51 protein-coding genes (1 of these 51 only partly in view) are annotated in these 57,671 nt (G+C 49.4%); 26 read left to right on the forward strand and 25 right to left on the reverse strand.

Annotated features, from left to right (window positions below):
* Positions 1-143 precede the first annotated feature (143 nt).
* Complete coding sequence (locus OGV94_RS14740) at positions 144-1,139, reverse strand: LacI family DNA-binding transcriptional regulator (RefSeq protein ID WP_043015302.1); 996 nt, start codon at positions 1,137-1,139, stop codon at positions 144-146.
* Positions 1,140-1,403: 264 nt separating this feature from the next.
* On the opposite strand from OGV94_RS14740, the gene OGV94_RS14745 reads away from it, so the two are divergent.
* The 6 genes from OGV94_RS14745 to OGV94_RS14770 all read left to right on the forward strand — a co-directional run bounded on the left by OGV94_RS14745 (position 1,404) and on the right by OGV94_RS14770 (position 8,994).
* On the forward strand, positions 1,404-2,642 hold the full coding sequence (locus tag OGV94_RS14745; protein WP_043015303.1) for an MFS transporter: 1,239 nt from the start codon (positions 1,404-1,406) through the stop codon (positions 2,640-2,642).
* Positions 2,643-2,661: 19 nt separating this feature from the next.
* Positions 2,662-4,098: a glycoside hydrolase family 32 protein gene (locus tag OGV94_RS14750; RefSeq protein ID WP_286523648.1), complete on the forward strand. Its 1,437-nt coding sequence runs from the start codon at positions 2,662-2,664 to the stop codon at positions 4,096-4,098.
* 94 nt (positions 4,099-4,192) lie between these two features.
* Positions 4,193-5,464: an OmpG porin family protein gene (locus OGV94_RS14755; RefSeq protein WP_286523649.1), complete on the forward strand. Its 1,272-nt coding sequence runs from the start codon at positions 4,193-4,195 to the stop codon at positions 5,462-5,464.
* Between the two features lie 14 nt (positions 5,465-5,478).
* A complete protein-coding gene (locus OGV94_RS14760; RefSeq protein WP_080625672.1) occupies positions 5,479-6,972 on the forward strand; it encodes a glycoside hydrolase family 32 protein in 1,494 nt (497 codons plus the stop codon).
* Positions 6,973-6,984: 12 nt separating this feature from the next.
* Positions 6,985-7,998: an OmpG porin family protein gene (locus OGV94_RS14765; protein WP_087053117.1), complete on the forward strand. Its 1,014-nt coding sequence runs from the start codon at positions 6,985-6,987 to the stop codon at positions 7,996-7,998.
* Between the two features lie 45 nt (positions 7,999-8,043).
* On the forward strand, positions 8,044-8,994 hold the full coding sequence (locus tag OGV94_RS14770) for a PfkB family carbohydrate kinase (RefSeq protein ID WP_286523651.1): 951 nt from the start codon (positions 8,044-8,046) through the stop codon (positions 8,992-8,994).
* Between the two features lie 220 nt (positions 8,995-9,214).
* Here the strand turns inward: OGV94_RS14770 and OGV94_RS14775 are convergent, their stop codons facing one another.
* Positions 9,215-9,664 carry a GNAT family N-acetyltransferase gene (locus OGV94_RS14775; RefSeq protein ID WP_047413232.1) on the reverse strand — a complete coding sequence of 150 codons (450 nt, stop codon included), beginning with the start codon at positions 9,662-9,664 and terminating at the stop codon, positions 9,215-9,217.
* A gap of 126 nt (positions 9,665-9,790) precedes the next feature.
* Here OGV94_RS14775 and pdxR point away from each other — a divergent pair, with 126 nt between their 5' ends.
* Together pdxR and OGV94_RS14785 are read left to right on the forward strand one after the other, a co-directional pair.
* Entirely contained in the window at positions 9,791-11,260 is a 1,470-nt protein-coding gene (gene pdxR, locus OGV94_RS14780; RefSeq protein ID WP_286523654.1) for a MocR-like pyridoxine biosynthesis transcription factor PdxR, read from the forward strand.
* A gap of 192 nt (positions 11,261-11,452) precedes the next feature.
* Positions 11,453-12,166 carry a GNAT family N-acetyltransferase gene (locus tag OGV94_RS14785; RefSeq protein ID WP_286523656.1) on the forward strand — a complete coding sequence of 238 codons (714 nt, stop codon included), beginning with the start codon at positions 11,453-11,455 and terminating at the stop codon, positions 12,164-12,166.
* A gap of 158 nt (positions 12,167-12,324) precedes the next feature.
* Here OGV94_RS14785 and OGV94_RS14790 read toward each other — a convergent pair whose 3' ends face one another.
* The 3 genes from OGV94_RS14790 to OGV94_RS14800 are packed head-to-tail and all read right to left on the reverse strand — an operon-like array spanning position 12,325 to position 14,122.
* Positions 12,325-13,152 carry a hypothetical protein gene (locus OGV94_RS14790; RefSeq protein ID WP_286523658.1) on the reverse strand — a complete coding sequence of 276 codons (828 nt, stop codon included), beginning with the start codon at positions 13,150-13,152 and terminating at the stop codon, positions 12,325-12,327.
* Positions 13,145-13,612, reverse strand: a complete 468-nt coding sequence (locus OGV94_RS14795; protein ID WP_286523661.1) for a CaiF/GrlA family transcriptional regulator — start codon at positions 13,610-13,612, stop codon at positions 13,145-13,147. The genes OGV94_RS14790 and OGV94_RS14795 overlap by 8 nt, the downstream gene beginning before the upstream one ends.
* Positions 13,613-13,669: 57 nt before the next feature.
* Positions 13,670-14,122 carry a hypothetical protein gene (locus tag OGV94_RS14800; RefSeq protein ID WP_286523663.1) on the reverse strand — a complete coding sequence of 151 codons (453 nt, stop codon included), beginning with the start codon at positions 14,120-14,122 and terminating at the stop codon, positions 13,670-13,672.
* A 575-nt stretch (positions 14,123-14,697) separates the two neighbouring features.
* Here OGV94_RS14800 and OGV94_RS14805 point away from each other — a divergent pair.
* From OGV94_RS14805 to OGV94_RS14820, 4 genes are all read left to right on the forward strand, one after another.
* Positions 14,698-15,288 (forward strand): fimbrial protein, encoded by a 591-nt coding sequence (locus tag OGV94_RS14805; protein ID WP_052128078.1) that lies wholly within the window; start codon positions 14,698-14,700, stop codon positions 15,286-15,288.
* A 66-nt stretch (positions 15,289-15,354) separates the two neighbouring features.
* Positions 15,355-17,823, forward strand: a complete 2,469-nt coding sequence (locus tag OGV94_RS14810; RefSeq protein WP_286523940.1) for a fimbria/pilus outer membrane usher protein — start codon at positions 15,355-15,357, stop codon at positions 17,821-17,823.
* Positions 17,824-17,835: 12 nt separating this feature from the next.
* The gene (locus tag OGV94_RS14815; RefSeq protein ID WP_286523665.1) at positions 17,836-18,567 is read left to right on the forward strand and encodes a fimbria/pilus periplasmic chaperone; all 732 of its coding nucleotides are present in this window, start codon (positions 17,836-17,838) and stop codon (positions 18,565-18,567) included.
* A 61-nt stretch (positions 18,568-18,628) separates the two neighbouring features.
* Positions 18,629-19,591, forward strand: a complete 963-nt coding sequence (locus OGV94_RS14820; RefSeq protein ID WP_286523667.1) for a fimbrial protein — start codon at positions 18,629-18,631, stop codon at positions 19,589-19,591.
* A gap of 80 nt (positions 19,592-19,671) precedes the next feature.
* Here the strand turns inward: OGV94_RS14820 and cbdX are convergent, their stop codons facing one another.
* The 13 genes from cbdX to puuD all read right to left on the reverse strand — a co-directional run bounded on the left by cbdX (position 19,672) and on the right by puuD (position 32,533).
* The gene (gene cbdX, locus OGV94_RS14825; protein WP_003830863.1) at positions 19,672-19,761 is read right to left on the reverse strand and encodes a cytochrome bd-II oxidase subunit CbdX; all 90 of its coding nucleotides are present in this window, start codon (positions 19,759-19,761) and stop codon (positions 19,672-19,674) included.
* A 13-nt stretch (positions 19,762-19,774) separates the two neighbouring features.
* Entirely contained in the window at positions 19,775-20,911 is a 1,137-nt protein-coding gene (gene appB / locus OGV94_RS14830; RefSeq protein WP_286523941.1) for a cytochrome d ubiquinol oxidase subunit II, read from the reverse strand.
* 11 nt (positions 20,912-20,922) lie between these two features.
* Positions 20,923-22,467: a cytochrome bd-II oxidase subunit 1 gene (gene appC, locus OGV94_RS14835; protein ID WP_286523670.1), complete on the reverse strand. Its 1,545-nt coding sequence runs from the start codon at positions 22,465-22,467 to the stop codon at positions 20,923-20,925.
* A gap of 89 nt (positions 22,468-22,556) precedes the next feature.
* Positions 22,557-23,414 carry a hydrogenase expression/formation protein gene (locus OGV94_RS14840; RefSeq protein ID WP_286523672.1) on the reverse strand — a complete coding sequence of 286 codons (858 nt, stop codon included), beginning with the start codon at positions 23,412-23,414 and terminating at the stop codon, positions 22,557-22,559.
* Positions 23,411-23,815, reverse strand: coding sequence for a hydrogenase-1 operon protein HyaE (gene hyaE, locus OGV94_RS14845; protein WP_286523674.1), 405 nt, complete (start codon positions 23,813-23,815; stop codon positions 23,411-23,413). Before hyaE ends, OGV94_RS14840 begins: the two co-directional genes overlap by 4 nt.
* 5 nt (positions 23,816-23,820) lie before the next feature.
* Positions 23,821-24,402, reverse strand: a complete 582-nt coding sequence (hyaD, locus tag OGV94_RS14850; RefSeq protein WP_047413211.1) for a hydrogenase 1 maturation protease — start codon at positions 24,400-24,402, stop codon at positions 23,821-23,823.
* Positions 24,399-25,133 carry a Ni/Fe-hydrogenase b-type cytochrome subunit gene (gene hyaC / locus OGV94_RS14855; RefSeq protein ID WP_286523676.1) on the reverse strand — a complete coding sequence of 245 codons (735 nt, stop codon included), beginning with the start codon at positions 25,131-25,133 and terminating at the stop codon, positions 24,399-24,401. The genes hyaD and hyaC overlap by 4 nt, the downstream gene beginning before the upstream one ends.
* An 18-nt stretch (positions 25,134-25,151) precedes the next feature.
* Positions 25,152-26,945, reverse strand: coding sequence for a Ni/Fe-hydrogenase large subunit (hyaB, locus tag OGV94_RS14860; RefSeq protein WP_286523678.1), 1,794 nt, complete (start codon positions 26,943-26,945; stop codon positions 25,152-25,154).
* Positions 26,942-28,069 (reverse strand): hydrogenase 1 small subunit, encoded by a 1,128-nt coding sequence (gene hyaA, locus OGV94_RS14865; protein WP_047413205.1) that lies wholly within the window; start codon positions 28,067-28,069, stop codon positions 26,942-26,944. Before hyaA ends, hyaB begins: the two co-directional genes overlap by 4 nt.
* Positions 28,070-28,276: 207 nt before the next feature.
* Complete coding sequence (locus OGV94_RS14870; protein WP_080625669.1) at positions 28,277-29,557, reverse strand: NAD(P)/FAD-dependent oxidoreductase; 1,281 nt, start codon at positions 29,555-29,557, stop codon at positions 28,277-28,279.
* A gap of 2 nt (positions 29,558-29,559) precedes the next feature.
* Positions 29,560-31,047, reverse strand: a complete 1,488-nt coding sequence (puuC, locus tag OGV94_RS14875; RefSeq protein ID WP_080625668.1) for an aldehyde dehydrogenase PuuC — start codon at positions 31,045-31,047, stop codon at positions 29,560-29,562.
* Between the two features lie 138 nt (positions 31,048-31,185).
* Entirely contained in the window at positions 31,186-31,743 is a 558-nt protein-coding gene (gene puuR / locus OGV94_RS14880; protein WP_047413199.1) for an HTH-type transcriptional regulator PuuR, read from the reverse strand.
* 25 nt (positions 31,744-31,768) lie between these two features.
* Complete coding sequence (puuD, locus tag OGV94_RS14885; RefSeq protein ID WP_043015313.1) at positions 31,769-32,533, reverse strand: gamma-glutamyl-gamma-aminobutyrate hydrolase; 765 nt, start codon at positions 32,531-32,533, stop codon at positions 31,769-31,771.
* Positions 32,534-32,745: 212 nt separating this feature from the next.
* Here puuD and OGV94_RS14890 point away from each other — a divergent pair, with 212 nt between their 5' ends.
* The 4 genes from OGV94_RS14890 (at position 32,746) to OGV94_RS14905 (ending at position 37,472) form a co-directional block, all read left to right on the forward strand.
* Complete coding sequence (locus OGV94_RS14890) at positions 32,746-34,164, forward strand: glutamine synthetase family protein (RefSeq protein ID WP_043015314.1); 1,419 nt, start codon at positions 32,746-32,748, stop codon at positions 34,162-34,164.
* 343 nt (positions 34,165-34,507) lie between these two features.
* On the forward strand, positions 34,508-35,896 hold the full coding sequence (locus OGV94_RS14895; RefSeq protein ID WP_047413195.1) for an APC family permease: 1,389 nt from the start codon (positions 34,508-34,510) through the stop codon (positions 35,894-35,896).
* A 176-nt stretch (positions 35,897-36,072) separates the two neighbouring features.
* The gene (locus OGV94_RS14900; protein WP_051642623.1) at positions 36,073-36,663 is read left to right on the forward strand and encodes a YiiX/YebB-like N1pC/P60 family cysteine hydrolase; all 591 of its coding nucleotides are present in this window, start codon (positions 36,073-36,075) and stop codon (positions 36,661-36,663) included.
* A gap of 245 nt (positions 36,664-36,908) precedes the next feature.
* Positions 36,909-37,472, forward strand: coding sequence for a DJ-1/PfpI family protein (locus OGV94_RS14905; RefSeq protein WP_047413184.1), 564 nt, complete (start codon positions 36,909-36,911; stop codon positions 37,470-37,472).
* Between the two features lie 48 nt (positions 37,473-37,520).
* On the opposite strand, the gene OGV94_RS14910 is transcribed toward OGV94_RS14905, so the two are convergent.
* Together OGV94_RS14910 and OGV94_RS14915 are read right to left on the reverse strand one after the other, a co-directional pair.
* Complete coding sequence (locus OGV94_RS14910; protein ID WP_080625665.1) at positions 37,521-38,267, reverse strand: SAM-dependent methyltransferase; 747 nt, start codon at positions 38,265-38,267, stop codon at positions 37,521-37,523.
* A 10-nt stretch (positions 38,268-38,277) separates the two neighbouring features.
* Positions 38,278-38,535: a YjhX family toxin gene (locus tag OGV94_RS14915; protein ID WP_003021255.1), complete on the reverse strand. Its 258-nt coding sequence runs from the start codon at positions 38,533-38,535 to the stop codon at positions 38,278-38,280.
* Between the two features lie 1,312 nt (positions 38,536-39,847).
* Between OGV94_RS14915 and pepT the strand changes: the two genes are divergently transcribed.
* From pepT to foxA, 7 genes are all read left to right on the forward strand, one after another.
* Positions 39,848-41,104 (forward strand): peptidase T, encoded by a 1,257-nt coding sequence (pepT, locus tag OGV94_RS14920; protein WP_047413179.1) that lies wholly within the window; start codon positions 39,848-39,850, stop codon positions 41,102-41,104.
* On the forward strand, positions 41,101-42,462 hold the full coding sequence (gene dcuC / locus OGV94_RS14925) for a C4-dicarboxylate transporter DcuC (protein ID WP_286523684.1): 1,362 nt from the start codon (positions 41,101-41,103) through the stop codon (positions 42,460-42,462). The genes pepT and dcuC overlap by 4 nt, the downstream gene beginning before the upstream one ends.
* A gap of 298 nt (positions 42,463-42,760) precedes the next feature.
* Complete coding sequence (locus tag OGV94_RS14930; protein ID WP_200007627.1) at positions 42,761-43,396, forward strand: DUF2913 family protein; 636 nt, start codon at positions 42,761-42,763, stop codon at positions 43,394-43,396.
* A gap of 91 nt (positions 43,397-43,487) precedes the next feature.
* Positions 43,488-43,733, forward strand: coding sequence for a hypothetical protein (locus tag OGV94_RS14935; protein ID WP_043015321.1), 246 nt, complete (start codon positions 43,488-43,490; stop codon positions 43,731-43,733).
* 286 nt (positions 43,734-44,019) lie between these two features.
* On the forward strand, positions 44,020-45,579 hold the full coding sequence (locus tag OGV94_RS14940; RefSeq protein WP_286523688.1) for a methyl-accepting chemotaxis protein: 1,560 nt from the start codon (positions 44,020-44,022) through the stop codon (positions 45,577-45,579).
* 197 nt (positions 45,580-45,776) lie between these two features.
* Positions 45,777-46,760 carry a helix-turn-helix transcriptional regulator gene (locus OGV94_RS14945; RefSeq protein WP_286523690.1) on the forward strand — a complete coding sequence of 328 codons (984 nt, stop codon included), beginning with the start codon at positions 45,777-45,779 and terminating at the stop codon, positions 46,758-46,760.
* 121 nt (positions 46,761-46,881) lie between these two features.
* Positions 46,882-48,990 (forward strand): ferrioxamine B receptor FoxA, encoded by a 2,109-nt coding sequence (gene foxA, locus OGV94_RS14950; protein ID WP_087051671.1) that lies wholly within the window; start codon positions 46,882-46,884, stop codon positions 48,988-48,990.
* A gap of 99 nt (positions 48,991-49,089) precedes the next feature.
* Here the strand turns inward: foxA and OGV94_RS14955 are convergent, their stop codons facing one another.
* The 4 genes from OGV94_RS14955 to OGV94_RS14970 all read right to left on the reverse strand — a co-directional run bounded on the left by OGV94_RS14955 (position 49,090) and on the right by OGV94_RS14970 (position 53,200).
* Positions 49,090-49,599, reverse strand: coding sequence for a hypothetical protein (locus OGV94_RS14955; RefSeq protein WP_223306664.1), 510 nt, complete (start codon positions 49,597-49,599; stop codon positions 49,090-49,092).
* 183 nt (positions 49,600-49,782) lie between these two features.
* A complete protein-coding gene (locus OGV94_RS14960) occupies positions 49,783-50,880 on the reverse strand; it encodes a 4Fe-4S binding protein (RefSeq protein WP_200007619.1) in 1,098 nt (365 codons plus the stop codon).
* Between the two features lie 219 nt (positions 50,881-51,099).
* Positions 51,100-52,488: a diguanylate cyclase gene (locus tag OGV94_RS14965; protein ID WP_286523694.1), complete on the reverse strand. Its 1,389-nt coding sequence runs from the start codon at positions 52,486-52,488 to the stop codon at positions 51,100-51,102.
* Positions 52,489-52,567: 79 nt separating this feature from the next.
* Positions 52,568-53,200: a LysE family transporter gene (locus tag OGV94_RS14970; RefSeq protein ID WP_043015327.1), complete on the reverse strand. Its 633-nt coding sequence runs from the start codon at positions 53,198-53,200 to the stop codon at positions 52,568-52,570.
* 269 nt (positions 53,201-53,469) lie between these two features.
* Between OGV94_RS14970 and yahO the strand changes: the two genes are divergently transcribed.
* Positions 53,470-53,745, forward strand: coding sequence for a DUF1471 family periplasmic protein YahO (gene yahO, locus OGV94_RS14975; RefSeq protein WP_003830901.1), 276 nt, complete (start codon positions 53,470-53,472; stop codon positions 53,743-53,745).
* 32 nt (positions 53,746-53,777) lie between these two features.
* Here yahO and prpR read toward each other — a convergent pair whose 3' ends face one another.
* On the reverse strand, positions 53,778-55,388 hold the full coding sequence (gene prpR, locus OGV94_RS14980; protein WP_286523697.1) for a propionate catabolism operon regulatory protein PrpR: 1,611 nt from the start codon (positions 55,386-55,388) through the stop codon (positions 53,778-53,780).
* Between the two features lie 252 nt (positions 55,389-55,640).
* Here prpR and prpB point away from each other — a divergent pair, with 252 nt between their 5' ends.
* Positions 55,641-56,522 carry a methylisocitrate lyase gene (gene prpB, locus OGV94_RS14985; RefSeq protein WP_043015329.1) on the forward strand — a complete coding sequence of 294 codons (882 nt, stop codon included), beginning with the start codon at positions 55,641-55,643 and terminating at the stop codon, positions 56,520-56,522.
* A gap of 124 nt (positions 56,523-56,646) precedes the next feature.
* Positions 56,647-57,671: the 5' portion of a bifunctional 2-methylcitrate synthase/citrate synthase gene (gene prpC, locus OGV94_RS14990; protein WP_043015330.1), read on the forward strand. Its footprint extends 145 nt past the window's final position; only the first 1,025 of its 1,170 coding nucleotides appear in the window; its start codon is at positions 56,647-56,649; its stop codon lies beyond the right edge, outside the window.

Below are 57,671 nucleotides of genomic sequence, written 5' to 3' on the forward strand. Positions count from 1 at the left end.
TCAACTCAATCGCTATGGCAACGGCCCGATATCAGGAAAGAGGAATATAAAGATGAGTTTCAGGTCATAATCATAGCCTGCGCCAGCAGTACCTGATGGTTATCCCGTCATAATGACGTAAATGGGGGAACCTGTCGGCATGTTCAAAATGATTCTCGTTGTAGCCAGGGGCTGTCGACCAGAATTTTCTCCCGGTGGCTGTCGCCATTGATAATGTGCAACGTACTTAACCGACCAATCTCATAATGTGGTAACTGGACTGTGGATAGCGGCGGTAAGAATAAATTTCCAATCCCGACGAGGTTATCGTATCCCAGAACGGCAATGTCCTGTGGGATGCGGATCCCCTGTGTTAACAGGGTCTGATATACCATAAATGCGATACGGTCATTACCACAAATTACCGAATCAAATTGTGGTATGCCCTGAACTATATATCTCAGCAAAATGTCCGGAATATCACGATAGTGTTCATCTCCATATTGCATATAGCAGTGATTGAGCGTGTCAGGATTAATATTGGCTTCACGGCAGGCACGATCAAGCCCCCGACGGCGGCGTCGTGTTGCTAAATGGTTGACCGGTAAATGCAAGCAAAGAGGGCGACAGTACCCCGCTGATAATAGCGCCTTTACTGCCGTATACTGCCCTTGTTCATCATTGGGAATATAGCTGGCAACTGGTTCTCCTTTATTCTCACAGTTGGCCAGTACGCAAGGATGCTTCAGCAGCCTGGAAGGAACGTTCACCTCACGTAATCCCATCGTGGTGAAAATGATCCCTCCGGGTCGGTGTGCGAGTAGTAGATCAACAATATCGTCAGGATTGTCATCAGCAAACATGTTAACCACGAAGCTATTCCAGCCGTACGCGCGTGCGGTTTCCTCGATAGACAACGTAATGTCCACTGAAAAAGGGGTTGTGACAGTATCCAACGCGAGCACGCCAATCGTTTTATTCCTGGAACCGACACGACGAACCTGGCGGGCAGAGAGGTCCGGTACATAATTGAGCTGTAATATAGCCTCCTGTACCCTGGACAGGGTTTCTGGCTTCACACGTTTCGGATCGTTCAGCACCCGAGATACGGTCATTAGCGATACATTGGCCAGTCTGGCCACATCTTTTAGAGATGCCATAGTCTTCCGTAAAAATACTAACTACCCAATCCAGATTTTGTACCCAATCCATCTATTAACGGGTTGTGAACAAAGACAAATACCTATTCTAGGCATCGAACCATGAAGAATTGCAAGCGACGATAAAAAATGTGAGCTTGATCCTAACATAATGATGTTAACGTTAACTTTTGTGATTAACATCGATTATCGCGCCAAAATCAAGTGTACCTGCAAAATGTTAACGTTACCATCCTGACATGTCATTTCCCTGAGATTACGTAAATGAAAAAAAGACCTTCTCGCAGCTATCTGCTGCTCAGCGCGCTGTTGTTCTTTTTCTTTGTGACCTGGTCCTCATCAAGTTCACTCCTCTCTATTTGGCTGCATCAGGAAGTGGGACTAAAGGCGTCGGAAACCGGAATTATCTTTTCCGTGCTATCCGTCTCCGCGCTGTTTGCTCAGGTTTGTTATGGCTTTATTCAGGACCGACTAGGCTTACGCAAACATCTGTTATGGTGCATCACCACATTACTCATTCTCTCCGGTCCCGCTTATTTGCTGTTTAGCTATTTACTGAGTATCAACATTTTGCTTGGGAGCGTATTCGGCGGTTTGTTTATCGGGCTGACATTTAACGGCGGTATTGGCGTTCTGGAGTCCTACACCGAGCGTGTTGCGCGTCAGAGTACCTTTGAGTTTGGTCGGGCACGCATGTGGGGGTCTCTGGGCTGGGCTGTGGCTACGTTTTTTGCCGGGCTACTGTTTAACATTAACCCTGACCTTAACTTCCTGGTGGCTTCTTGCTCTGGGATAATTTTCTTCTGTCTGCTGGCCCGCTTAAAAGTCGCGGCTCCGGCAAGCATGGAAAAACTCGAAATCGGTGCTAAAAAAGTCTCTCTGGAAGATGCTCTGAATCTCCTTACTCTTCCACGTTTCTGGGCGTTGATATTCTTCGTGGTCGGCACCTGCATTTACGGCGTATACGATCAGCAATTCCCTGTCTATTTCTCTTCACAGTTCCCGTCATTAAGAGAAGGGAATGAAATGTTTGGCTATTTAAACTCTTTCCAGGTTTTTCTGGAGGCCGCTGGCATGTTTTGCGCCCCCTGGTTGGTTAACCGTATTGGCGCTAAAAATGGCTTGATATTCGCAGGAATGGTGATGGCGATGCGTATGATCGCTTCCGGGCTGGTGGAAGGGCCACTGCTTATTTCCATTACAAAATTACTTCACGCTGTCGAACTGCCGATATTGTTAGTCGCCATTTTTAAATACAACAGTCTGAATTTTGACAAGCGTCTGTCCTCCACGATTTATCTGGTTGGATTCGCCTGCACCAGTTCAATTATTGGCACCGTACTGTCCCCACTGGCAGGCTTTAGCTATGAAAAATTTGGCTTCGCCCAATCCTATCTAATCATGGGAATTATGGTGTTTTGCACCACGTTTATTTCCATTTTCCTTTTGCGCTCAAATAAGTCCTCATCTGAGCCATCCTTTTTGCAGCAAAACGTTGCGTAATGTACTGAGAGTAAAGACGATGACATCCTTGTTAGAACAGACCGAACAGACGCTTGAAAAAGCACAAGCCGATATTAATCCGCGTTGGTATCCGCGGTATCACCTCGCTGCTCGCGCAGGCTGGATGAACGATCCTAACGGCCTGGTATGGTTTGATGGGTGGTATCATGCGTTTTATCAACATCACCCTTATTCTCCTGAATGGGGACCAATGCACTGGGGGCATGCTCGCAGCAAAGATTTGGTGCACTGGGAACATATGCCAGTCGCGCTGGCGCCGGAAGGTCCAGCAGATGTGGACGGCTGTTTCTCCGGCTCCGCCGTGGTGGATGGCGATACGCTGGCGCTGATTTATACCGGACATAAATTTCACGGTTCGCCAGACACAGACGACAATCTCTACCAGGTGCAGTGCCTGGCAACCAGTCGTGACGGTATCCATTTTGAGCGACATGGTATGGTCATTGATACACCGTCAGGACTGCATCATTTTCGCGATCCGAAGGTATGGCGCGAAGGTGAGCGCTGGTACATGGTGGTCGGTTCCCGTGTGGAAAATACGGGGCAGGTTCGTCTGTATAGTTCATCCGATCTCCGTAAATGGCAAGACGAAGGGATATTTGCCGAGGCTGATGAAGGAATGGGATATATGTGGGAATGCCCTGATTTCTTTACTCTGGAAGGGAAGCGGGTGCTGATGTTTTCTCCGCAGGGGATCGCGGCGGAAGGTTATCGCAATCGCAACCTTTTTCAGAGCGGTTATTTACTTGGTGAATGGCAGCCCGGTCAACCATTCACCCATGATGGACAATTTATTGAGCTGGACCACGGTCATGACTTTTATGCTCCGCAAAGCTTTCTGACTCCGGATAATCGTCGCATTGTTATCGGTTGGTTGGATATGTGGGAATCGCCGATGCCTGAGCAGAAGGACGGCTGGGCCGGAATGTTGTCTCTACCGCGTGAACTGAGCCTTGGTGATGACTATCGGGTGAGGATGAAACCCGCTGACGAAGTCACCGCGCTGCGTGGCAGCTATTATCCAACACCCGCGTGTTGCCTGCGTAATCAGAAAGTCCTTATTACGGCTGATGCCGAAGCGGTCGAGGTACAACTGGTATGGGATCTGAACGCCTCTACGGCTGAACAGTTTGGTATGGCATTAGGGGATGGACTAAGAATTTACGCCGATAATCAAGCTCAGCGTCTGATAGTGGAGCGTCGCTATCCAGAATATTCGCTGGTAGGAACTCGCAGTATTCCGTTGCCAGCAGACGGTTTACTGACATTACGTATATTTATCGACCGCTCATCAGTAGAGGTATTTGTTAATGATGGTGATGCGTGCTTAAGTAGCCGAATATATCCTCACCCGGCCCAGCGCGATCTTTCACTGTTTGCGAATCATGGAGTTGCCACATTACAGCAAGCCGGATACTGGTCTTTAGATAAATAATATAGTCCCGATTCGCTTTACCTCTTACATTGTGAGCTTTTATTTGTGCCAGTCTTTGGCTGGCATATTTTGCCTAAAATAATGAGATAACGAAATGGATGAAATATTAATGCCTCACTATCGCGTTTCTGCGATGAATATCAAAAGGCTTATTTTAAAACAGAAGATACTAGCCTGTGTTATAACGTCAGTCACAACGTTTTCCGCTATCGCTGAGGATAATACAGAACAACCAGTTACTTATACAGGAAACTATCAAAGCTACTTTCTGGATGAATCTGAAACCAACGTAACGAGTACATCGCCAACAATTAAAGGTAATGAGCAAACGTCACGTAACGCTGTAGGTAAAACGGCGCTGCCAACGACGTCGTCCAAGCCTGCAACGTTATCCGCAGCAACTGAAAATAAAACCTATGAGGTGAATGCGAATAATAAAGGAGATTCCCCAGAAGATGTCAGTCTGTTGCGTTTAAGGCAGGAAGATCCTCCTGTTCACTGGAACAGTATTGGCCGCAATATGGAGGCTGGTGGTCTACACGGAAATATTGGAACTCAGATAGAGATTGATGATGTTCGTTGGAGCGATAATAGGAAAAATAGTGGCAAATTCAAACTTGCCACTATTCAGGCTTTCTTAAGGCATGATGAGTTACCAAACTGGTACTTTGGTTTCTGGAACGCCCGCGAGGATAGCTATAAAGGTCAATTTAGTAACCAGGATTACAAGGGCACAAATACGATCAATGAGTTTTTTGTCGGTCATATTTTTGAAACCTGGCGCGGTAATATCGGCACGGAGGTCATGGTTGGTTCAGAAACGGCAACTAAACGTTGGAAAAACAGGTACAAAATCTGGCAAGATCTGCGACTGAGCAACAAATGGAGCCTGGCCGGTTACGCCTATGGTGAATACCAGCCGCAGGGCAACGAGCCGGGGAATGGCGATCTTGAGCAATATATTTTTGAAATCGAGCCTGCTATTCAATATCGCGTGAATCCCGATCTTGGTCTGTATTTGCGGCCCTATTATTACTATAACCGGCAGGAACGCGAGAGCTGGGGCGATATTGTAGAAGAAGAATGGAAGGTTACGGCTGGACTCTGGCGAAACTGGTATCCTCTGTTAACCTCCCTGTATTTAGGCTTCGGTCAGGACAAAATAGATAACGCCAGCAATGCTAAAGAAATTTTTTATGACGGTCGTTATAAATTCATTGGCGGTACCATCAGCTATCCAGTCTTTGGTGAAGTTCGATTATATGGTGAATTCAAAGCACAATTCACAAAAGAGTCCGGGCTCTGGACTTCTACCGGCCATTCGTGGAATCCCTTTACCGTGGTTGGCGTGAATTATAACTTCTGATATTCAGGTGTGATATGAAAAAAATAATATTAGTGGTATCTGCCGCTCTGTTGGCGCTTTCGCTTATCAATATGCCAGCCTGGTCGCAGCCGTCTAAAGAAACATTACACAATAAAAGTATTAGCTATGTTAATGATTTTTTTCCGCGGGTAGAAGGTTCTTTTATTGGTGACCCAATGCCTGTTTATAATGATGGTGAATTTGATATTTTTTATCTTAATGATGTGCGTGGTGGTAGCGATTTGGGGGTCCATGCTATTCATTTGCTATCGACTACCAATTTATATAACTATCAGAACCATTCCGAGGTGATTCCTTACGTTAATGACGTTGACGACCCTGAACTATTATTAGGAACCGGTTCGATTGTGAAAGTTGGCGATACCTGGCATGCCTGGTATACCGCGCACAATGAAAATGTGTTTCCGGTTGAGTCCATTATGCACGCGACCAGTAAAGACCGTCTTCACTGGGTGAAACATCCACAAGATACGATCCTGCCAGGCGATAATTATCGCGGGAATGACTTCCGGGATCCTCATGTTGTTTGGGTCGAAGAAAAGAAAGAGTACTGGATGTTAATTACTACCCGTCGCGACGGGCGCGGTGTCATTGCCCGGTACAGTTCAACCGATTTGAATAACTGGGAAGACCGTGGTGTATTTTTTGATAATGACACGATTACCAGTAACTCTAACCTCGAATGTCCGACACTGGTTTTCTTTAACGGACGTTGGTATCTCAGCTTTAGCGACCAATGGCCGCTACGCCTGACCCAGTACCGGGTTGCGGATAATCCTGATGGGCCGTGGCGAAAGATGGACAATTATGCGGTCGATGGCTCGGGGTTTTACGCGGGAAAACTGGCGCTTAAAAACGATCGTCTGTTTGTTTTTGGTTGGATCCCAACTAAGGCAGGAAGCAGTGACAGTGGCAACATTGATTGGGCTGGAAATTTGGTTGTTCATGAGCTCATCGCGGATGAGCAGGGGCAGCTCAAAAGCATCCTCTCGCAGGAACTTCAGACAGTCATTAATGACAACCCCGGTCCGGTGACCACCTTAAAAAGCGGTAAAATGCTAAAAACAGCAACACAGTTTGGTCCATTACAATCTGCGGTATACCCACCGCTGCCCAAACGAGGTGAGTTAAGTGCAACGATAGATATCCCCTCTGCCGGAATGGTGATGAGTTTTGGTCTGATTGACGACAGGGTGAGCGACGCAAAGCTCAACGTTGTGTTCAATAAGAGCAAAGGCAAGGTCTATTTTTTCAATGCACCACTTGCCTCTATTCATCAGGCGAACGCGGAGTCATGGGTAAATGTTCCTCTTGATGAGAAAATAGAGTTACGTGTTTTGCTTCAAGACTCAGTTGCTGTTTTTTATATAAATAACAAAGCCGCATTCAGTACCCGAATGTATTCCATGCCGGAGAAACCATGGAGTATTAGCCTGCCGCAAAATGATAATTTTCACGCCACATTGAAAATAAAAGAAATAATATAACGAGATATTACTATGAAAAACTATCATGCCCTGTCTGTTATTTTTGTTCTTCTGTTTCCGTCGCTGGCGAATGCGAGCATGAGCATCATGAAGGATGCCTCGGGAAAAGTTATTGCTGTGGATCCATGGTCTTATCTGGATGAAGACGTGATGTGGACCTCAACCCGTTCCTCCAACCCCGCCGGTGGTCGTGTTCATGGTCAACTGAAAATGAAATATGCCATTGAGGACAATAACTGGCGTAACAGCCATTTCCACAGCGGAAATGATTCACTGACATTTGTACAAGGGGTGATGCGCCATGATGCGTTACCCGGCTGGTATTTAGCATTTTCTGAAGGTAGAACCACCAACTATAACGGGACATGGGAGGATCAAACATACCTCAGCCAAAATCAGTGGACTCAGTTGATTATCGGCCATGAATATTTCTACAAGCGTCTACGCTATGGCTGGGACGTCATGGGAGGAAGTTCTTCCATCGAGGATCGGTGGCAGGGACGTATCAAATTCTTTACCGATCTGCGTGTTACGGACAGCTTCTCATTCTTTAATTACCTGTATCAGCAGATTGACCATCGTCGTAATGGGGGGGCACAAAATGATCGGGATATACGTTCTTTTCAGATTGAACCTGGCGTTCAATACATTATTAACAATACCACCGGAGTTTGGTTCCGCCAGCAATTCGCTTCTGCAATTTTAGACCGCGCGCAATGGGGGGATATTGATGAAAAAAGTTGGACAACATCAGTCGGCGTCTGGCGTAACTGGGGTAAATTATCCACAACATTTAGCGGTGGATATGGGCATTATAAGAAAAATAATGCGCGGGATGAAGATGGAGAGGTATTCCAGAATACCCGTAACCGTTTTCTGAAATTGTCAGCAAATTATCCATTGACCTCTCGGTTTACGGTGTCCGGGGAGATTACCGGTTCGTTAATAAACCAGAGTGGCAGTTGGGTCACTAATGGTGATGCCATAACGACCGACTATAAGCTGATGCTGGATTATAACTTTTAACAGTCACGTTTAAATAAATGCGTTAATTATTGTTGAGGAAATACCATGAATATCTGGACGCTTGGCGATGCGGTGGTGGATCTTTTACCGCTTGCAGACATGCAATATCAAGCTTGTGCAGGAGGAGCGCCATTCAATGTGGCAATTGGTACTGCGCGTTTAGACAGACAAAGTGGTTTTATTGGCCGGGTTGGTGATGACGATTTTGGCCATTTTCTGAAAAAAACATTGTTCGATGCAGGCGTCTCAACCACAAGCCTTCAGTTGGATAATCAGCACCAAACCAGTACGGTGCTGGTCTCGCTGGGTAACGGCGGAGAACGCGGATTTACATTTTTAACTAATCCCTCCGCGGATCAATATTTAACACCCGCTGCGCTTCCAGGCTTCAGCGACGATATTCTGCACTTCTGTTCCCTGGCTCTGGTTGCCGAGACTTGCCGTGATACATTGGCTACCGCAATCTGTCAGGTTAAGAAATGCGGAGGATTACTGAGTTTCGATGTGAATTTACGCGAACAAATGTGGCCTGATAAATATGAAATGCTCAAGGTGGTGCGCCAGTATTCTTCACAGGCTGACATTCTTAAGCTTTCAGAAGAAGAGTGGTACTGGATGACGGGTACACACGATTTTGCCCATGCGCTCGACGGCCTTAAAGCGCTTCCTGCACAATTGAAAGTTGTGACCTACGGAGCGCAAGGCGCAATGGTGCTTTGGCAGGATAATGTGATCCATTTCAACGGCTATACCGTCGATAGCATTGATACAACTGGGGCAGGGGATGCTTTTGTCGCCGGTTTGCTGGCATGGCTTGCAGACAACCGGATGCCAGAGTCCGTTGAGCAGCTCCACCAGGCTATCGCCTGGGCCAGTGGCTGCGGTGCGCTCGCGACAACCCGCAAAGGCGCACTGACCGCACTGCCGGACAGTGAAACACTGAATGCCTTTATTACACAAAGTCATCTACCGGACTACGAAATAAAAGACGTTTAAGCATAATAACGGCGAGTTTAATAATTTTAACTCTCTATGATCTTTGTGAATGTCCCCGCATCCATCATCGGATGGCGGGGATTTTTACTTTATTTTTGCCATACCGGCTCTTTACCTTTTTGATGCTTGATAGATACATCCTCTGAGTATATCTACTCAGAGGCTAATCTTTTATTTTTTAGTATTGAATAATTAATATTTGTCCTGAGTATTACTTTCCTCACATACGATATTCGATCATCCCGCTCTTTTTGGCAACCCAGTCATACAGTCGTTGTCCACGCAGGTTAGTTTCATGCGTGTGCCAGTATAATCTTGACGCGTGGTGATTCTGTGCTTGCTGTTGAACATACTCGATAAGTTGTTTCCCGATATGTTGACCACGAACCTCTTCACTAACAAATAGATCTTCGAGATAGCAATAATTTGATTCTGCCCAGGTTGAGCGGTGAAAGAGATAATGCACCAGACCCACTATTTTGCCATTATATTTCGCGACAGCACAATAAAGATGCTCACTCGGCGTAAGGAAACGCTCCCATGTTAATTTTGTTACTTCATCTGAAATTTTAGTACGATAAAATGTTTGGTAATTTATCCATAAAGGAAGCCAGTTGTCGTAGTCTTGCTGTTTTGCGGCTTCAATAGTAATACTGTTTTTGTTGTTCATATATCTCTCCTGATATTTTATAAGAACAATGTGTTAGGATGATGATCCTAAGATTTTTATAAATTATCGTAAAGAGACACTTTTCATCTATTGATAGGATCCACTTTTAGCGTAAAGGTTAATACAATGAAAAAAAATAATGCACCTTTATTTCAAGGATTTGTTTTAGGAAAAGGTGTCGTGAAAGAACAGGTCTACCACACTCTTCGTGATCACATTCTTGCAGGCCGATTACCAGCAGGAACGAAGATGCCTTCAACCCGGGCGTTGTCCGAGATGATGTCAATTTCACGAAACTCAGTGATTGCCGGTTATGACCGGCTATTAGATGAAGGGTATATCCTGACCCGCAAAGGGTCTGGAACGTATGTCGCACACAATATTCCGGATCGGAGTATCAGCAATAGCTACCCAAATGTGCAGTCGGGGGGCGTCGTCGCGCCTGATGAACAGGTTCACAGCCGAGATAATCCTGTTCACGATTTATGGTCAAATGAGTATGAAGGGCGCGGCATGAACCGCCTATTCGCGATTGGCGTTGGCTGTACGGATCTCTTCCCGCATGCATTATGGGGCAAGTTGCTGCAACGGGTCTGGAGACAATCCCGACATCAACTGGGGGCTCACACCCATCCTTGCGGATACCTTCCTTTGAGAAAAGCAGTTTGCCACTACATTAAAACAACGCGTGGAGTGAACTGTAACGAAGAACAGATAATCATCGTAAATGGTATTCAACAGGCATTGAACATCACTGCACGAGCGCTGCTGTCGACAGGAAGTGAGGTTTGGCTGGATGACCCGGGTTACAAAGGCGCCCGAGGGGCTTTTATGTCTGTTGGCGCAATGGTGAGGCCGGTACCGGTAGATAGCGAAGGAATGAACGTCCGCTATGGTATTGATCATTTTCCTGACGCTAAGCTCGCCTACGTTGTTCCGTCGGATCAATACCCTTTAAGTGGAACGTTAAGTTTCTCTCGGCGTTTTGAGTTGCTGGAATGGGCGAGGTCTAACCGGGCATGGATATTTGAAGATGATTATAATAGTGAATTCCGTTATGCTGATCGTTCTTTACAAGCATTGCAGGGATTAGATCAGAACCAACGGGTAATTTATGCCGGAACGTTTTCTAAAATGATGTATCCAGAGTTTCGTTTAGGTTTTTTAGTTGTCCCGCCAGGCTTACAAGAACAGATTATGGTGACGAAATATTTTACCGATCTCAGTACCAGCTATCTTGAGCAGGCAGTGATGGCCAATTTTATTGGGGATGGACATTATGCCAGCCATGTGCGTCGAATTCGCAAGGCGTGTTATGAAAGAAGAACTGCGCTGGTCAACGCCATTCACCAATATCTGGCTGATAAAATGATTGTCCAACCTTCGGACTCTGGGGTTCATATTGTGTGCTGGCTTCAAAACGGATTGACCGGAAATGAAGTCGAGGAGAAAGCCAGAGCTCTCGGAATGGGGATACTATCACTGAGTCGTTATTATCAGGGAGATGTCTCGCGACAGGGGATTTTGATTGGTTTTGCTAATCATCCTTCTGAAGCAATTATTGATGGAATACGCCGTCTGGCTCAGGTTATTTAAATTATAATGTTTTCGGCTCTTAGCATTAATGCAGTAAATACGTTTCTTTCGCTACGTGTAAAAATATAGCGCCTGTTTTTTGCACAATAAAATACTGTGGATCCGTAAAAAACACGCATTGTGGTTCTTTTGGTCGGATTGGTTTGATCATATCCTGCGCGGGTTTAGTCCTGTTTTGTAAGAGGTAAGGATATGTCGGGCAGCTTTAATCAATTCCATCAACCCGTAGGTCAGTCTTTGTCTGACTGGAAAGGTGCTCCCTTTCCACAGGCTCAGCAAATGGCAGGTCGCTATTGCAAGCTTGAACGTATAAACGCCGAACGCCATGCAAAGGATCTTTATGAAGCGTACGGCGAAGCAAGCGATAATCGTGACTGGACATATCTGCCAGTTGGGCCTTTTGAAACATTTGATGCCTTCCTGGTTTATGTAAAAAAGATGGAAGAACAGACAGATCCAATGCATTTTGCCGTGATCGATTTAGTCAGTATGAAGCCTGTTGGTACGTTTGCACTGATGCGTATTGATCCCGCAAATGGTGTGATTGAGGTGGGGCATGTTTCTTACTCCGTTCGCATGAAGCGCACGCGAATCTCAACGGAAGTCATATCATTGCTTTTAAAGTACGTTTTTGAGGATCTGGGCTATCGCCGTTTTGAATGGAAATGTGATGCCCTCAATGCGCCTTCCCGTAGGGCGGCAGAGCGCTTTGGCTTCAGTTTTGAAGGTATATTTCGGCAGGCTATCGTTACCCGTGGACGAAATCGTGATACCGCATGGTACTCAATCATCGACGGCGAGTACCCGATACTCCGTCCTGCCTACGATTTGTGGCTCGATGAGGGTAATTTCGATAGCCAGGGACGGCAGATTAAACGTCTTGGGGAACTGATGGAAAGGGGATAAACAAGCAGTAACAGTACGTATATAACATGTTAACTGTTTGCTCCCCAACGTCTACTTGATTATGCGTGTGTGGTGAATGGGGAAAGTCATGGGTTATTCATAGGAGGCTCCCCAGTATAACCTTAGGGGGAGTACCTAATTGTCTTAAATGATATTTTTCACTGAAAATACTCAGCTATGTCAATCTCTTGGTCTAGTGTCTGAATAATTAATAGTAGGTTTTTATTGTTTTCTTTTTTGACTCGATTGCTGGGAAACTCCATTTTTTGATGGCGTTTATAACCTGGTCTATAGTGTTGTAGTAAGGTATTGACAAAAATACCTCGATAAACATCATAACTACTTGTTCCCATACCCAGACGATATAATCCTTTAAGTTTATATAAGCTTACTGTTTTTATATTAATATCTAATATTTTTGCAATTTTCCGAATTGATAAATTACTTGCTAACATGAGTAGAACTCTTATTGATTGTTTTCCTACTCCATAGTTTGATAGCATTTGATAAATATAGATGTTGACATGATATATTAACTCGTCAATATTAGATGGAATAAGGGGGGTAGGATGGTTTTTATCAATATTAGGTTTAACAGTTTCAGGCATGATAAGGCTTGATAACATCGGAAGGATTTTTTTGGGCGTGTTATTCATCCATTCAATAAATTCAATATCCATTGGTAAAAAATATAATGGAACTACGCGGTCGGCATAGTTAAATTTTTGGCCAAAAAATAGTATTCGTCGCTGCTGTAGATAAGGTGTTAATCTGGATAATAACAGGACACTTTCATGTGGCAGTATTCCGAGAATTACTGGCGCAGTGGTATATGCCTCCAATAATTCTACGAGTGATTCTGGTGAGAAGCAGGGCTCAATCTGGGTAGCGGGCGATACCTGATTATACAATCCCTCGATCGCATAAGTTTCAGGCCATTGTAGTGCATAAACGATGAGGCATTCGCTATAGCTAAGGTTATTCATCACCTCCCTCCGCTTTTGCACTCCGCATCATGATAAGGGCTTGCCACACATCTTTGCTACCTGACATACCATTTCCAACTCGTGAACGATAAGATCCCATAATCGTTCTCCGGGATTTTGTATCTGGTTGGTAAGAACTTCTTGTTTTGTTCCTCATTGATTCAATGAGGACGCGTTCTACCCATATTTCATTACATGGGTGGCGCATTCCTGGTTGTGTCTGCAGTCGTGATCGAAAATGAATATAGTTAGGACGACTTAAAATATATGATAGTTGGAAAGAGGCTCTTCGTTCTGGCATAGAAAAAGCCTGAGCAATATCGTTGCGATTAACCCATTTTTTTTGTTGCTGGCACCATAGGGAAATAATGATATACAGTGGTTGCTTTGCGTATTGTGAAACACTTTCGGGTATAATTGCATTGTGATAATTTATTTTTTTTAGTGATTTATTTTTCATGCTATTATCCTATTTAAGACAGTAATGTTGTTGTTAACGTTTGTTCAATTCTTATCTTTACGAAGTTTGGGGTAAAGTTAGTTTAATAGGGTTGGATATTAACATTTGTTTTATGTCAACCTCCTGATCCTGTTCTTTATTTACTGAGGGAGTTGTAGTTGAGTTATCTATTAAATAGCGAATAACCACGTATAAAACAGGCATGCAGTAGATGTCACCTTTTAGACCTTCTTTTACTATTATCTTGCCACTTGTTCTAAAACAACTGAAAAGAAGGTGTCCATTAAGTTGGTTATTAATTAAATCAATAATGAATTTTATTTCAACTTTATTGTTGTCTGGACACAATATTAGTTCCATCAATTTTAATAAGCGATTTATCTTTCTGTCACCAATAATTTCTCTCCACTGATGGAATTTACCAATATTCATATCGCTTAATTGCATTTTTGATCTATGTAAAACTTCGATCCAAAATGTTTCCAGCTGTTTCTGTTTTATATTATTCATCAGCGCACCGTGTGCATTAAAAGTTAAAATAATTATTGTGTCATGAAAACATCCTATTAATAGTATGGATAATATTAAAAGCAAAAAATATCAATCGATAAGATAGGTGACACGCATCAAAATGATAGAAACAGACTTCTGTAATTCGGCATAAATATTTGAGCAATAGAAATGCCCGCGATAAAAGGCCTCAGCATAGGTTTGATTGCTTTATCACAGGTTTATAGCCTCGAACGATAAAGGCGGGTTTTGTCAGAAGTATAGATAGATAGCGTTTCAACTAAATCATTCTGGAAGTTATCTATCTCATTGTTTATCAGCGATATTCTTAGTTTTGGTTATTGGTTTTTGACGTGATGGTTAGCGTTCTACTCGTTATTATCGATCGTAAAGATCGATTTTATTTGTTGTAAACATTATACAAAAAATGATTAGGCTTTTTAGCAATGCTACGAAGTGACGGTTGGTTGATAGCCCGATTTTTCACACAGTGAATAACGATTCCCGTTAACCGATAAGCAGAACAGTATGTCAGGTTTTATCTGTCTAAATTGCCTAAATGAACGGACTGAAAAATGAATAAAGTAAACAAGTTAATCTTATCGGCCTGCGTTGCTGGCGGTATGGCGAACGGCGCATGGGCAGCAGCCCCAACAGGCGCTGATTATGGCCATGGTACCTTACACTTTACTGGTAGCGTGATTAACTCTCCTTGCAGTATCGCCCCGGGAGACGAAGATATTGACGTTCCACTGGGTCAGGTCGCCAATAAAGTTTTAGAAGCTGGTGCTGGTTATTCTCTCACACAGCCAATCACAATTCATCTGCAAAACTGTGATCTGACTGCACATACGGGTGTAACCAGTGGTACTGGAACCATCGACTATCCTGCATTCTCTAAAGTGTCCGTCCAGTTTGCGGGTTCTGCCGATGCGACAAATGCAGATTTGTATGCAAATACGGGTACTGCTCAGGGAGTAGGTATTCGTCTGATGGATACCATGGCGGGAAATATACCACTGGCGGCTAATGCAGTCTCAGCGGATCATGGTCTGACATCTGGCGATAATTTACTGAAATTTGGTGCCCGTCTGGAAAAAAATGGTAATGCAGTTGCAACAGGAACCGTTGCTGCTGATGTTACTTATGCAATGAACTATAAATAAAATATTACCTGTTATCTCAAAACCGTGTTCGTTATCTATTAGTTGAAATCAGATAATTATATGAGTATTAGACCTGCATATCTCGCATTGCTTCTGGCAATCTATTTTCCTGTGGTGAATGCACGGAGTGTTGAGTTTAATACTCATCTTTTAGATACTGATAATAAAAAGAATGTGGATTTGTCAGCCTATTCTAAAGAGGGTTATGTTGCCCCTGGTGAATATATTCTTGATGTTGTTCTTAATGGCCAGACTATTAAAGATCAACAGGTTGTTAATTTTTATTTAAATCAGGATAAAAGTAACAGCTTTGCCTGCCTTACGCCTTCATTGATTGAGCTGATGGCGCTCAAAAATGAAGTCAAGGATAACCTGTCATTTTACCCGGGAACGCAGTGTGTCAATCTTACAGCCCCTGACAGCAGTATCGTATATTCTCCTGACAGCCAGACTTTATCTGTAACGGTGCCACAGGCCGACCTGTTGTACCAGGATGATGAATGGTCTCCACCTTCTCAGTGGGATAACGGAGTCAACGGTTTTATTTTTGACTATAACCTGCTTGGCAGCCGCTATATGCCACACCAGGGGGATACCAGCAGTAATTACAGTTTATACGGTACGTCAGGACTGAATCTCGGCGCATGGCGCTTACGTTCTGATTACCAGTACAACACGACCAGGGGAAGTGGCGAAAACGAGTCATCACTTACTTTCCCGCAAACGTACCTCTTTCGTCCCGTTCCTTCACTCCAGGCCAGACTGGTGATGGGGCAAACGTATCTCAACTCCGATATTTTTGACACGTTCCGTTTTAGCGGAGTATCACTTACCAGCGACGAGCGTATGCTGCCCCCGTCGTTACGTGGCTATGCGCCACAGATAACCGGGATCGCACAAACCCATGCCCAGGTCACCGTATCCCAGAATGGGCGTATTCTCTGGCAGTCTCAGGTACCAGCAGGGCCCTTTGTGGTGCCTGGATTAAGCGAAACGGTCCGTGGAAACCTCGATGTGACCGTGCGGGAAGACAATGGCCAGGTCCATACCTGGCAGGTGAATACCGCCAGCGTCCCGTTTCTTACCCGCAAAGGAAACGTACAGTTTAAAACCTCAGCAGGGAAACCTCTGGTCTACGCTGGCAGCAGCCACACCGTTGAGCCGCTTTTCACAACCGGTGAAATGACATGGGGAGCATTTAACAATACCTCCCTTTATGGCGGCTTTATTGCCAGTGATGGTGATTACCGTGCACTGGCTCTGGGCGTCGGCGAAAACATGGGGGTACTCGGGGCCGCGTCATTTGATGTCACACAGTCGGTGGCACAGATACAAAATCAGCCTCAGCAGACGGGTTACAGCTACCGTTTTAATTACGCTAAAACCTTCGATAAGACGGGCAGTACCATCGCGTTTGCCGGGTACCGTTTTTCTGAAAAAAGCTTTATGTCGATGAGCCAGTATATAGACCGTTCGAATGGCTACGGTTCGTCACTGGCAGAAAAACAGAGCTATGTGCTTACGTTTAATCAGTCCATCAGCTCACTCGGGCTGAACGTTCTGTTTTCCGTGAGTCATCAGAATTACTGGAACAGTAATGCCAGTGAGAACTATACCGCATCACTGAATAAGATCTTTAACCTCGGTCCTTTCCAGGGGGCAACTGCCTCACTGTCTTTGGGGCGTAATCGCACCTTACTTAATGAACAGGATAATCAAATTTATCTTTCATTAACCCTGCCCTGGGATACCCGACGGCAGGTTAGTTACAGCATGCAGCACGACAGCAACGGGCGTATGAATCAGACCGCAACCCTCTATAACCGCCCGTCGGATAAAACCTCCTGGAGCCTGGGAGTCGGTCAGCAGCGTGATGAAGGGCAGCAGGAAGGTACGTTGCTGAACGGCAATATTCAGACAATGACGCCATACGGTCAGGGCAATGCGAACCTCAGTATGCTGAGCCAGCAGTACAGGAGCTTAGGTCTCAACTGGTATGGCTCCTTCACGGCCACGCGTTATGGTGCCGCGTTCCATCAGAACATGGCGGAAAACGATCCCCGGCTGATGATTGATACCGGGGATGTCGCGGGGGTACCTGTTGATAATGATAACGGTGTTACCAACCGCTTTGGTATCGCGGTTGTTCCGGCTGGCTCAAGCTATGAACGCTCAGACATTGCCGTTGATGTTACTGCCCTGCCTGCAGATGTCAGCGTGTCGGGAAATGTCATCAGCAAAGTGCTGACCGAAGGGGCGATCGGATACAAGAAAATTGTGGCGACGAAAGGCGGTCAGTTGATAGGGACTATCCGCCTGGCCGATGGTTCGTTCCCGCCCCTCGGTACGCAGGTGAAAAGCCACAAAGGTAAGGTTCTGGGTATTATCGGCGATCAGGGTTTTACCTACCTTTCCGGGATCAGCCATGACGATCGCAATGATGTCAGCCTCGCCTGGTCACAGGGGCAGTGCAAATTACAGCTTCCTGAAAATTCGGACCTGACGTCGGGTGTACTGTTGTTACCCTGCCATTAATGGAGATGAGAAGTGATATCTAAACGCGTTTATAAACTGTTTGCGTCGCTTGCTGTTGGCTTTTCACTGGTCAGTGCCGGTGCTGCTAATGCGGCTGTAAATATTGACCGGACCCGAATCGTTATGGGAGGGGCTGACAAATCACTGGCAATCACGTTGACCAATCAGAGTAAAACCCAGCCTTATCTGGCACAGTCATGGATCGATGATGCCAGCGGCAAACGCTCAGAATCATATTTACTGGCGTTACCGCCTTTACAGCGAATTGATGCTGGCAAAAAAACGCAGGTCAGAATTATGGCCTTACCGGCTACGGCTTCTCTGGCTAAAGACCGGGAAACACTTTTCTACTTTAACGTCAGAGAAATTCCGCCGAAAAGCGATAAGGAAAATGTGCTGCAAATTGCCCTGCAGAGTCGGCTGAAGCTGTTTTATCGTCCTGATGGTATAAAGAAAAAGGCCAGTGACCGTGTTGAGGAAAATGTTACGGTAACGCGTCAGAATGGTAAGCTGGTGCTTAATAATCCGACTCCCTACTATATTACGCTGGGGTATCTGGGTGCTGATAATAAAGGGAGTTTTCCCGGGTTCGACAGTATTATGATAGCCCCTCTCGCTTCGCAGGATTTTAACGCTAAATTTAGTGGTGATACATTAAACGTAGGATATATTGATGACTTTGGTGGTCTTCATATTAATCAATATCATTGCGCCGGTACACTGTGCAGTCTGAAAAGAAAATAATCAGTCCTTAACGGCATAATATTTATTCTCCATGCTGATGGAGAGGTTTCGGGGGTATCACATGTTAAGAGTTATAATGTTGTTATTTATTTTTGGCGGTGGTTATTTCATGATGCTCCCTGCTTATGCTACAGGCTGTAACTTTGATGGTGGAAATTATCTGGATCTTACTGTACCTCAAATGGCAATTCCGGCAGATACACCGGACGGGACGGTGCTATATACATCACCAAAAATAACTAAGAAAGTAAGTTGCGATAAGGGCATTTATAGCGATTTTCCAACACCAGTCGTGGTAGCTACAACGGCTGACTATAATGCATTTTTAAACGTAAGAAATGGCGTTAAGCTAACTGTGTATGTTGATGGCATTGCGTACGATAATCCGATGAGCCAAACAATAGGTTATACGTCTACCGGATATAACCCATCCTTAAGTAAGGACATATCGATCTGGTTTGACGTTAAGGTAGACAGAAGTATGGGTAAAATCCCTGTTTCAGGTACGTATTTATCTGGCGGATTTCAGAGTTTATTTGTAATGATCCAGTCGAACTTCTCAGCCTCACGAGGTGTTATTAGTCTGTATACCCCGAATATAACCTATATTCCCTGTTCGATGGATGTATCGGTTATCCCGGATACGATTGACTTTGGTACAGTTAAAATAAGTGATATGGAAAAAGGGATGAAGTTACAAAGGAAATTCACCACGTTAATTAAAAAGAGTAAAGGGTGTACCATTGCTGTCAGTGCTCCATTCGGTATTAATATGTACTTTGATCCAGCCACTCCGGTGATGAATGCGGATGGGTCTCTCAACCTGAATAACGGGTTAGGATTATCGATTTCAGATACTTTCGGAAAATATGTTCCCTACAATGCAGCCTGGAAGATTGATGATGTAAAAGTGGATTCAATCCTGAAAAATTATTTCACCGCGAACTTACAAAAGGTATCGGGTCAGGATGTTAAAACCGGGCCTTTTAGCGCGGACGTGGTGGTAAGGCTTAATTATTACTGAAATTCCAGGCCGCTCTTTCGTCATACGGAATGACGACAACAATAACCGGAGGCTGTATGGCACTCCCTCCGGTTTCAGAATTATTTCTGTCGCGACTCAAGCCAGACCAGCGCTAGCGTAGAGAGCGCGCACATCAACAGAATGCCGACAAACCAAAACAGATACCACATCGTACATTCCTCCCTAGTAAAGTTCGTGATTGTGGCGGCGGATCGTTTCTACGTTGATTCGTCCCAGCATCTTGTAATAACTCCACACGGTGTAAAGCAGAACTATCGGTAGAAAAATCAGCACAATAACCAGCATGATGCTGAGCGTCATCTGGCTGGAGGTACTGTCCCACACAGTCAGGCTGGAGAGCGGATATGCGCTTGAAGGCATCACAAATGGAAACAGGGTGATTCCAGCGGTAAAGATCACGCAGGCCTGGGTCAGTGAAGCGCACAAAAATCCCCATACGGTCCGACCTTGCCTGCAGGCATAGATCGCGAGCATCGGGAAAATCATGCCAAGCAGCGGAATAATTAACAGCAGTGGTGAATGATAAAAGTGCGCCATCCACGCGCCTGGTAATATCGTTACCGTTTTTAATAGCGGATTGGAAGGGCCATTAGGATTCTGACTAAGCAACACATAGCCGTCGATCCCCGTCCATAGCCAGTAACCGGCTAACAGAAAGCAGAGTACCACCAACATCGCGCTGCGGTGGGTGGCAGAGCGCGCACGCCGGTGAAGAATGCCGTCGGTTTTCAACTGGAGCCACACGCCCCCTTGCAGAATAACCAGCATCAGGCTTAATGCACCGCATAGCAGGGCAAAAGGAGAAAGCAACTGCCAGAAGGTGCCGAGGTATTGCACATGAAGCTGCGACGTGAACACAAAAGGCACCCCTAAAAACAGGTTGCCGAATGCGACGCCGAAGATAACCGGGGGGACCAGGCTGCCAATAACCAACCCGGCGTCCCACATGACGCGCCAGCGTGCATTAGCAATTTTACCGCGATAATCAAAGGCCAACGGGCGAAAGAAAAGGGCGCACAGCACCAGAATCATTGCCACATAAAACCCTGAAAATGCCGCGGCATAGACCCGCGGCCAGGCCGCGAATAATGCGCCGCCCGCCAGAATGAGCCACACTTGGTTACCTTCCCAGTGCGCCCCGACGCTATTGATTAACACCCGACGTTCATCATCGTTGCGCCCGATTAACGGCAACAGGCAGCCGACCCCCATATCAAACCCGTCAGTGACCATAAAGGCCACCAGAATAATGCCAATCAGCAGCCACCATATGAGCCGCAACGTTTCATAATCCAACATCATTGTCTCCTTTATCCCTGTTGCTGTGCCGGTTGTTGACGTTGCATCGCATCCGGACCAAGACGCGCGTATTTTTGCATCAGGTAGACTTCGGCAATTAAAAACAGGGTGTAAAGCGTGAGGATTAGCCCCATAGAGAAGGCCAGTTGGCCTGCGCTCAGCGCGGAGTGGGCGTACCATGTTGGCAAAATATCTTGAATCGCCCATGGCTGACGACCAAACTCCGTCATAAACCAGCCCGCTTCGATGGCAATCCACGGCAGCGGTAGGCTCCACAGCGCCATGCGCAGTACCCAGCGATGCTGGTCGATACGCCAGCGTAAGGTCTGTATCAGCCCAATCGCCATCATCAGCAGCAGAAGTGAGCCGCAAGCAATCATGATGCGAAAGCTCCAGAACACGGGGGCCACCTGCGGGATAGCGCCGCGTTGCGCGGCCTGATATTGCGCTGGCGTAACGTGGTTCATGTCTGGCGCGTAGTTCGCCAACAGGATGCCGTAACCCAGATCATTTTTCACCGCGTGAAAAGCGTTCAGTATCTGAGGCGTGCGATTACCGTTGGCTATTTCCTGCATCAGCAACCACGCTTCCCGACCCCGCTGCAGGCGGGGGAGTGCGTCCGCCATCAGGTTTTTTAGCCCCGGAACCGGCGTATCTAAAGAGTGGGTCGCCAGGATACCCAGCAGGGCCGGTATCTTCACAGCAAAGGCGTTACGCTCTTGTTCCTGCTGTGGCCAGGCGATGACATGAAAGGGCGCTGGTGCCGGTTCGGTTTGCCATTCGCCTTCCATTGCCGCCAGTTTTACCGGCTGGAGTTGGGCAACCTCATAGGCTGAGCTATCACCCAGTTGCAGGGTGCCAAGAATAGCTAGCGTACCGAAGACGGAACCCACCGCGAAGGAGCGCCGGGCGAACTCGCGATTGCGACCGCGCAGCAGATACCAGGCGCTGATGGACATCACAAACATGGCACCTGTGACATAACCGGACATCACGGTATGGACAAATTTCACCTGGCTGACGGGGTTAAAGACCAGCTCGCTGAAACTGCTCATCTCCATGCGCAGGGTATCAATATTAAAGTGAGCGCCTGTTGGATATTGCATCCAGCCGTTAGCGTTGAGGATCCACAGGGCCGAGATATTGGAGCCAAATGCGACCAGCCAGGTCACCAGCAAATGCTGGTACTTGTTTAAGCGCTGCCAGCCGAAGAAGAACAGCCCGACGAAGGTGGATTCAAGAAAGAAAGCCATCAAGGCTTCCATCGCCAGTGGGGCACCGAAAATATCGCCCACATAGTTGGAATAGAGCGACCAGTTAGTACCGAACTGAAACTCCATGGTCAGTCCGGTTGCCACGCCGAGCGCAAAGTTAATCCCGAATAACTTTCCCCAGAAACGCGTCATGTCGCGGTAGACTGTTTTGCCGGTCACCACGAACAGGGTTTCCATGATGGCCAGCAAAAAAATCAGCCCCAGGGTCAGGGGAACAAACAGAAAATGGTACAGCGCGGTCAGCGCAAACTGCCAGCGCGATAGGTCAATGACGTCCCACATGCGAACTCCATCAGGCATTAGAGAGTGAATAGGTAAGGGAGAAAACGCCAGACCCGCGGTAGAAAAGTACGCGGGTCTAAAGAGGGGGATCAGGCAGGCGGGCCGGAAGCCAGCCAGCTGTAGACTTCATCCAGATGCTGGAGCGAGTCGAGCAGATCTTCCGGTGCAGCCAACACCAGTTCCGGTAATGGACAGATCTCATAACTCTCGAGCAGAAGCCCTTTCAGGGTATCCAGACAGCGCACATGCCAGACATGGCGTAGCGCGGTGGCGTCGATTTGGCTCTCGCCGTAGCCGATAGTGCGGATCTGAATGTGCCCTTCGCCACACAGGCGGGCAAGGAACAGACGATCTGCGTCGCTAATCGGCAGTTGGGTGAGGTTAATGCTATGTGGTTGCGCTGCCAGATCGCGTACGTGCGCCAGCAGTTCCTGAGCCAGCGTCAGGCCATTCATCAACCCGTCTATAGGTGGAGGCAGCAGGCTATCGTCCGGCAGCGTATTGATTGCTGCCGCCTGCCATAGCGCCCGTGGCGCACTGCCTGCTTCCAGGTGTTCCTGCCATTGCCCTTTGTTATTCTGACAACGCACCCGCCAGATCCCGCAGAAAATTGACTCCTGTATCTCGCTCGCCCTGCCGTCAGCATGCTGGATGCGTATTGAAACTTCGCCTTCGCCGAGCAGTGTATTCAGAAAGGTGAGATCGTCTGCGTTGAGCGCGGTTAGATCCCATCCCAGCACGTCCTGTTTGGCGAGAATTCTTTGGGTGAGCTGGTGGCGCACGTCTGCTAACAATGCCATCACCGCCGGGCTGTGAGGACAGTTTTCCAGTGTCGCCATGCTGGGGTTGCCATTGACCTGGCAGGTGAGGGGCAAGGGATTCATGCTGAAGCTGTCATCGCCCGGCTGCGTTCCCGGTCCCAATAAATGAAAAAAGGAATCACTCATCTTGCAGACTCCCGGGGCATACGTTCTTCGACTAAGGGGCGCATCAGGTTGAGCAAATCGGCCCACGGGTGGATGCCGCTGAGAATGCCGCGCAGCTCGCCGTGGATAAATACCAGTGTGGCCGGGAAGCGAAATACGCCAAAACGATCGCCAATCGTCTCGCTGTGCTCAAGATCCGCCATGGCGATGTGCCAGTCAAACTGGGGAAACTCGTGGAGCAATTCGGCAATCATTACCGGGTTATCACTGACTTCCGGCGTGCGGCGGGGATCGCTACTGAGCAGGACCACGCCATTGCCCACACGGGTTGCCCAGTCATCCAGATCAGACGCGGCTAGCGGTTGCCAACCCTTAGCCAGCATACGTTGCCATAATGCAGAAAATGGTTTGTCATTCAACATGTTGCTTATTTCTCCAGCGTTACGTGATACTGGCGAATACGCACGCCTTCATAGTTTTCCATCGACAGACATTCATAGTTCAGGCAACGCGTTTCATCGATTGTCTGTGGCGCAATACCCCATGCGGCCAGTTGCGTAAGCGCGGCCTGTTCCGCCGCCGGGAGTTGAGCGCGCGCGGTGTCGGTCAGGCTACCGCCATAGTCGTCAAGTTGTACCGGCTGTAGTCCCACCAGAGCGATGTGTGCGGGCAGATGACCGCGAATATCCGCCAGAGCCAGGACTTCGGAAAAGCTGTTCTGGTGCAGACTCATTTTTTTAGCGCTGAGGTAACTGGGGACTTTGTCACCGGCGTAGGTTTGTAGAGTGCCCGGCGCGAGTCCGTAGTCGATGGCGTCCAGCAGCAGCAAATGGCTGGCCTGCTCAACGTAGCCCAGCAGATTTAACCCTTGCGTGCCGCCGTCGACAATCTCTACCCATTCCGGCCAGTGATAGTGGGCGTACAGGCGTTCGGCGACCCGAATGCCAAACCCTTCGTCTGCCCACAGCAGGTTGCCTAAGCCCATCACGATGACGTTAGGTTCGCTCATGACGCCTTCTTGTCGTGCTGACGTTTGGCAAATTTGTGGCTACGAAAGCCGTTAATCATGGTTGAGATGACGGTCTCGTCAGACATGATGTCCTCACGGATAGCCATATACACATGACCCAGAATGAAGGCGGCGATGAACCACATTCCTAAGCGGTGCCAGCTGTGGATGTCGAGAGAGTTTCCGCCGGTCCAGTAGAAAAACTCCGTCACATAGCGGAAGGGGGTAAAAATGGCGTACTGGCTATGTTCGCTGTATAAGGCAAAACCGGTGAGGATCATAAAAACGGAAAGCAGGAAATAACCGCACATCGCCGCCTGCGCGATGGGGTTATGACCGATATTATCTCCCGGTTTTTTTTCCAGAAACAGATACCAGCGCACCACCGAATACGCGCCCTGCCACCAGCTGCGCCGCCAGACCGGCACGATAAACAGCTCGCGTGAATAGCGATTACCAACGAAGGCCCAGTAAATGCGCATCAGCAGTATTACCGTGAACACCATGGCGGTGGCGAAATGTACCAGTCGGATGTCGCCCATATAGAATAGATAAGTGGCCTCACCGCTGACCGACGGCAGTGGTCGGCCAATGAAGTATCCGGTTACCATCAAAACCAACATGCAGCCCACCGTCAGCCAGTGCCACAAGCGTACTGGCGCTTCAAACACATAGTGGCTGGTGGCGGTATCACGCGCCTCCCCGACGCGTGGGGATGTTTTTCCAGTCATCGTTCCGTTCCTTAACGCTTAGCGAACCTGGACGGCGATAAGTTCACTGCCGTCGTCGCCGAGTACGTGGGTTGAACATGCCAGGCAGGGGTCGAAGCTGTGCAAGGTGCGCAGGATCTCCAGGGGTTGATCCGGTATCGTCATTTGGGTGCCCATCAGCGCCGCCTCGTAAGCGCCAATTTGTCCCTTCGGATCGCGCGGGCTGGCATTCCAGGTGGTCGGCACCACGCATTGATACAGGTCGATCTTCTGGTCGCGAATCGATGCCCAGTGGCCTAATGCTCCGCGTGGCGCTTCGGTAAAACCAATCCCACGGCAGTGCTGAGGCCAGCTTGCTGGCTCCCATTTTTCGGTATTCGCTGTCGCCAGATTGCCGTTTTTCAGGTTGGTCATCAGCTTGTCGAAAAAATATTGCAGCTTGCTCACGGCCCACTGCGCTTCATGTGCGCGGCACAAAATACGCCCCAGCGTCGACTGCATACCCGACAGCGGCAGCTTGAGCGCAGACATCATACGATCCACCGATTCAATCGTGGCGGCATCCCCTTTGTGGTAGGCAATCAGCGTTCGCGCCAACGGCCCAACTTCCATGGCGTGTCCGCGCCAGCGCGGGGCTTTAATCCACGAGTAGCGTTCCTGTTCGTTGAGCTGCTTGATATCAGTATCGCTGCCTTTGACATCGCCCGGGTTATACCAGGGTTCAGTAATCCCTTCGAACGGGTGGCGACCTAATTGATCGTCCGGATAACGATACCAGGCATGATCGACAAACTCCTGAATTTGCTGTTGATCGTCCAGGTCTACCGGCATGACGTTGTTAAAATCACCGTTAATAACCGCACCGCCTGGCATCAACAGGCTCTTCGCGCTGAAATCATTGGCGATATCCGGGAACGCGCCGTAACTTAAGACGCACTTATCAGAAAGTCCGGTGCCAATCTGGCTCCAGGGTTTATTGAACTGGCCGATAGCCAATGCGTCAGGCACCATGACGTTATTGATGAAGTCAGCGGTGCGGGTGATTATCGACTGTACCAGGTTAAGGCGTTCCATATCGACTGCGCCTACCGCGCCGCTTTGATCGATATTAATCGCGCACGGCATACCGCCGACAATCCAGTTCGGATGCGGATTCTTACCGCCAAAAACCGTATGGATTTTGATAATCTCGCGCTGAAAATCGAGCGCTTCCAGATAGTGGGCAAAGCCCATCAGGTTAGCCTCTGGCGACAGTTTGTACTGCGGATGTCCCCAATAACCGTTGCGGAAAATCCCCAACTGACCACCTTCGACAAACTTCTTCAGGCGATTTTGGACGTCAAAGAAGTAGCCCGGTGAAGACATCGGCCAGGCTGAGAGGCTTTGCGCCAGCTGCGATGTGGCGCGCGGGTCTGCTTTCAGGGCATTCAGCACGTCAATCCAGTCCATTCCGGCTAACTGATAAAAGTGTACCAGGTGGTCGTGGCACCACAGCGTCGCCAGCATAATATTGCGAATGATGTTGGCGTTGTCAGGCACCTTGATGCCAATAGCATCTTCAATGGCATAGACCGAGGCGAGCGCATGAACGCCAGTGCACACCCCGCAAATTCGTTCGACAAACGCCCAGGCATCGCGCGGGTCGCGCCCCTGCAGAATGATTTCTAGCCCGCGGAACATGGTGCCGCAGGAAACCGCGTTGGTGATGATGTTCTGCTCATCAATGTTCACTTCACAACGCATATGACCTTCGATGCGCGTAATGGGGTCAACAACCAGGCGGCGACCGGCATTATTGACCGTATATCCCTGGGTTTGATACGAACTGCTCATGCCTGTTTATCCTTATTTTCTGGCGACTGTTGTTCGGCGTCGGCTAATTGCTGTTTGTGGCGGTTGTGTTGATTGACGGCGCTGGCGATCGCGTGGACGCCGACGCCAGCAGCCACGACGCCAAGCGCGGTGAGGCCCACGGTGTCGGCGGTGGAATGCGTTCCCATCTGTGGAATATCGACCACGCGACTGTAGAACGAACCGCGATCCCAGAAGCCGTTTTCCGCACATCCCAGACAACCGTGGCCGGACTGGATGGGAAAAGAAACTCCGCCATTCCAGCGGGTGGTGGAACAGGCGTTATAGGTGGTTGGTCCCTTGCAGCCCATTTTGTACAGGCAATAGCCTTTGCGGGCGGCGTCATCGTCCCAACTCTCAACGAACTCCCCGGCGTCAAAGTGGGCGCGGCGGTAGCATTTGTCGTGAATACGCTGACCATAGAACATCAGCGGACGCCCCAGACGATCGAGTTCAGGCAGCCTTCCAAACGTCACCAGGTAGGTAATGATGGCGCTCATGACGTCAGGAATAGGCGGGCAGCCGGGCACTTTCACGATCGGTTTATCGGTGATCACCTTATCGATCGGCGTCGCCTGGGTGGGGTTAGGCCGGGCAGCCTGCACGCAGCCCCAGGAGGCGCAGGTTCCCCAGGCGATAATCGCGCTGGCACCGGCGGCGGCTCTTTTTAGTTTTTCAATAAACGGTCTCCCGCCGCTGATACAGAACATCCCTTGTTCACCCAACGGAGGATTGCCTTCAACTGCCAGAATGTATCGGCCGTGGTAGCGGCTCAGAATGTCTTCAAATACCTCTTCGGCCTGCGTTCCGGCGGCGGCCATCAGGGTGTCGTCGTAATCGAGGGAAATCAGGGAGAGGATGACGTCTTTGGCGAGTGGGTGAGAGGAGCGGATAAATGATTCGGTGCAGCAGGTACATTCCAGCCCGTGGATCCAGACTACCGGGATCCGGGGTTTGTTCTCCAGCGCCCAGGCAATTCTGGGCGTCATTCCGGCTCCCAACCCCAGCGATGTAGCCGCGAGGCTACAATATTTGAGAAAACTACGTCTGCTCACGCCTTTGCGGCGCATCGCCTGATAAAAGGTCTCCTCGTTATTCGTTTTCATAGCACGCGTTTCTTCCCCGTTGAGTTCTGGCGCACGCCGCCAGCAATATCTAAAAAAGCGTATCCGATCGGAGTAGAGAAGCAATGCAAAGAGTGTGGTTATCTCCTGTTGCGCTATTTTCGTGGCTGTTATCTGTTTTTCGCTTCCCAGGAATAAAAAAACGCACAGGGGGGACCGCCCTGTGCGTCGGGTTTATCGCGGAAGAACTTAAACCCCAAGGCGATCGCGTAAGCTGTAGTATGCCGCCCCCATGGCGGTAAACGGAATGCGCAGGCTGCGGCCTCCCGGGAACGGGTAGTGCGGCAATTTGGCGAACGCGTCAAAGCGCTCGGCGTCCCCGCGCAGCAGTTCCGAAATCAGCCGTCCTGCCAGGTGGGTACAGGTCACGCCGTGACCGCTGTAGCCCTGCATATAGTAGATGTTGGTATCAAGACGCCCGAACTGCGGCATGCGAGACAGCGTTAACAGGAAATTACCGGTCCAGCGGTAATCAATTTTTATCCCCTGCAATTGCGGGAAGGTCTTCAGCAGTTTCGGCATCACCAGACGCTCAATATCGTCCGGATCGCGAGCGCCGTAGACTACGCCACCGCCGTACAGCAGGCGGTTATCGCCGGTCAGACGGTAGTAATCCAGCAGGTAGTTACAATCTTCCACACAGTAGTTTTTCGGGATTAGCGAGCGCGCCATCTCCGCAGACAGCGGTTCGGTGGTTAACACCTGCGTGCCGCACGGCATGCTGCTTTTTGCCAGCGCAGGCTCCAGTTTGTCACCGAGGTAGGCATTGCCCGCGACGATCACAAAGCGGGCCGTCACCTGACCTTTTTCCGTGCTGACCACCGCCGGGCTGGTGTGCTGAATTCGGGTAACCGGCGACTGTTCAAAGACGCGCCCGCCGTTCAGACGAATGGCGTTAGCTTCGCCAATCGCCAGGTTCAGCGGATGAATATGGCCACCGCTGTGGTCAAGCAGCGCGCCGACATAACGATCGCTGCTGACTTCGCGGCGAATTTCACTGCTGTCTAATAGCTCAAGCTGCGTGTTGCCGTAGCGTTCCCAGTTCGACTTCTGTTCTTCCAGCGTTTCCATCTGTTTGTGGTTCAGCGCCACAAACAGCCCACCGGGACGATAATCGCATTCGATCTGATAACGCTTGATGCGTTCGCGGATGATATTGCCGCCTTCAAACATCATGCTGCCAAGCATTTTGGCAGCATCCGGGCCGTAGGTGCGTTCGATGACGTCGATATCGCGACTGTAAGAGTTAACCAACTGACCGCCGTTGCGTCCGCTGGCCCCAAAGCCAATCCGCGCGGATTCCAGTAACACCACGTCGTAACCCATCTCGGCTAAGTGCAGGGCTGAGGAGAGACCGGTATAGCCACCGCCCACGACGCAAACATCACAGCTCACCGATTCGCTGAGGGTGGGAAACGGTTCGTACTGATTGGCGCTTGCGGCGTAATAACTGCTGGTATGTTCAGTCATGATTAAGACTCCAGGGAGATCCAGATGGTTTTCAGTTCGCTAAATTTTTCCAGCGCATGCAGGGACTTATCGCGTCCGTTACCGCTTTGCTTATAGCCGCCGAACGGCACGGTCATATCACCGTCGTTGTAGTTATTCACGAAGACCGAACCGGCCTTCAGGCGCCGGCTCATACGGTGGGCGCGCGACAAATCGCGGGTCCAGACCGCAGCGCCCAGGCCGTAGTCACTGTCGTTGGCCAGCGCCAGGGCTTCGGCTTCGCTGCTAAAACGGGTGACGACCAGTACCGGACCGAAGATCTCATCGCGGCTGACGTGGGTTTGCGGCGCGGTATCGACAAAAATAGTCGGGCCGATAGCCGCCGGATGTACGTGGCTGCGGCCATCCAGCGCCAGCGTGCCTTGCGCTTCACCGTCGCGAATAAAACCGTGCACGGTGTCGGCATGCGCGTTGTCGATAAGCGTGCCCATCGTGGTTTCCGGATCCAGTGGGTTGCCGGGCTGCCAGTTTTTCGCCTGCTCTTTCAGCAGCGCGATGAACTCATCGGCAATACTCTCTTCCAGCAGCAGACGCGTACCGGCGATACAGACCTGACCCTGGTTATAGAAGATACCTGCCGCAGCATTCGCGGCGGCTTTCGGTAGATCCGGACAGTCGGCAAACACGATGTTGGCGCTTTTACCTCCGGCCTCCAGCCAGACGCGTTTCATATTGCTGTCGCCCGCGTCTTTGAGCAGTTGCTTGCCGGTGCGGGTCGAGCCGGTAAAGGTGATCACATCGACATCCGGATGCAGCGACAACGCCTGGCCCGCTTCGTGACCATAGCCGCTAACAACGCTGAGAACGCCATCGGGCAAACCCGCTTTTTTAGCCAGCGCAGCCAGGCGAATGGCGGTCAGCGGTGATTTTTCGGAAGGTTTGAGGATCACGCTATTGCCGGCAGCCAGTGCCGGGCCAAGTTTCCAGCAGGCCAGCAGCAGGGGAAAATTCCACGGGACGATAGCCGCAATCACGCCCACCGGTTCGCGCACAATCAGCGCCAGATCGTTCACCGAGGTGGTGGCAACTTCGCCATAGACTTTATCTATCGCCTCGGCGTACCAACGGATGGCACGTGCGGCGCCTGGAATATCATCACGCAGGCTATGGCGAATCGGTTTACCGGTATCGAGCGTTTCCAGTAGCGCCAGTTCCTCGTGATGCTGCTCCATTAAATCGGCGAGTTTGTGCAGTACCGCTTTGCGCTCCGTGGGTGAGGCTTGCGACCAGTCCCCGCGTTCAAATACGGTACGGGCTGCGGTGACCGCGCGGTCCACATCCGCTTTTTTACCGCGGGAGACTTTAGCCAGTGGACGTTGTCCTGCCGGATCCAGCGTAATAAAGGTTTCGTTATCAGCGGCGGTACAATATTCGCCGTTAATAAATAAACGGGTTTCCGGCGAATAATGGCTGGCTTTCTCACGCCAATATTTAAGATTCTGAAAGTTCATAGCTACTCCTTTTATATCAATAAGATAAAGTTCGTTGCTGTTCTTTTTCAGGCAAAATCAGGCTGCACGATGCCCCAGGGATGTACCCTGTTAATGCGCGTTACTTAAGAAGGCCTGAGAAACTCAGGCCGCTACTTATTAGAAAGTGGTGGGAGTGTGGGCACTGATGATGCGGCAGATCCCTGCCGAGGTGTTGCTGAAACTATGAGGTATGCCGGTGTTTATGGCATAACTTTGTCCTGCAACCAGAGGATACGTTTGACCATTGACGGTCAGTATCACTTCACCTTCCAGTATTGTGCCAATCTCTTCACCCTGGTGTTTAATTCTCTCCCCGGTTGTCGTGCCTGGCTGATAGGTTTCAAACATCATTGCCAGCGTACGATTCGGATTTCCGTTGTGTACCAGCTTCATGGATACTCCCTGACTCCCGATCTCAATCAAATCTTCCTGATTGATAACCACCTGCGGTTCGTCAGGCTTTTCCGGTTCCGCGAAGAACTCGGAGAGCGACAGCCCATATACTTTCAATAGCTTTTGCAGCGTACTGATGGCAGGACTGACTTTATCCTGCTCTATGGTGCTGATGGCGCTATGCGTTAACCCAGACAGTTCGGCGGCACGACGCTGCGAAAGACCCAATTGCTGGCGGATCTCTGACAAACGTTTACCCGGCGCCAGGCCGTCATCGCTCATAATTGCATTTCCTTAACAGTAGTGGTCAGAGTCGCTGTTTTTCAGCGAGGTGGTTCTGACAAGCGGTGATAAAACCTTCAAGTAACAAACGCGACAGGGCGTATTCGCTACTGTTCCATTCCGGGTGCCACTGCACGCCGAGCGCGAAAGGATGGTCATGGACGCTGGCAGCTTCCACTAATCCATCCTGCGAGCGTGCTTCCACGCGCAGCTGCGGGCCAAGTGTTTTTGCGCCCTGACCATGCAGGGAGTTAACCCAAAACGTGCTGCAACCTGGTATTAACTGAGATAGCAATCCTCCCTGTTGAACCTGAACTTCATGAGATGGCGCATATTGCTGCTCCACCGGGAGTTCTGCATCTTCACGATGTTCCAGGAACTGTGAGTGATCGCACAGGCGACGATACAGAGTCCCGCCAGTGGCGACAACTAATTCTTGTAAGCCCCGGCAGATGGCGAAAATGGGAATGCGCCTTTCGAGCCCGGCGGTAATTAGCGCCATGCTCAGAAGATCACGCCCGGGATCGGCGTCAGACTCATCGCCATTTTCACCATAGAGGTGCGGCTGCACATTGCTTGGGCTTCCTGGCAGGAAGATACCATCCAGTTTCGGTAACAGTGCGTTTAGCAATTCGGGTTCCGCGAGCGCATGGGGAAGCGCTATCGGTAATCCACCGGCATTTAATACCGCATTCAGGTACTTTTCTTGCAGAGTCTGGGTCTGGTGACCCTTAAGCCTGTTCCTGCACATCACGACACCAATAACTGGCTTGTCAAATATATTGCCCATGATCGACCTCACGTTTTGGAATAAATTATTGCCAAACGGTTCCTTGTTGCGCCATTCCGTTCATTATTTTCTCAATCTAGCAGCGGAATAACCTTCTAGCAAACTTAATTTAACATTTGACAAACAATTTGTTTGCATCCAGAGTCGAAGAGTGGACATTATATTTAACAGTCAAATCACAGAACAGCTTACCAGGCCAACGGCGGTGAATCATGGAAACCAATATCGTAGAAGTTGAGAATTTTGTTCAGCATTCTGAAGAGAGACGAAGTAGCGCGTTTGCGCGTGAAGTTAAACAGTATCTGGAACGGTATCCCAATACGCAGTATGTGGATGTGCTGTTAACCGACCTTAATGGCTGTTTTCGCGGTAAGCGTCTTCCGGTTGCAGGATTACATAAATTAGAGAAAGGCTGCTATTTCCCGGCATCCGTTTTCGCGATGGATATTCTTGGCAATGTGGTCGAAGAGGCGGGATTAGGCCAGGAGCTTGGCGAACCGGATCGGACCTGTGTTCCGGTGGCCGGCACGTTAACCCCTTCGGCCGCCGATCCGGAGTTTATTGCGCAGATGATGTTGACGATGCTGGATGAAGATGGCGCTCCCTTTGACGTTGAGCCGCGGAACGTACTTAACCGACTCTGGCAGAAACTACGCCAGCGCGGTCTGTTCCCCGTCGTAGCGGTAGAGCTGGAGTTCTATTTACTCGATCGTAAGCGCGATCCCGAAGGTTATCTGCAGCCGCCGTGCGCGCCGGGAACGGACGATCGTAATACCCAAAGTCAGGTTTACTCTGTTGATAACCTGAACCACTTTGCAGATGTGCTCAACGATATCGATGAACTGGCCCGTTTGCAGCTGATCCCGGCAGACGGCGCGGTAGCTGAAGCCTCCCCGGGGCAGTTTGAAATCAATCTCTACCATACCGATAACGTACTCGACGCCTGCGACGACGCGCTGGCGCTGAAACGCCTGGTACGGCTGGTGGCAGAAAAACACAAGATGCATGCCACGTTTATGGCAAAGCCTTATGAGGAGCATGCCGGTAGCGGGATGCATATCCACATCAGCATTATGAATAACAAAGGCGAGAACGTGCTGGCAGATGCGAATGGCGATGATTCCGCATTACTTAAGCGTGCGCTTGCCGGGATGATTGATCTGATGCCCGCGTCAATGGCGTTGCTGGCGCCGAACGTGAACTCTTATCGCCGTTTCCAGCCGGGGATGTATGTTCCGACCCAGGCTTCCTGGGGGCACAACAACCGTACGGTGGCGCTGCGTATTCCCTGCGGCGATCGTGATAACCATCGGGTTGAATATCGCGTGGCGGGGGCGGATGCTAACCCGTACCTGGTGATGTCGACCATTCTGGCGGGGATCCTCCACGGTCTGGATAACGAACTGCCGTTGCAGGATGAGGTGGAAGGCAACGGACTTGAGCAGGAAGGGCTACCGTTTCCTATCCGCCAGAGCGATGCGCTGTGGGAGTTCATGCAAAATGACAATCTGCGTGAATTGCTCGGGGAGCGTTTTAGCCATGTGTATCATGCCTGTAAAAACGATGAGCTGATCCAGTTTGAACGCCTGATAACCGACACCGAAATTGAGTGGATGCTGAAAAACGCCTGACCGTTATACAGGTCATTAATAAAGAAGTTGCATCATGCGGGCTGAGCGGAGCCAGCCCGTAAAAATTGCAGGATCACCTGCCATTTCCCGGATGTCGCGTAATGGAGCGCGGGCGACAACGGGTCTTCAGATAACCGACAGAGTTTGTGACGAGGAAATGTGATGATGCCTATGTTTAAAAAACAGCCCCGCGTGAGCATCCATGGCTCCCGCAGTAAGTACGGACAGCTCCTGTGCGGTGCAACATTGACGCCTTTCTTATGGCTCTCCTCCCCGACACGACCCAGGTCTGCTGTACCCACGTTTCGAACGCAGATCAGGGCTCGTCGCGGGGAGGAAAGCTATGTCGACTAATCCTTCTGCGGATCATGCTGCCCAGCCGGGCAAAGCACAGCTGCGAAAATCCCTGAAGCTGTGGCAGGTGGTGGTGATGGGGCTGGCCTATCTCACGCCGATGACGGTGTTTGACACCTTTGGCATTGTTTCGGGTATCAGCAACGGCCATGTTCCGGCCTCTTATCTGCTGGCCCTGGCGGGAGTACTGTTTACCGCCATCAGTTATGGGAAGCTGGTGCGCCAGTTTCCACAAGCCGGTTCGGCCTATACCTACGCGCAAAAAGCGATTAATCCGCATGTGGGGTTTATGGTCGGCTGGTCGTCACTGCTTGACTATCTTTTCCTGCCGATGATTAACGTCCTACTGGCGAAAATTTACCTTTCCGCGCTGTTCCCGGGGGTTGCGCCATGGATTTGGGTAGTGATGTTCGTGGCGATCCTCACCGCGGCCAATTTGAAAAGTGTTAACCTGGTGGCGAACTTCAATGCGCTGTTTGTTCTGGTACAGGTGGCGATAATCGTGGTGTTCATTTTCCTCGTGGTACAGGGGCTGCACAAAGGCGAGGGGGTAGGGACCGTCTGGTCGCTGCAACCGTTTATCAGCCAGAATGCGCATTTGATTCCGATTATCACCGGGGCGACCATTGTCTGTTTCTCGTTTCTCGGCTTTGATGCGGTAACGACGCTCTCTGAAGAGACGCCGGATGCCGCACGTACCATCCCAAAAGCTATTTTCCTCACCGCGCTGTACGGCGGACTGATCTTCATTGCCGCTTCGTTCTTTATGCAGTTGTTCTTTCCGGACATTAGCCGATTTAAAGACCCGGATGCGGCGCTGCCGGAGATTGCGTTGTACGTCGGCGGTAAACTGTTCCAGTCAATTTTCCTGTGTACCACCTTTGTGAATACGCTGGCGTCAGGTCTGGCGTCGCATGCCAGTGTTTCGCGTCTGCTATACGTGATGGGCCGCGATAATGTCTTCCCGGAGAAGTACTTTGGCTATGTTCATCCGAAATGGCGTACACCCGCGCTGAACGTCATTATGGTCGGGATTGTGGCGCTGTCGGCCCTGTTTTTTGATCTGGTGACCGCTACGGCGTTGATTAATTTTGGCGCGCTGGTGGCCTTTACGTTCGTTAATCTCTCCGTGTTTAACCACTTCTGGCGTCGTGAAGGACGCAAGCATACCTGGCAAGAGAAGTTGCACTATCTGGTATTGCCAATGGTCGGTGCCGCCACCGTTGCCGTACTGTGGGTGAATCTGGAGGTGACATCGTTGACGCTGGGACTGGTATGGGCCGGTGTTGGGCTGGTGTACCTTGCCTGGCTGACCGGACGTTTTCGTAAGCCGCCGCCGCAGTTTGATGCCGCGAAATCTGAGCGGGCCTGGGAGTGATGGGGAATAAATCAGACGACGAACCACATTGCTATTTCGGGTATTAACAACAGGGCGTGCCGTCAAGGGCGCCCTCGGCCGTAAAAAGAGATCCGGTATCGTTATTTCGTCGTAGAGAGATATAGCAGCAGGTTGGATAAACTTTTAATGCCATCCTTTTTCTGTTCGAGGTTCACATGCCAAATCATATTGATTTAGCACAAGTCAAAGCGATGAAAGTGGTTAATTATGCCACGTTGCGTGAAACGTTAAAATCAGGTGACCTTTTTTTCGCCTCCGGAGACTACCTGGTATCAAAAGCAATTGAAAAGATGACTGATTCACCATGGAGCCATGTGGGGATTGTTTTTGTTTTACCGCAAATAGATCGGGTGTTGCTCCTGGAAAGCGTGGAAGATATGGGGGTACGGCTTGCTCCATTATCAAAATACTTATCAGATTATGATGATATTGGGAAACCTTACAAAGGCCGGGTTGTTCTCGCCAGGTATGATGCGTTGTCTAAGTCTGCCGTTGAGCAAGTAGCCGCTTTTGGTCTTAATGAACTAACCCGTCCATATGATAAAGAAGAAATAGCACGCATCCTTGCGAGGATAGCACTTGGGAAGGGAAAATCGAAAAAGGACAGGGAATACATCTGCTCCGAACTCGTCTACGCTTGCTTCAACAATGCCGGAATTAGCATTGCATATAATCCGAAAGGATTTATTAGCCCTGAGGATGTATGGCAGGATTCTCATATTTCTTTGATAAATAGAATATTGTAAAGGCCGCCATTATTCAGAATAGTATTTAATACTGGTGCAATCACGGCATCATTATAGAGAATAAAATGGGTTCAGCCGGCGGTGAATCATCACATGCCTGTATCTGATGGAGGGACAAGGATAACTACTTTCTGACGTCGGGTGACGGCGTGTTCTGTTGTATTTATTAATGCCGTGAAATGCGTGGGCTATAGTAAAGATGGCCATTATTTCTCATCATTAATAATCGTGAGCGGGGGATGTGAATGAAGAAGATACTGATGCTGGTCGGAGATTATGTCGAAGATTATGAAACGATGGTGCCTTTTCAGGCACTGCAAATGCTGGGCCATCGTGTTGATGCTGTCTGTCCGGATAAAAGCCTGGGTGACTACGTTCAAACCGCTATTCATGATTTTGATGGGGCGCAGACCTACAGTGAAAAGCCCGGGCATCGTTTTACGTTGAATGCGAATTTTGCCGAGGCGCGGGCCGCAGATTACGACGCGCTGCTGATCCCTGGCGGACGTGCTCCGGAATATCTCCGGTTGAATCCGGATGTCATCAAGCTGGTGCAAGATTTCAACGCAGCCGGTAAACCTATCGCCGCGGTTTGTCATGGGCCTCAGCTGTTAGCGGCGGCGGGGGTGTTAGAAAATCGGACCTGTAGCGCCTATCCGGCCTGTGCGCCAGAGGTTCGTCTGAGCGGTGGACATTACGCAGACATCGGTATTGACCAGGCCCACGTTGATGGCAATCTGATTACCGCGCCGGCATGGCCCGCGCATCCGCAATGGCTGGCTAAATTTGTTGAAGTATTAATGAAGTAAGCCATGAGAAAGTCGGTACAACCTGCCTGGCTATACCGACTTTACCTATTACCTCTGCATAAGTGCGAACACGCCCCAGCCAATGTATTCACGGGTGAATGCAACGTGGCGTGCTGGTGAACCTCTCAGTTGTTCTCTGACTTCCGGGGCAAAGTCATCGTTCGGATTTGCCTCCAGCCACCGGCGCATCGTTAACCATTTTGCCGCCTCGTATCTGTCCCAACCCTCCTGGTCAGCCAGTACCATTTCAACCACGTCATAACCGAGCTGGTCGAAAGACGAAACGAGTTCCGGCAGAGAGAGGAAATCAGTCACTGACGTCGCGCCGCAAGTCTGGGCAATCTCCTCCGTTGCGGGCATCTGACGCCAGTATGGTTCGCCGATGAGTATGATCCCGCCGGGTTTGAGACTTTGTTCCAGCTGTCTGACCGTTCCGGCAACGCCGCCTGCAATCCAGGTTGCGCCAACGCAGGCGGCAATATCGAATTTTTCTTCAGCGATATAACCTGTTGCATCGGCATGAATAAAACGCACGCGCTCAGTGACGCCCAATTCTTTGGCTCGTAGAGTGGCTTGCTCACTGAACAGCATGCTCATATCGAGACCTACGCCGGAAATATTATGATCGCGTGCCCAGGTGCACAACATCTCACCCGATCCGCTGCCAAGGTCCAGGATGCGGGTGCCTGAGGCCATTCGCAAAGCCTGACCTAACGTGGCGTATTTCTGCGCGGTGAACGGATTATGAATGCGATGTGCGCTTTCGCTGATTGTAAAAATCTTCGGGATATCCATTTCTCTCTCCTTAGCGATTATCCAGTTGGGCGCGAACGTTGTTCAGCCCGGTAGTATTGATACGGTAGGGCTGACCATTGACGGATTTGATCAGCTTTTTGGTTCTGAGCTTTTTGAATACGTCGAGTGTGCAGTCGCAGAGAAGCAATCCTTCGCGGCTATAGCATTCGACGGAAGTGACGCGGCCTGAGGCATCGCGGACGTGAGCAATACGACCACCTTTGGCGAGAACGTGTAAGGTACGTTGTTCCTGACGGGATAAATTCATACTGGAAAACCTGTTTAATCATCATGTGCAAAACGTGCAAACACACAGCGGTGTCCGCATTCGATTTCGGCGCATTGATAACCAGTCCGGCCTGAAAAGGTCGGGAAGCTGATTATCAGATGATTACATTCTCCAGCATCAAAGCCTCGGGTTGAGTTAGAAGGTATTTACCTGCTGAATCATACCAGCAAGGAACAGCAGGGGGAATCTCCCTGTGGAAGAAGTGTGATCAGTAACGAAAAAGTGTATTTTGCTTATTTAACGACTTTTTAATTCTTGTTATGTGAAAATGCGTTGATGTATCAATATAATTTAATATTTGAACATCGTAAATATCGTCATCGTTAGCCACGCAGCGTTGCTGTTTAATTATTATGACATCATTGATTAATGCGATTAAAGTTTTCTGTTGCTTGCTTTTTTGCTTTGATAAATACTTCTTGATTATAAAAGTGGTTTTAAATTAAATTTTTAATTTCATTGTTTTAAGAATTTTCTTAATGCTGCTAAGTGTGTATACTCGATCCTGCAAGAAGCTCTTCTGTTATCATTAAAACTATAAATATGTCCTTAACACCCGTATTACCTCTGCCCTGAATCTCTTCTCAGGGGAGAGGTTTTTTTTGTATGTGGATAAATTTGTTAAGCACTTTGAATAAAATATTAATATTGTTGTTGGAGCCTTTTTAATAATGTCTTGTGAGATCTTTGTTCAACGGGTTTTGTAATATTGAAATAGTAACACCATGAACATATTCCATTGTGAATAGTATGAATCCACCTTAATTTATAGGGGTATTATATGATTTCTCTTATAACTAACTGTTTTTCATGATAATGAGAAAAGCGTGATTTTGAAGTAATTGTGATTTTGTTCACGGATTTTAGTGCGCTAACTGGCTATTTGTAGAGAAGTGCAAACGGTTGCATGTAGCTGTAACAGTATTCGTTCATTAAAAAAATATAGCGATGGTACATCTTATACCGGTGCAGAATACAGGAATCTAAATGATTTCTATTATCTCTTAGGTATACGTATACTATTTATGACTTCTGTTAGCTCAACACCATGGGAAATAGCAGTAAAAACAGACAGGGAATATGATTTCATCAATCAGAAAGGAGTTTTTAATCACAGGTACAACCACTGGCCTTTTTATCTTCCTTTATATAAATCGTTGTCGTAGTGCCCATAAAATCAGCGTTCTGGGATGAACGCTGATTTTATTCGGTTTTCAGATTCATCAACCCGCGCTGCATGCTGGTCTTCTCTCGCAGTACCTCTTAAATGATACATTAAGGATCACCTGGAATGGATATTGTTGAACGCTTTATAAACTACACGAAAATCAATACCACGACATCAAGGGAAAACGGCGCTAATGGGATAATGCCTTCTTCCCCAGGTCAAATGGAACTGGCAAAACTGCTTGCAGCAGAACTTGAAGCATTAGGAATGGAAAACATTGAGGTCAGGGATACCGCTATTGTGACGGCAACCTTACCTGGCAATACCGATGACGCGATCCCGGTGGTCTCCTTTTTTGGTCATCTGGATACCAGTGCGGAACAGACCGCTGACACCAAAGCACAGCGTCTGCATTATCGCGGGGGGGATTTATGCCTGAACAAAGAGCTGAATATTTACCTGCGCGAAAGTGAATTTCCAGAACTGAAAAATTATATCGGTGATGACCTGTTGGTAACGGATGGAACCAGTCTGTTAGGAGCAGACGATAAAGCCGCCATCGCCGCAATTATGAATGCCCTGGAGTATCTGATTACGCATCCGGAGATTAAACATGGGCCGGTGAAAGTCGGTTTTGTCCCGGACGAGGAACAGGGCCTGCGTGGCGCAAAAGCGTTTGATGTTGCGGCATTTGGTGCTGATTTTGGCTATACCCTGGACTGCTGCGGTATCGGTGAGTTTGTTTACGAAAACTGGAATGCGGGTGATGCGGAAATCATCTTTACCGGGCAGTCCGCACACCCGATGTCGGCCAAAGGTAAGCTCAAGAACTCGCTGCTGATGGCGCATAAGTTTATTGCGATGCTACCAGGGGGAGAAGCGCCTGAGTATACGGAAGGGCGCGAAGGTTATTACTGGGTAAAACAGCTACAGGGTAACAGCGCCCGTACGGTCCTTAAGCTGGATATCCGCGACTTCAGTGAAGAAGGTTATAAGGCGCGAATGGCGTTTATCCGTCAGCTTGCCGTAAGCACCTGTGCGCTGTGGGGAGAAAACAGCGTGGTCTGTCATTTAGCCGATCGCTATCAGAATGTGTTTAATAGCCTGCAGGGTGATGCGCGCTATCCGATTGATATTGCATTGCGCGCTTATCAGAAATGTGGCATTACCCCAGCCCCTGTCGCTATGCGTGGCGGGTATGATGGCGCGGTTCTGTCGCAAAAAGGATTGCCGTGCCCAAATATTTTTACCGGTGCTCATAACTTCCATTCAATTTATGAGTATCTGCCGGTGCGTTCCTTACGGGCTGCCAGCGATGTCGTGGTGGCGGTCATTGAGGAAACGTATACTGAGTTCTCGCAGCGGAGAGCTCAGCCATGATTCAGGTATTAATCGCGCTTCTGGTTATCGTGATGGTGGCGCGTCTGATTCTGAAAGGTTATCGCGCTGAACCTGTGCTATTTATTGCGGGCTTAGTTCTGATGATTTGCACCGCGTTAACCGGATGGGGGACGGTATTACCGAAGGGCGTTGCCAGTACGGGGATTTCCTTCCTTGATCCTTTCGAGGTGATGCGCGATCTCTTCAGCACCCGTGCCGCCGATCTCGGCCTGATGATCATGGCGTTAATGGGATTTGCGCATTACATGGACCACATCGGGGCAAATGAAGCTGTCGTGCGCGTCGTCACGAAACCCTTACGGACGCTGCGTTCACCCTATGTGCTGCTCTTTTTCTCCTACCTGCTCGCCAGCCTCCTGCAGTTGGCCATTCCTTCAGCAACCGGGCTTGCCGTATTGCTGATGGGGACGATGTTCCCCATTATGCTGGGATTAGGGCTTTCTGCGGCTTCGGCTGCCGGGGTTATTGCCACTTCGCTTGGCGTGGCTTACACCCCGACGGCAATCGATGCTATCCGGGGCTCTAAAGCGGTCAATATGGATGTGGTGGAATATGTTGTCTACCACCAGGGACCCGCCGCGCTGGCAACGGTTCTGGTCGTCGGCGTTTGCCATTTTTTTTGGCAGCGACATTGTGACCGTAAAGCGGGGACGTTACCACGGGAAATCGGTAGCGCTGAGGTGACTGACTCAGGAAAAGCTCCGGCATTTTACTCGCTGCTTCCGATGCTACCAATTCTGATGGCAGTGGGATCATCCGAGATGTTCGTCAGCGGTATTAACCTGAATATTATCACCATTGTCCTCATTTCAATGGCAATCTGTATGCTGATCGAGTGGCTGCGGGTGCGTGATTTAAAGTCGGTATGCGAAGGATTCAGCCATTTCCTTAAGGGAATGGGCACTGCGTTTACTGGCGTGGTTGGACTGTTGGTGGCGGCGGGGGTTTTTGCTCATGGCATTAAGGTTATCGGTGCTATCGACCAACTTATACTGATGGCTGAACACGTGGGGTTACCACCGTTTGCCATGGCGGTGGTATTTGCGTTGGTGACGCTGGCCGCGGCTATCATTATGGGCTCGGGAAATGCGCCATTCCTCGCCTTTGTTGAGCTCATCCCGCAAATCGCCGCCAGCATGGGGGCTAATGCTGTTGCCATGATCCTGCCGATGCAGCAGGCATCGCATATGGGACGGGCAATTTCACCGGTATCCGGCGTGGTGATTGCCGTTTCCAGCGGAGCCAAAATAACCCCATTTGATGTGGTGAAACGGACCGCCGTGCCGTTGATCGTAGGTTTTGTTACTCATACTCTGATCATCGGTATTTTCTATTAACAATTGCAGGCACAGGCAAACCTCCGATTCATTGAATCTGGAGGTTTTCTGGTTTGATATGTTGTTGCATTGATTGCTGGTGATTATTATTATCTTTCAGCTTTATTGAGCTGTTCTTATTATTTGCGGTCAACCTTTCAACTATTAATGATTAATAAAGATAATGTGTTTCATGTCTCTTATTTTACATTGAGATAAATTAATCTGGATCATATTTTGAGGTTTTTAGTTGTAGTAGTTTTTTAAATGGAATGATGCAAGGTTGACATGAAATAATGATTTATTTGGGCAGGTTTCAGTGGTAAAAGATTCAGGAAAAGTTAGTACGTTACGACACCATTATCAGGATGACCTGGAAGCGTTTACCTGGAGTGCATTAGTTGCAATCGGTATCGCAACACAGGATCGTAAGATTAACTCTAAAATGTCAGAACATCTTTTTATTATGCATTGGCTGGCCATCGCTAAAAAAAGAAAACTCTTTTCAAGGAGTATCGTCAATGAGCTTCAGTGGTTAATTGATGAAGGAAAGAAAAAAAGCCTCAATGCACAGCTTAAATTTAAAATAGAATACCTGTACTCGACTTCGAGTGGTGATGTAACAATGCAAAACGACTATTTTAAGTTTACTCATACGATCGAGGTATTGAGAAATAATGGCTGGGAAAGCTTTTTGCTTACGCCGGAAAAATGGCGAGGTCTGCATGAAAAAATTAAGGTAAGAGACGGTAATTTTATTTTTATGGATGACACCAGACTTCAGGAGTGCTTTGGCATTCAGGGAGAGATTGTTAACCCCTTCTGTATCCGGGTGTATGGTGATGTTGAGTTTGCAAAGTTAACTTTCATCAAACATAACCTCACAGTTGAATTTGTAAAGCACATATCGAATGAGTTTTACCACTTCCATTTTCTTCAGGTAAGTAATACTTAACTGACGAACTGAGCAGTGTGCTGATAATTCGAACAATGTATTGATCTACATATCAATGTATCGGATATAAACCACGCGCCAAGGATAGCGAATGTTTACGCGAAAGTTAGCGATCGGCAGCGAATGGATTAGGTTGTCTAATATTCCAGACAACGTATCCATTTCATTTCGGGGCGTTCTCGAGATAGCGGAAAGCACAGGTACGCCAGATGGCAGTACGCCTTTATTACGCTTAGAAAATGAAATGGCGCCAATCACCGTTGATTCGTTGTCCTGGGTGCGGGTTCCGGGCGATAGACAGGCAGAGGTTACCGTCTATATTCGCTGCCTGGTTTAAGTCAGATAACGCCAACTCAGCTATTCTCAATGGCTTGTTGGCGTTCAATTTGCGTATCATTTTATTATCCATAAATAATATTAATGTGGGTTTGTTCTGGTTTTATTTATCCCTGCTTGAGATATACCCAGCTGGCCGCAGTGTGTAGGTTCGTGCATCTAATTTATGACGAGAAAGCCAGCGAGAATACGTTCTGATAATTAACCATTTTACAGGTTAAGGTATTTCTTTGCGGGTCGATAACAATTAGGTCGTGGATGAACTTTATTTTTATGGAGATGTTCAAATGTTAAAGGATATGAGGATTAAAACCAGTCTGTTATTATTGCTGTTGTTATTCACTTTTATGCAGTTTTTTTCTAATGGATTTGAGCTCATCGATCTCAAAGAGAACCAAAAAAGTACACTTTTACTGCATAATGTCATTAAGGAACAGGATGCATTGCATCAGGTTGCTGAGGCTGTTTATAAAATAAGAGGGGGACTTGATAACATTCAGTTGAATAATATGTCTGATACTCAACAAACATTGAGCCAGGCGCAAGAGGAGATTGGTAAAGCCAGAAAACAGTTCAATAATTTCTGGGACATACCAGGTTTAACCGCTGATGATCCGCAGATCGGTAAAGCTATCAGGGCAGCATTTGAACAACAAATGAATGCGGCACAAAAACATGTTGATAAATTAAATGAGATGATTTCTACCGGAAGTATTGTGGATACACAAGTAACTATCGAGCCTGAACTGCTTGCGATTCGCAAAAACTTTGATAGCCAGGTGGAGAATTATTACAAATCAACACTGTTGGTCGGTGAAAAGATCGTAGAACAGACCCACATTCAGTTTAATAAGTCAGTACTGAAGGTATCTGTGATCCTGATGGTAACAGTACTTATCTTTTTTATCTGCAATATCTGGATGAACCGGACAATCATTCGGCCATTAAATACCGTGTCTGAGCATTTTTCACGGATTGGCAAAGGCGATCTGAGTCATCCGGTTAAGGTATCGGGTAATAATGAGATAGGTCTGTTGTGTTTGAATTTACAAAATATGCAGAACGGTCTGCGTGAGACGGTCAGCACCATTCGCGATGGCGTCGAATCGATTAATACGGGTATGCAGGAAATTGCTTCCGGTAATTCAGACTTATCGACCAGAACGGAGCAGCAGGCGGCGGCAGTAGTGGAAACAGCTGCCAGCATGGAACAGATTTCGGTAACGACAAGAAATAACTCCGATAAGTCCCACCAGGCATCTGCCATGACCAGTGAAAGCACAGAAATGGCCCTGCGCGGCGAGCGTTTGATGAGTGAGATGGTCGAGAAAATTCACCTGATCAGCATCAATGCGCAAAGCGTAAACGAAATATCACATGTTATTGATAGTATTGCGTTTCAGACCAATATCCTGGCGTTAAACGCCGCGGTAGAAGCAGCACGCGCAGGTGAATCCGGGCGTGGGTTTGCCGTTGTAGCCAGTGAAGTCAGAACCCTTGCCCAGCGTAGCGCCGCCTCGGCGAAAGAGATCAGTGAACTGGTAGCCAAAGCGGCAATCAGCGTCAAAGAAGGCGTTGAGATAGCTGAAAATAGTGGGGTCATGATGGCGGATCTCGCCAAAGCGATACGCAACATCAACGTATTAATGGAAGATATCTCCGGCGCATCAGGAGAACAAAGCCGTGGTATTGAACAGATCCGGGTCGCGGTAACGCAGATGGAGCAAGTGACTCAACAGAACGCATCGTTGGTTGAGGAGATTGCCGCCACGACAGGCAGTGTGGAAGAGCAGTCGGCCATGCTGTCCGAGGCGGTGGCTGTATTTCAGGTGGAAGAAAAATCGTAGCATAGTGTTCAGGGCGTTAACCCGGCGCTGCTCATCTCATCAGTGGGTTATTCCGCCTGATGAGATGGCGGGTTGGCGAGAGACTGCGTTATTATTTAATTGATAATAGTTCTCATTATTATTGTCGTGTTGTTCAGGGAATGGTAATGTTGCTTCAGTGATAAATCGTTAATCCCATTTCCTGTGCAGAAGACAGCATGAAGAACACCACCGCCCTGAATGCCTCCAGACGCGTTGCTCGCACCTTCTCCGTCAGCGAGTTTATGGATTTTGGTGAACGCTACGGGATTGATTACCGTTTTCCCCTGTTGGCGCAAAAGCCGGATTTACCGTCCTGCAGCCCCGTTCTGCAAGGTGAGGTGGAGGAGATGACGCTCCCCTGCGGAATGTGCGTGACGCACTCCGACGTACAGGTATTGCAACCTTACGAAACCACCTCCCGCCACAGCAGCCCTCTCTATATGCTGGTAGTCATGGAAGGTTGCGTGATCCTGACGCTCAACGGGCAGGAGCATATGGTGCGTTCCGGGATGGCGTTTAGCTCACGCCTGAGCGAGCACCAGACGATGCGTGCCCGCCATCATGCCGACTGCAAACTGCGAACCTTATCGCTTGGTCTGTATCCCGACGGCGCGTGGCGCACGGGGTTGCTTGAATCATTGATGCGTGAGTGGGAAAGATGCCAGACACCGACGCTTATATGGCAGGTACCGGGGTTTTTACTCAGCGGACTGCAGTACGCGCAGCAGAGCACGATTAGCCATGTTTCTCGCCAGTTGATGCTGGAAGGGCTGATATTACAACTGTTCGGCCATGGCCTTAGCGTGTGTCAGGTTGAGAGCGGCAAACGCCTTGCGGCCAGCGGTGAGCAACAACGGCTGGAGGTCGTTCGCCGTCTGCTGGAGCAGAGTCCCGAAAATGACTACACCCTTAATGAACTGGCCCAACGCGCGGCGATGAGTCCCAGCAGCCTGCGCAGTAAGTTTCGCGCAGCCTATGGCTGTTCGGTATTCGACTACCTGCGCGATTGCCGTCTGGAACGTGCGCGCGGCTATCTACTGGAAGGATACAGCGTACAACAGGCGGCCTGGATGTCGGGTTATCAGCACGCCACCAACTTTTCTACCGCTTTTCGTCGCCGTTACGGCTTTTCGCCGGGCTATTTGCTCAAACCTTGCTAATCCATATTTGCGTTTTACGCACGTGATTTCCTGACAATGTGGCACTGCGCATAGGCAACCTGGCATCCGGCATAGCTATCTCCGTCAGTAAAAAGGTAATAATTCTCACTTACAATTAGACATGCCTTTGGAGATATTCATGTTCGCGAAGACTCGCTTGGCGCTGCTGGTGGGATGGGTTACCGGCAGCGTGGCTTTTCCTCTGCTGGCGCAGGAAACAACAAAAAACGATACGGTGGTTGTCACCTCACAGATGCAGAGCGGGGCCACGAAGCTTGCCACGCCGGATATTGAAACGCCGCAGTCGGTATCGATCGTTACCCGTGAACAATTTGAAGAGCAGGGCGCAACCAGCGTGCGCCAGGCCGTCAGCTATACGCCGGGGGTGTACAGCAATCAGATTGGCGCTTCCAATCGCTTTGACTACATCGTGCTGCGCGGCTTTTCTGACGGCAGCCTGGACAACGTCTATCTCGATGGTCTGAAGATGATGGGCGACACCAACTCTCACAGCTCGCTGGTGGTCGATCCGTGGTTCCTCGAAGATATCGAAGTGGTACGCGGCCCGGCTTCCGTACTGTATGGCCGCTCCTCTCCGGGCGGTATTGTGGCGCTGACCTCACGTAAGCCATCGTTTGATGCGGGTGGAGAAGTAAAGCTGTTTGCCGGCAACAATAACCAACGCGGCGCGGCGTTTGACGTCACCGGGGCGCTGGATGATAACGATCGCGTGGCGGCGCGACTGAGCGGAATGACGCGTTACGCGGACTCGCAGTTTGGTCCATTGAAGGAAGAACGTTATGCGCTGATGCCCAGCCTGACCTGGCGCATCACCGACCAGACGCGTCTGGATCTGATGGCCTATCTGCACCGTGACCCGGAAGGCGGTAGCCATTCTGGTCTGCCGTATGACGGCACCGTGGTTCCGCATTACGGACAAAAGATCTCCAACACCTTTTACGAAGGCGAGGATGATTATGATAAATACGATCGCCGTGAAAACATGGTGGGCTACAACATTGAGCACCTGTTTGATAACGGCTGGTCGGTGCGGCAAAAGCTGCGCTACCTGCATACCGACGTGGAGCTGAACCAGGTCTATGCGGCGGGCTGGCTGAATGAAACCGAACTTAATCGCGGCTACTCCGGCTCCGATGAAAAAATGTCGGCGATTACGTTGGATAACCAGCTCGACGGCAGCTTTGATACCTGGCAGGTTAACCACCGTCTGCTGGTGGGGATCGACTATCAGGATCGCAGCAATAATACCACTGGCTACTACGGCGCGTTCCCGCCGATTAACGCCTTTAATCCGGTGTACGGCGCGAAGCCTGATTACATCGACATGTATGCGCGCGAAAAGCACAAGCTGCGTCAGACGGGGTACTATTTACAGGATCAGATGTCATGGGATCGCTGGCGTATTACGCTTGGCGGTCGCTACGATCAGGTCAGCGTCTCTAACATTGATAAGATCAACGATACCCGCAGCGATCTGGATAAAAACAACTTCAGTACCCGCGCCGCGCTGCTCTATTTATTCGATAACGGCTTTGCGCCGTACGTGAGTTATTCCACTGCCTTTACGCCAACCAGCTTTGCCGATGAGAACGGTAATCTGCTGGATCCGATGAAAGGCAAGCAGTGGGAAGCCGGGCTGAAATATGAGCCGGAAGGGCTCAACAGCCAGTTCAGCGCATCGGTATTCCGTATCAATCAGACGAATATCGCCACCAAAGAAGAGCCGACCGATCCGTACCGCTCGATTGGGGAAATTGAATCTGAAGGGGTGGAACTGGAGGCAATTAGCCAACTGACGGATAGCTTCCGTTTGCAGGCGGCGTATACCTATACCGACATTCGCTATAAGAAAAGCAGCCCGGAAGAGCAGGGTAAGCGCGCAGTGTATGCCCCGCGTAACCAGGCCAGTACCTGGCTGAGCTACGATGTGAAAAGCGGCCCGCTGGACGGCCTGACGTTGGGCTCAGGCGTACGTTATGTGAATGGTATTGCCAGCGATCGCCTGAATACTCACACTCTGCCGTCCTACACGCTGGTGGATATGGCAATTGGCTACGACTTAACGAATATCGGCATTAAAGGATTGAGCGCACAGTTGAACGTCAACAACCTGACCGACAAGCGCTACGTTGCGGCCTGTAACTCGCTCTCGTACTGCTACTTCGGCGCCGAGCGCAGCATTGTTGGTAGCGTTTCGTGGAAGTTCTGATGCTTTAGCCGGATGCGGCGCTGGTGCCTTATCCGGCCTCCGGCAGTGCGCAAAATGTATGCCTGATAAGCGCAGCGCATCAGGCATAGTGGATTGCGGCTATTTTGTAAAACCGTTTTGCATACAAATTTGCGCGCTGGTTCTCAGCGTAAAGGCGACCTTGTCCGGGTACTGACTGTAGTAGTTATGCTCTTCTTCCAGCCCTTTGGCCTGCGCCAGGCGTACCGTTTCCAGCGAGCAGGTACGGTAGACCAGGTCTTTATTCATATTGGTCTGCTTTTCGCGCTGTTTATCTGCAGACAGCGCCAGCCAGCTTTCGGACAGCGAGTAATCGTAGACCACCCGATTTCCTTTCGCCTGCACGTTCTCAATGGTAATGAATTCGTCGATTTTCAGCCTTGGCTGCCCACGCATTTTTTTCTTGTCTTCTGCGGCGGCGTATTGGGCCAGCGCATTAATATCCATGCTGGCTATTTTCTGCTTATAAATATCGACATAGGCGGCGGGTTGCTGATAATGCTGAGCGTAGGCGTTTCTTAATTCTCCGTCGCTCATCGTACAGCCCGCCAGAAATAAAGGTAATAGCAGTGCCAGTTTTATTTTAGTCATGATGTTATCCCGTTCATTATTGTGGTCCCAGTCGCCCATAACAGAATAGAGAAATGATTACGGGTGATAGTTAAGGTTGTATAAACGAGGACACGATGACACAAGTTCAATAGTCTTAAAATGATGTAACAGGCGGGAAACCCTGCCAGAATTGGCAGGGTTTTTGAACAGACTGATAAAGAATTAATGGCCGATCATGTTTGCTTTCGGGATCAGCTGGAAATACATGTGATCGGGTACCGGTGTATCCCAGACATTGGCATATACAGCGTAACCAATAGTGGCAAACAGAATTCCCAGCACCAGTATTGTCATAGCAACACCCGACAGCGCCGTCTGGCGCCATAATGGTTTACCACCGTTGCCTTGCGCACCTGGCGGTGTCTGCAGGGAAAAGCTCAGCGTTGAGGCTACCGGGCAGGATTCAACGCAGGTCATGCAGCCAGTGCATTCCACGGTTCGCACCTGAATCAGCCTGTCTACCGGGATATTAGACGGGCAGTTTTTCGCGCATTTCCCGCAGTCGATGCAACTGTCGGCATTGCGGCGGATTTTTAACGGTGAGAGCAGCGAGAAAAGCCCAAGCAACGCGCCGTAAGGGCACAGATAACGACACCAGGCGTTGCGAATAAACAGACTCAGAATGCTGATAACCACCACGGAGATAAGCGTGGCGGAGCCAATATGGCGAAAGAAATCGAGCATCTTGACATCGATAATGATGCCATAGGCTGAGGTCAGAAAATATTGGATCCCCTGGGCGGGCATCGACAGGGCGATATACAAGAAGAAGCTCAGCAGCAAATACTTCAGGCTGAGCAGCGGGATATCCAGCCAGCGCGGCAACGTGAAGTTGCGACCGAATAATTTTTTGCCCAGATTGCCGAGCAGTTCGGAAAGCGTGCCCACCGGACATAACCACGAACAGAAGGCTTTTTTTAACAACAGGCTGATCAGGATAAACGCAACTAACAGCAGCATGGAGGCGGCATGGATGGGCGGAAGAAAACCGGTCTCCAGGGTATAGCGGATATTCATTAAGCCCGCTATCGGTAGCCATCCCTCAATACCGCCGGGCCTTGGTACATAGACGCTGGTACCGGCGGTTTCGAAATAGCGGACCCAATACCAGAACGTCACGCCAATATAAATATTGATAGCCAGCAGGAGAAATTGGGTGGCTTTTCGCCAACTGCTGGCATTGCGCCAGTCATTCCAGGGCAGTTTGCCTCCGGTCGTGCCTGGGCGGCGCTGCCAGCGCGTTCTCTTCTTCCCGTTCATGATTTTATGCTGTCCCTCATATTTCCCCTTCTGCATTCAGAAGGCGTCATCACCGGGATATGCTAGCGCTATTCAGATTTGGTGTATTTGATTTGCATCTTATTACGCGACTGTTATTTTTATCATGCGAAAATACCTGAATAATAATAACAGCCCGATATTTATCACAGGTCAGATAAATACCCTGAACGGGGTATTTATTTCTCTGCAGGGCAATGGTTATTCCTGATAAACCTCAACGCGGTCACGACCATTACTTTTTGCCTGATAAAGTGCGCGATCGGCTTTATCAACCAGTTGTTTGTAGTCGGGATGATAGTCATATTCGGCAATACCGATACTGACGGTAATAGAAAACGTTTCTGTCGCAGAGGCGGCCATGCGCATCCCGGCAATTTTCATACGCAGCGTTTCCAGAATAATACTGGCCTGCGATTCATCTGACTCGACGAGCAGAATCATAAATTCTTCACCACCGTAGCGGAACACGTAATCGCTGCTACGGATATGATCATAAATAACCGCCGCGACGCTTTTGAGCGTCAGATCACCGGTATTATGTCCGAAGTTATCGTTAATTTGCTTAAAGTAGTCGATATCCAGCATTGCCAGGCTAAAAGGCTTACGCGCATGTAACGCCAGCGAGATTTCGCGTCGCATGATGGTCGGAATAAAGCGGCGGTTAAGCAACTGGGTCAGCGAATCTTTACCATTTTCCTGCTTAACCAGCGCCTCAAACATTGAGGCGAGCAGGAAATGGATTTTTGCTGAGAGCTGGCGAACATCCTGTAATAAGCTCATCCGTTCGGGCTCTGTCGGTTGATGCTGAGGTGACAGGGTGGTCGTCAGACGAGTGTCGAACTCTGCAATCAGTGATTCCATTTCGTTGAGCAAATTGCTGTTGCCAAGAATATGTTTTCCCTTATGCGAGAACCACATACCAAAATCAGAGTTCGCCAGAAATACCATTTCACCGAAAGGCATTGCGGTGGCAATGTTATAGATAAACTGGTTTTCCCAGTCAGTAAACGAACGGATTTGCCGCTCACGCTCGACGTTAACGTCATCGTAAATAGTCTGCAGACGATACTGCTCCTGAGTATGCAGCGAGTTTTGATGGCTTGGGGAATAGGAGACTGTCATGGCCTCCAGTGCGGTATCCATTGCCAGACTGCTGAAACAGATAGCATCGCTCAGCAGAGAGGACGAATAGTCCGCTTTGGTTTTCAACACCCGATACAGCTCATCTTTGAGCTTACGCGCGCCGCGGTTCACCAGATCGATGGGCAGACCGATGCGGGCATGCACCACGCCAATTTTGCGTTGTTTGGCCAGCAGTTGCGAGAGATCTTCATGCGCGCTGCCAAGGACGCTGCGCAGCCAGTCAAACATGCTGCCGCTGAGGCGGGTACTGACCTGTTCTGTATTGAGGAATAATGCGCTCTGGGCGTGGGAGAGCATATAGTCATAAAAAACGGTTACTAAATGGCGGATCTCTTCATCGCTTAACGATGTCAGGAGCGTGTGAACTTCAGGCGATGTTTGTCGTATCAGCGCCTGCCATTCTGTAAGGAGTAATGTGTCGTTTACCGGTTCAACCTGTTCCATCTCACTGCCACTCAACGTGCGATTAAAAATTCAGGCGGTATTACGGACAATTACCTCACGATGGTCAAGTTAAACTCTCTTATCGATGGCTAATACCTTCATAAATAAGCCTGAGCGCGAAGACACCGATAATGGCGCCAATCACCCGGCTGGCAACCCGCTGGATTCGGCCATAAGCACGGCGCACGGCGGGCAATGAAAACGCCTGACTGAGAAAAATACGCCAGATAACGGAAGACAATATTATGCCTGCCCAGGCCATCAACCTGGCCCACGTTGGTGTGTCAGCGCTTAAGGTGACCGAGAAGATACTAATAAAAAACAGCACGGTTTGCGGATTAGATAAATCCGTTAATAATCCACGGCGGAAAAACACATACCACGGGGCGGAAAGCGGCTGTTGTAACGTTGCCATTTGCGGCGTAGCCTGATGCCGGATGCTGTTCCAGGCGAACCACAGCAGATAGGCGCCGCCGACAATCTTAATCAACGAAAAGATCTCTTCACACTGGGTGATAAGCGTCGCCATACCAAAGAGCCCGAGGCCGGAGTAAAACGCATCGCCTAAGGCCACGCCCAGACCGGTCATGACGCCTGCGCGTCGTCCTGACGCCAGGCTGGTTTGCACCACCACAAACAGATTCGCGCCGGGATTAAAAAAAGTTAAAACAAACAGGCTGACGGTGAGTATGACGGCGTGCAGAGGTTCCATAGACAACGTATCCATTAGTGAGGGCGGAAGCAGGGTCAGCTAACACTATAATTTTAGTATCCACGTCATTCTGCGTATTCACTCACACTGCGCGTTGAAAACGCAGCGCCGCTGCGTTTTGCGTATTTAACGATTAGCAAAATATCTTTATATTTCCGCCTGCTCTGGATCTTTTTATCAGCCTGAACTACTTATTAATCATCCTTGACTCGCGTGTCGAATGTTCAGGGGGCGATGATGGCATATATAACAAAACCTGGAGCTTTTATATGAAAACTGGATATAAAGTACTTATTGGTGCGTTAGCTTTAGTTTTTTCCAACGCCTATGCTGCGGAATTTATGACAAAACTTGAGTTTGAAAAGGTTGAGTCGCAGTACACAAAAATCGGTGATATTTCAACGAGTAATGAAGTTTCTGTTGCAGATGCTAAAGAAGAGCTGCTGAAGAAAGCTGAAGAGAAAGGCGCTGATGTGGTGGTATTAACCTCCGGCCAAACGGATAACAAAATCCATGGCACAGCTAATATTTACAAGAAAAAATAACGCGCTGCTGTGAAAAATACGCCACCCGTCGGTCATTGTACTGGCGGGTTTTCTTTTAATCTGCGCCAGAACGTGGTTCTGCTAATTCCGAGATAGCGTGCAGCCGCGGTTTTATCACCATTGAATTGTGCCAGCACCTGCTGCGGCGTCAACGATGTGGATAGCTGCGGGGAGTCAGCAGCAACGACCAGTTCCGGTAACAACTGCTGCAGGAATTGTATATTCAGCTCAGGCTGCGGCTCGACGCTTAAAAAAAGCGCCAGACGCTCCATCATATTACGCAGTTCGCGGATATTTCCCGGCCAGCCATAATTGAGCAACGTCGGTTGACTCAGCCCCAGCCCCTTACGCACGGGTTCAGAAAACGGCACATCCAGCTCCGCCAGCGACTGTTTTAAAAAGCCTTCCGCCAGCGGCAGGATGTCGGGCAACCGCTCGCGTAGCGGCGGCAGCTTAAGGCGTAAAATGCTCAGGCGATAAAACAGATCGGTACGAAACTCTCCCTGCTTCATCTCCTGCTCCAGATTACAGTGAGTGGCGCTAATCACACGTACATCGACCGGAATCGGCTGATGTCCACCGACCCGGGTAACCTCTTTTTCTTCCAGCACGCGCAGTAGTCGGGTTTGTAACGGCAGCGGTATCTCGCCTATTTCATCAAGAAACAGCGTTCCGCCGTGAGCGATTTCAAACAGGCCCGCACGTCCTCCCCGACGGGAGCCGGTAAAAGCGCCATCTTCATAGCCAAACAGTTCAGCTTCCAGCAATGATTCAGTGATTGCCCCGCAGTTGACAGCAACAAACGGCGGCGAGGGCTTCCCGCGGCGATTGTCCTGACGGGTGAAAAACTCACGGTGAATGGCCTGCGCCGCCAGCTCTTTGCCCGTGCCGGTTTCGCCCTGAATCAGCACCGGCGCACGCGAACGGGCGTAGAGCATAATGGTGTGCCGCACCTGTTCCATTTGCGCAGAGTGACCGCGCATATCCCCCAGCGCATAGCGGGTGCGTAGCGTATCGCCAGAGGCGTACTGACCGTGTCTGCGCAGCGTCAGCCGGGTCATATCCAGCGCATCGACAAAAGCCTGGCGCACGGTAGCTGCTGAATAGATAAAAATACCGGTCATGCCTGCTTCTTCCGCCAGGTCGGTGATCAACCCCGCGCCGACCACTGCCTGCGTGCCGCTGGCCTTCAGCTCGTTGATTTGCCCACGGGCATCTTCTTCGGTGATATAGCTGCGCTGTTCAAGCTGCAAATTGAAGGTCTTTTGAAAGGCGAGAAGCGCAGGGATGGTTTCCTGATAGGTAATGACGCCAATCGACGAGGTGAGCTTTCCCGCTTTTGCCAGCGCCTGTAGCACGTCAAACCCGCTGGGTTTAATCAGGATCACCGGAATCGATAAACGGCTTTTCAGATATGCTCCGTTGGAGCCCGCGGCAATGATGGCATCACAGCGCTCGGTGGCCAACTTCTTGCGGATATACGTCACCGCCTTTTCGAAACCAAGCTGAATAGGGGTGATGGTCGCCAGATGGTCGAACTCGAGGCTGATGTCGCGAAACAGTTCGAACAGACGCGTGACCGAAACCGTCCAGATAACCGGTTTGTCATCGTTCACCCGTGGCGGAAGATGCGTATCAGCCATAACCAACCCAAAAAGTAAGGAACCGAGTATTAGGGTTTAGTTGTGTTTCATAAATGTTGCAATGAAACGTGAAGGAACGTTTCTTGAAACGATAGCTGACACGCTTTTGTGCAACACAGAGACAATGATTGACCTTAACATATTGTTTTTAAATTAAAATTCATAAATTAATTAAAAATTAAGGTCTTTGGCATACCCCTTGCTTTAAGTAAATCAACGAATGCTAACAAGTTGATAACAAGAGGACGGGATATGTCTCTACACTCCCCAGGGCTGGCGTTTCGCGCCGCGCTCAGCAAAGAAAATCCATTACAAATCGTAGGCACCATCAACGCCAATCACGCTCTGCTGGCCCAACGCGCCGGATATCAGGCAATTTACCTCTCTGGCGGCGGCGTCGCGGCGGGCTCTTTGGGTCTGCCGGATCTCGGTATTTCTACCCTTGATGACGTGTTGACTGATATTCGTCGCATTACTGACGTTTGCCCGCTGCCGCTGCTGGTGGATGCAGATATCGGTTTTGGATCGTCAGCGTTCAACGTGGCGCGAACCGTGAAGTCGATTGCCAAAGCCGGTGCCGCCGCGCTGCATATTGAAGATCAGATCGGCGCCAAGCGTTGCGGTCATCGCCCGAACAAAGCGATCGTCTCGAAAGAAGAGATGGTCGACAGGATCCGCGCCGCCGTGGATGCGCGTACCGATCCCAACTTTGTCATCATGGCGCGAACCGATGCGTTGGCGGTGGAAGGGTTAGAGGCGGCTATCGATCGTGCCCAGGCATACGTTGAAGCGGGTGCGGACATGCTGTTCCCGGAAGCCATTACCGAACTTGCGATGTACCGCCAGTTTGCCGATGCGGTACAGGTGCCGATCCTCGCCAATATTACCGAATTTGGCGCTACGCCGCTGTTCACCACCGATGAACTGCGCAGCGCGAACGTCGCGATGGCGCTGTATCCGTTGTCAGCCTTCCGCGCCATGAACCGCGCGGCGGAAAAGGTTTATAACGTGCTGCGTCAGGAAGGAACGCAAAAGAGCGTTATCGACATTATGCAGACGCGCAACGAACTGTACGAAAGCATCAATTACTACCAGTTCGAAGAGAAACTCGACGCGCTGTACACAAAAAAGTAGCCACGTAGGCCTGATAAGGCGAAGCCGCCATCAGGCAATGCCGGATGGCACTGCGTTTATCCGGCCTGCGTAGCTACTCGCACACCCTCAGCACCCTACATATTATAAAAATGACGAGGACAACATGAGCGACACAACGATCCTGCAAAACAGTACCCATGTCATTAAACCTAAAAAATCGGTTGCGCTGTCAGGCGTCACCGCCGGAAATACCGCGCTGTGCACCGTAGGAAAAAGCGGTAACGACCTGCACTATCGCGGCTACGATATTCTCGACCTGGCGCAGCAGTGCGAATTTGAAGAAGTTGCGCACCTGCTGATCCACGGAAAATTGCCTACCCGCGATGAACTCAACGCCTACAAGATTAAATTAAAAGCGCTGCGTGGATTGCCCGCTAACGTGCGTACCGTGCTGGAAGCGCTACCTGCCGCCTCGCATCCGATGGACGTGATGCGCACCGGCGTCTCCGCGCTGGGCTGTACGCTGCCGGAAAAAGAGGGGCATACCGTTTCCGGCGCACGCGATATTGCCGACAAGCTGCTGGCGTCGCTCAGTTCAATCCTTCTGTACTGGTATCACTACAGCCATAACGGCGAGCGCATTCAGCCGGAAACCGACGATGATTCCATCGGCGGCCACTTTCTGCACCTGCTGCATGGCGAAAAGCCGTCGCAAAGTTGGGAAAAGGCGATGCATATTTCGCTGGTGCTGTATGCCGAGCATGAATTTAACGCTTCCACCTTTACCGGTCGCGTGATTGCAGGGACAGGCTCCGATATGTATTCCGCCATTATCGGGGCGATTGGCGCACTGCGCGGGCCGAAACATGGCGGAGCGAATGAAGTGTCGCTGGAGATCCAGCAGCGCTACGAAACGCCGGACGAAGCTGAAGCGGATATCCGTAAACGCGTTGAAAACAAAGAGGTGGTGATTGGCTTTGGCCACCCGGTTTACACCATCGCCGACCCGCGTCATCAGGTGATTAAACGCGTGGCGAAACAGCTTTCTCAGGAAGGCGGTTCACTGAAAATGTACAACATCGCCGACCGCCTGGAAGAGGTGATGTGGGAAACGAAAAAGATGTTCCCGAACCTCGACTGGTTCTCGGCGGTTTCCTACAACATGATGGGCGTCCCCACTGAAATGTT

It is taken from the genome of Citrobacter sp. Ce006 (assembly GCF_030336535.1).
Classification (GTDB): Bacteria; Pseudomonadota; Gammaproteobacteria; order Enterobacterales; family Enterobacteriaceae; genus Citrobacter; species Citrobacter europaeus.

Excerpts from the sequence above, each read along its gene's own strand:
- pdxR (WP_286523654.1), top strand. The coding sequence starts at position 9,791 with ATGAAAAAAAATAATGCACCTTTATTTCAAGGATTTGTTTTAGGAAAA.
- OGV94_RS14795 (WP_286523661.1), bottom strand. The coding sequence starts at position 13,612 with ATGAAAAATAAATCACTAAAAAAAATAAATTATCACAATGCAATTATA.
- hyaD (WP_047413211.1), bottom strand. The coding sequence starts at position 24,402 with ATGAGCGAACCTAACGTCATCGTGATGGGCTTAGGCAACCTGCTGTGG.
- prpB (WP_043015329.1), top strand. The coding sequence starts at position 55,641 with ATGTCTCTACACTCCCCAGGGCTGGCGTTTCGCGCCGCGCTCAGCAAA.
- appB (WP_286523941.1), bottom strand. The coding sequence starts at position 20,911 with ATGTTGGATTATGAAACGTTGCGGCTCATATGGTGGCTGCTGATTGGC.
- hyaE (WP_286523674.1), bottom strand. The coding sequence starts at position 23,815 with ATGTTGAATGACAAACCATTTTCTGCATTATGGCAACGTATGCTGGCT.
- OGV94_RS14840 (WP_286523672.1), bottom strand. The coding sequence starts at position 23,414 with ATGAGTGATTCCTTTTTTCATTTATTGGGACCGGGAACGCAGCCGGGC.
- hyaB (WP_286523678.1), bottom strand. The coding sequence starts at position 26,945 with ATGAGCAGTTCGTATCAAACCCAGGGATATACGGTCAATAATGCCGGT.
- puuR (WP_047413199.1), bottom strand. The coding sequence starts at position 31,743 with ATGAGCGATGACGGCCTGGCGCCGGGTAAACGTTTGTCAGAGATCCGC.
- OGV94_RS14940 (WP_286523688.1), top strand. The coding sequence starts at position 44,020 with ATGTTAAAGGATATGAGGATTAAAACCAGTCTGTTATTATTGCTGTTG.
- cbdX (WP_003830863.1), bottom strand. The coding sequence starts at position 19,761 with ATGTGGTATCTGTTTTGGTTTGTCGGCATTCTGTTGATGTGCGCGCTC.
- OGV94_RS14820 (WP_286523667.1), top strand. The coding sequence starts at position 18,629 with ATGTTAAGAGTTATAATGTTGTTATTTATTTTTGGCGGTGGTTATTTC.
- puuC (WP_080625668.1), bottom strand. The coding sequence starts at position 31,047 with ATGAACTTTCAGAATCTTAAATATTGGCGTGAGAAAGCCAGCCATTAT.
- hyaC (WP_286523676.1), bottom strand. The coding sequence starts at position 25,133 with ATGACTGGAAAAACATCCCCACGCGTCGGGGAGGCGCGTGATACCGCC.
- appC (WP_286523670.1), bottom strand. The coding sequence starts at position 22,467 with ATGTGGGACGTCATTGACCTATCGCGCTGGCAGTTTGCGCTGACCGCG.
- OGV94_RS14895 (WP_047413195.1), top strand. The coding sequence starts at position 34,508 with ATGTCGACTAATCCTTCTGCGGATCATGCTGCCCAGCCGGGCAAAGCA.
- OGV94_RS14890 (WP_043015314.1), top strand. The coding sequence starts at position 32,746 with ATGGAAACCAATATCGTAGAAGTTGAGAATTTTGTTCAGCATTCTGAA.
- OGV94_RS14935 (WP_043015321.1), top strand. The coding sequence starts at position 43,488 with ATGTTTACGCGAAAGTTAGCGATCGGCAGCGAATGGATTAGGTTGTCT.
- OGV94_RS14790 (WP_286523658.1), bottom strand. The coding sequence starts at position 13,152 with ATGAATAACCTTAGCTATAGCGAATGCCTCATCGTTTATGCACTACAA.
- puuD (WP_043015313.1), bottom strand. The coding sequence starts at position 32,533 with ATGGGCAATATATTTGACAAGCCAGTTATTGGTGTCGTGATGTGCAGG.
- OGV94_RS14775 (WP_047413232.1), bottom strand. The coding sequence starts at position 9,664 with ATGAACAACAAAAACAGTATTACTATTGAAGCCGCAAAACAGCAAGAC.
- OGV94_RS14760 (WP_080625672.1), top strand. The coding sequence starts at position 5,479 with ATGAAAAAAATAATATTAGTGGTATCTGCCGCTCTGTTGGCGCTTTCG.
- pepT (WP_047413179.1), top strand. The coding sequence starts at position 39,848 with ATGGATATTGTTGAACGCTTTATAAACTACACGAAAATCAATACCACG.
- OGV94_RS14800 (WP_286523663.1), bottom strand. The coding sequence starts at position 14,122 with ATGAATAATATAAAACAGAAACAGCTGGAAACATTTTGGATCGAAGTT.
- OGV94_RS14955 (WP_223306664.1), bottom strand. The coding sequence starts at position 49,599 with ATGACTAAAATAAAACTGGCACTGCTATTACCTTTATTTCTGGCGGGC.
- hyaA (WP_047413205.1), bottom strand. The coding sequence starts at position 28,069 with ATGAAAACGAATAACGAGGAGACCTTTTATCAGGCGATGCGCCGCAAA.
- OGV94_RS14745 (WP_043015303.1), top strand. The coding sequence starts at position 1,404 with ATGAAAAAAAGACCTTCTCGCAGCTATCTGCTGCTCAGCGCGCTGTTG.
- OGV94_RS14740 (WP_043015302.1), bottom strand. The coding sequence starts at position 1,139 with ATGGCATCTCTAAAAGATGTGGCCAGACTGGCCAATGTATCGCTAATG.
- OGV94_RS14960 (WP_200007619.1), bottom strand. The coding sequence starts at position 50,880 with ATGAACGGGAAGAAGAGAACGCGCTGGCAGCGCCGCCCAGGCACGACC.
- OGV94_RS14770 (WP_286523651.1), top strand. The coding sequence starts at position 8,044 with ATGAATATCTGGACGCTTGGCGATGCGGTGGTGGATCTTTTACCGCTT.
- OGV94_RS14750 (WP_286523648.1), top strand. The coding sequence starts at position 2,662 with ATGACATCCTTGTTAGAACAGACCGAACAGACGCTTGAAAAAGCACAA.
- OGV94_RS14805 (WP_052128078.1), top strand. The coding sequence starts at position 14,698 with ATGAATAAAGTAAACAAGTTAATCTTATCGGCCTGCGTTGCTGGCGGT.
- OGV94_RS14870 (WP_080625669.1), bottom strand. The coding sequence starts at position 29,557 with ATGACTGAACATACCAGCAGTTATTACGCCGCAAGCGCCAATCAGTAC.
- OGV94_RS14915 (WP_003021255.1), bottom strand. The coding sequence starts at position 38,535 with ATGAATTTATCCCGTCAGGAACAACGTACCTTACACGTTCTCGCCAAA.
- OGV94_RS14965 (WP_286523694.1), bottom strand. The coding sequence starts at position 52,488 with ATGGAACAGGTTGAACCGGTAAACGACACATTACTCCTTACAGAATGG.
- OGV94_RS14755 (WP_286523649.1), top strand. The coding sequence starts at position 4,193 with ATGGATGAAATATTAATGCCTCACTATCGCGTTTCTGCGATGAATATC.
- OGV94_RS14910 (WP_080625665.1), bottom strand. The coding sequence starts at position 38,267 with ATGGATATCCCGAAGATTTTTACAATCAGCGAAAGCGCACATCGCATT.
- OGV94_RS14970 (WP_043015327.1), bottom strand. The coding sequence starts at position 53,200 with ATGGAACCTCTGCACGCCGTCATACTCACCGTCAGCCTGTTTGTTTTA.
- OGV94_RS14900 (WP_051642623.1), top strand. The coding sequence starts at position 36,073 with ATGCCAAATCATATTGATTTAGCACAAGTCAAAGCGATGAAAGTGGTT.
- yahO (WP_003830901.1), top strand. The coding sequence starts at position 53,470 with ATGAAAACTGGATATAAAGTACTTATTGGTGCGTTAGCTTTAGTTTTT.
- OGV94_RS14905 (WP_047413184.1), top strand. The coding sequence starts at position 36,909 with ATGAAGAAGATACTGATGCTGGTCGGAGATTATGTCGAAGATTATGAA.
- OGV94_RS14785 (WP_286523656.1), top strand. The coding sequence starts at position 11,453 with ATGTCGGGCAGCTTTAATCAATTCCATCAACCCGTAGGTCAGTCTTTG.
- prpR (WP_286523697.1), bottom strand. The coding sequence starts at position 55,388 with ATGGCTGATACGCATCTTCCGCCACGGGTGAACGATGACAAACCGGTT.
- OGV94_RS14945 (WP_286523690.1), top strand. The coding sequence starts at position 45,777 with ATGAAGAACACCACCGCCCTGAATGCCTCCAGACGCGTTGCTCGCACC.
- OGV94_RS14765 (WP_087053117.1), top strand. The coding sequence starts at position 6,985 with ATGAAAAACTATCATGCCCTGTCTGTTATTTTTGTTCTTCTGTTTCCG.
- dcuC (WP_286523684.1), top strand. The coding sequence starts at position 41,101 with ATGATTCAGGTATTAATCGCGCTTCTGGTTATCGTGATGGTGGCGCGT.
- foxA (WP_087051671.1), top strand. The coding sequence starts at position 46,882 with ATGCCTTTGGAGATATTCATGTTCGCGAAGACTCGCTTGGCGCTGCTG.